We start from the raw sequence: 55,038 nt of genomic DNA, 5'->3' as shown, positions 1-55,038 counted from the left end.
GCGTCCCGTCCTCGTGGGGTCAGCCGGAGCCACACCCGTTGCCGGGTGTTGCGGACGGCCTTGCGCTGCTCGACGTAGCCGGCGTCCATCAGTACGGTGACGTGCTTGCTCAGCGCGGAGGCGGAGACGCCGAGTTGGTTTTGGACCAGGCCGAACTCCGCCTCGCCGGCAGCGTCCAGAAGAGCGCAGATGCGCAGCCGGTTCGGGGCGTGGATGGTGGCGTCGAAACCTTCCAGCGGATCAGGGATCTCGGTACTCACGGCGTCTTCCGGTGCAGGCGGACGAAGGCGAGGTGGAAGCCGACGGACACGGCGGCACCGATCAGCGAGGCCGCGATCAGCCACACCGGCCGTCCCGTGACGCGGAAGGCGAACGCCGAACCCACCAGCAGCACGGGCAGACCCACCGAGAGCGGCACGGTCGCCCGCTTGGGCAGCACGTCGAACCGCAGCGCCACCCCGGTCCTGTCACGCCACGCCTTCGCCGCGACGGCGAAGAGCGCCACGAACACCGCCGTGCTCGTCAGGGTGATGGCCATCCAGGCGGGGCGCGGCAGCAGCCAGTCCGTGTCGGCCATGGCGCCTCCGTACATGATCGGGAACGCGGCGACGTAGAGCGTGAGCGTGAGGAAGAACCAGTTCGGCCAGGGTGTGGCCGACAGGGGCGCTATGGAGGCCCTGATGTGCTTGGTGTCGGCCAGGGCGGCGCGGGCCTGCTCGGGCGTCAGTCGCGCCCCGTGAGTTTCCATGCCGGAAAGACTAGCGATCATTTTCCGATCTGGAAAGAGACGAGTTTCCGGTGCGGCAAGTGGGGGTGGGCCGGCCGCTCGCCCCGTGGAGGCAATCAGCTCCCACCTCTGAGCAGCCCGGATACAACCCTCCCCGCCCGTCGCGAGTCAGAGAGCCCGTACGAGCCGCATGCGCTCACAGAGATCACGTAAGAGGATGTACACGTCATGACAATCCGTGCCCCGCACCGTTCCCTTCGCGGCATACCCGCCGTTGCCGCCCTGCTCGCGATCGGCGCGGTGGGATGCTCGGAGGTCTCCGACGCCGTCGACAGCGCGAAGGACACCGCGAAGAAGGCGGCCCGCCAGCAGTCGGTGTACTCGCTGGACATCGGTGACTGCTACAACCCGAACGGCAAGGCCGAGGGGACGGCGTACGCCGTCGAGGTCGTGCCGTGCGACGAGGCGCACGTGGGTCAGGTCGTCGGCGAGTTCGCGATCGAGGGCAAGGGCCAGAAGTACCCCGGCGACGACGAGATCACGGCGGTCGCGGACACCCGCTGCCCGGTCGAGGCGCAGAAGTTCGCGCCGGACACCTGGGCGCTGCCCAAGGGTGCCGCCCTCTTCTACTACACGCCGACCCAGGAGAGCTGGACGACGGGCGACCGCGCGGTGAGCTGCACCTACACCGCGGAGAAGGGGAAGTTCAGCGGCTCCCTGGAGACCGCGAAGTCCCTGAAGCCGGAGCAGCTCACCTACCTCAAGGGCTCGAACGCGGTCTACGAGGCCCTGTGGGCGAACCAGCCCGAGAAGGACACCGTCGAGGAGGACCTGGCCGGTTACAAGGCGCAGGCCAAGGCCGTCGAGGCCGCCCTCAACGCGCACGTCGAGGGCCTGGCCGGCATCGAGGGCGCCGAGGTCGGCAAGCTCCGCTCGACGCTGGAGAAGGCGGCCGGCGACTGGAAGAAGGCCGCCGGCGCCGCCGACGCGGACGCCTTCTACGTCGCCTACGACCCGGCGTTCACCGGCATCGACCCCAACAAGTCGGTCGCCGCCCGCAAGGAACTGGGCCTGGCCACCACCGTCCCGGCCGACGAGGCCGAGGTCTGGGCGGGCTGACGTCCCGTCGGGGCAGCGGGGGCCGTGTCCACCGGATGCGTGATGCGGCTCCGGCCGGCCGTGTCCGCCGGTACGGCTCCGGCTCCGGCTCCCCCACGACTGGGTGAGCCGTCCCTCGTCCCGCGCCGAGCGGTTCGATCCGGCCATTCCCACTCGTTCCCTGACCGGCCCCTGACCGGGCTGCCTACGATGCCGCGCGTGAAAATTCTGGACATCATGCGTCGGATCAGAGGCTTCAGCACCCCGCTCGGCGGCCTGGACTGGGATCCGCCGGTCCCCCAGCGCGCCGTCGCCGAGAAGGTCGTCGTCTATCTGGAGGACCGCAGGGTCCTGACGATGTCGCGTGCCGTCATGCACGCGGTGGAGGAACCGGGCCACTGCGTCGCGTCGGTGTTGCAGATCAGGGAGACCCTCACCCAGATCCTGATGGAGCCCGACACCGGGGACGACCTCGCGGAGAACCTCAAGGCGATGCGGGCCGCCTGCCGGCGGTTCCTGAACGCCGTGGGGCCCGACCACTCGGGGCATGTGCTCGGGCCGCACGAGAGCGCCACGTTCGGTGCCGCGCTGGGAGAGCTGCGCGCGGTCTTCGGGATGCACCTCGGTGTCATCGCCGCCCGCTACAAGCTGGAGCTCTCGGAGGAGCTGGCGGCCCTCCTTCCCGCCTCGGACGGCGACGAGGAGTAGGGAGAGGAGAGGGAGAGGAGTACGACGTCTCCGGGCGGTCCCGGCCGGTTTTGCGGCGCCGCCGGAGCGGGCGGAGCATGGAAGGAGGACTTCCGCGCGGCGTGCGGCGTGCGGCGTGCGGCGTGCTTCGTGCGCTGAAGGAGATGGGGATCGTGGATCTCGTCCTGCGCCCAGGTACCGCCGAGGACGCGGCGGAGTGCGGCAGGATCTGTTTCGAGGCGTTCGCCGGGATCGCTCGTGAGCACGGGTTCCCGCCGGACATACCCAGTCTCGAGGCGGGTCTCGCACTCATCGAGGGGGCACTGACGCATCCCGGGTTCTACAGCGTCGTCGCCGAACTCGACGGCCGCGTGGTCGGGAGCAACTTCCTGGACGAGCGGTCGCCCGTCGTGGGCGTCGGGCCGGTGACCATCGACCCGGTGGTCCAGAACCGTGGCGTGGGCCGGCTGCTGATGCGGGACGTGATGCGCCGGGCCGCCGAGCGCGGGGCGCCGGGGATCCGGTTGCTGCAGAGCGGGTATCACAACAGGTCGTTTTCGCTGTACGTCAGCCTGGGGTTCGCGTTCCGGGAGACCGTGGCCTGTGTGCAGGGGGAGGCGCTGCGGCGGGAGGTGCCCGGAACCGGCGTCCGGGAGGCCGTCGACGCGGACCTCGCGGCGTGCAACGAGCTGTGCCGGCGCGTGCACGGCGTCGATCGCGGCGGTGAGGTCGCCGACGCGCTGAAGCAGGGCACCGCCCGGGTCGTCGAGCGCGAGGGGCGGGTCACCGGGTACGCCACGGACCTCGCGTTCTTCGCGCACGCCGTGGCCGAGACCACCCTCGACCTGCGGGCACTGATCGCCTCGGCGCCCGCGTTCGGCGGACCCGGCATCCTCGTGCCCGCGCGCGACAGCGCGCTGCTCCAGTGGTGCCTGGCCGGCGGACTCAGGGTCGTGCAGCTGCTGAGCCTGATGACCATCGGCCTCTACAACGAGCCCGACGGGGCCTACCTGCCCTCGATCCTCTACTGATCGCCACCGCGTACGGAACCGGGTGTCCCGCGGCGCACATGTGTGCGATCATTCGCCTGTTTTCTGCCGTGCGCCGCCCTCGACCCGCGGTCACGTAGGGCCCCGGCACTCACCCGCGTCGTCTCGACGCCGTCCTGGGGGGATGGCCATGCCCTACCGCTTGTGTGCGCGCGGAAGATCCGCGGCGCACACCGTCGTCCTGTTCACGATCGCGCTCTCGGTGCTGCTGACGGGCTTGCTGCCGGTCGGTACGGCACAGGCGGCCGGCGCTGCCACGGCCGCTGCCCCGAAGACTGCGACAGCCACCGCACCGGCCTCCGCACCGGCCACCGCACCGGCCCCCGCGGCAGAACCCGCCGCTTCCGGTGCCGCCGCATCGGACTCCGAAGCCGCCGGCGCCGCCCCCGCCGCCGCCGACTGCCCCACCCTTCCCCTCGCCCCCTTCGGCGACCCGGGTTCCGCGGTCGGTGAGGCCGCCGTCCCCGCCGACGGCAGCGCCTGCTTCACGTTCACCGCCGAGCAGCCCGGCCTGCACCGCGTCCTGACCGAGCGCGGCGGAGCGGCCGCCCAGGTCTTCGACGGTGAGACGCAGGTGGACTGCTACGACCACACGTGGGGCGAGGGCTGGTGCGCGCTGCCGCGGGCCGGTGCCTTCACGCTGAAGCTGGTCCGCACCGGCTGGGGCACCGAGCCCCTCGACACCCACGTGACCGTCACCCCGCTCGCCGCCACCACCGGGTGCGCGCGGGAGACCGGCACGTCCTGGGACCTCCCGCCGGTCACCGGCTCCGCGGTGTCCCCGTTCGGCCTCGTGTGCCACCCGTTCACGGGCAAGGCCGGCGAGCGGATCGAGACCGACTTCCGGACCGACACCTACGGCCAGTTCACGCACTGGATCACCGACGAGTCGGGGGCGCACATCTGCCCGCAGTACAACGAGGACGACAGTGAGGGATGCGTCCTGCCCGGCGACGGGCCGTACCGCGTGCTGGGGCACGTCAGGGACGCCGAGCGCGGCTTCCCGGCGCCGTACACCTTGACGATCCGCCGGCTGTCCGACCCGGACGGCTGTGCGCGCGTGCCCGTGAACGCGTACGGCTCCGCGCCCACCACCGTGGACCCGGACACCGGCTGCAAGGTCTTCACCGCCCGGGAGGGGGGCCGCTACAGCGTGTACGCGGTGGCCGACGGGTCCCGTACCGGCCTCGCCGTGTACGACCGCGAGGGGAAGGCCGTGTGCGCCGGCTGCGCCCTGCCCGCCGGGGACTACACCGTCTTCACCGACGAGGCCACGCTCATCCTCGACCGCGCCTCGACCGCCGGCTGCGAGAGCGCGGAACTCGGCACCCACGTGGGCACCTTCGCCACGGCGGGCGAGACCGACTGCCTGACCCTGCCGCTGCCCGAGGGCGCCCGGATGGCCGCGCTGACGCCGCTGAGCGGGCCCGCGCCGCAGCCGGAGGTCGTGGTCGTCGACGCCGACGGCGTCCAGCGGTGCAACTGGGAGACGCTCGGCGAGGGCACCTGCGCGCTGACCGGCGCCGCCCCGTTCCGCGCCCTGGTGTCCGCCGACGACAGCGACACGGCGACCGGCACCTACCGCATCGCCCTGCACCGCACGGACGCGGCGAGCGGCTGCCCGGTCCTCCCGGCGGGTGATTTCACCGCCGACGGTCCCGCCGCCCGGCTCCGCACCGGCGACGGTGTCTTCTCGCGCTGCCTGTCCATCCCGGCCGACGACCACAGCACGACCGAGAACCTCCAGCTGCGCGCCGTCTCCGGTGGGTCCACCGCCGAGTTCTCGGTGCTGGACGCCGACGGCAAGCAGGTGTGCAACGTGTACCCGTCCCTGTCGACCTGGACCACCTGCGCGCTGACGCCCGGTGCCGCGCACACGGTGCTGGTCACCGGCCGCGACACCGCCGCCGAGTACACCCTGGCCCGCCGTGACGTCACCGCGACCGCCAAGGGCTGCGCGGCGAACCCGGCGACCGCGGTGGGCGGTCCGTCCACGGGCGGCACTCCGGCCGCCCCCGGCCTGCTGGTGTGCCGCCAGGTGACCACCGCCGACGCCGGTGACACCCTGCACCTCGACGTCCGCGACCCGCTGGGCAACGCCAACCTCCTGGCGTACGACGCGGAGGGCGACGTCGTCTGCTCGTACCGCACCAAGGCGTGCGCGGTCACCGGCTCCACCAGCTACCAGGTCCTCGTCACCGTCCCGGCGAACCGGACGTCCGCCGAGTCCTACCGCTTCGACGCCCTGCGCATCGCGACGTCCGCCGGACCGGCCGCCGAGTGCGCCGAGGTCCCGAACGTCAGCTACGGGTACGGGCCGGTCACCGGCACCCTCGACGAGCAGCACACCGCGGTGTGCGCGGCGCTGCCCACCTCGAACGACGACCGGTTCGACTTCGAGGTCGGCGACACCGCGGGCGGCACGCACACGGCCGTGCCCGCGCTCTACGACGCGAGCCTGGACAACACCTGCGCGCTGTTCGTCCCGAGCGGCTACCGGTGCTACGTGAACGAGCCGTACACGAAGGACGTCACCCCGAGCATCCTGGTCATCGGCCTGCCGGAGCGGGCGTCGCAGACCGCTTTCAAGGCGGAGCTGACCTGTACGTCCGGCCTGTGCGGCACCGAGACCGTCAGCGTCGGCACGGTCACCCCGGACACCGGCGCCGTCGGGACAAGGCCACGGTGACCGTGACCGGCACCGCCCTGCACGAGGACGACAAGGTCCGCATCAGCCGGTCCGGGAAGACGGTCGAGTCCACCACCGTCTCGGTGGCCGCCGACCGCACGTCCCTGAAGGCCGTCCTGGACCTGACCGGGCTCACGGCGGGCGACTGGAACCTCAGCGTCATCACCCACAACGGCTGGGAGTACCCGCGCGGCTCCTTCACCGTCACCCCGGGCCCGCTGCAGAACACGGCCGCCCCGACCGTGACCGGCACCGCGCAGGTCGGTGCCAGGCTCACCGCGAAGCCCGGCTCGTGGTCGCCGGCGCCGGACTCGTACGCCTACCAGTGGAAGGCGGACGGCCAGGCGATCTCGGGGGCCACCGCCGCCACGTACCAGGTGCCCGCCTCGCTGCGCGGCAAGAAGCTGACCGTGGCCGTCACCGCCCGCAAGAGCGGCTGGCAGAGCGCGGCGGCCGAGTCCGACGCGCGGGTGATCACGGCGGCGCCCCGCGACCACGCGGGCACCGGTTCGGTGCCGGACGGCGCCGGGGACCTGCTGACGCTCAGCTCAAGCGGCGCGCTCACCTTCCAGCACGGCTCCGGCACGGGCGCCTTCTCGGGCAAGACCAGCGGCTCCGGCTGGTCCACCTCGGTCAGGGCGATCCCCTTCGGGGACGTCAACGGCGACCGGTGCAACGACGTGCTGGTGCGGATGGCCGACGGCACCCTGCGCGCCTACCGGCCCGGCTGCGGCAAGGCGGTCACCCCGTCGACGCCGTACGTGTCGCTGGGCACCGGCTGGAACCAGTACAACCTGCTGACCTCGCCGGGCGACATCACCGGTGACGGCCGGGCGGACCTGATCACGCGCAACTCCTCCACCGGCGCGGTGTACCTGCACAAGGGCACCAGCGACGGCAAGCTCGCGGCGCGCGTGAAGCTCTACGACAACTGGAAGAGCCACAAGAAGATCGTCGGGGCCGGTGACCTCAACGGCGACGGCCGCGGCGACCTGCTCGTCCAGGACTCCTCGAACGAGCTGTGGCGCTACAACGGCACGGGCACGGGCACGTTCGCCGCCCGCGTGAAGGTCTTCGACGACTGGGGCGCGTCGTACAACGCCGTCGTCGGCGTCGGCGACATCACCCGTGACGGCAAGGCCGACCTCGTCTCCCGCGACACCTCCGGGAACGTGTGGCGCAGCAGCGGCGACGGCAAGGGCTCGTTCGCCGCCCGCGTGAAGATCGCCACCGGATGGCAGGGATACAAGGGGCTGTTCTGAGCCGTACGTGCGCGCACGAACGGAGGGCCCCGGCCGGGTTGCGGCCGGGGCCCTTCCTCTTGCCCACGCTGCTGCTGATGCGCTTGCTGACGCGCTTCCTGACGGTCCGTTGCATGGGTGCCGCCCGACGGGGCACCCGAGGTGCAGGCAAGCGTACGGAGTGGGCGCCCCGTTCAGTCAGTGCAACCGACAACCGGGAGTATGCAATGGCGAGTTACGGCAGTTCCTCTGCCGCGTCCTCCGGGTCGCGCACCAACGGCCTGGCGATCGCGAGTCTGTCCTGCGGCGTCATCGGGCTGTTCTTCCTCAACCTCATCCTCGGGCCGCTGGCCATCATCTTCGGTGTCGTGGCCCGGCGCCAGGCAGCGGTGAAGAACGGCGCCGGGATGGCGAAGGCGGGCATCATCCTCGGTGTCGTCGACGTGGTGCTGTGGCTGGTGCTGCTGGCCGTCGCGGCCAGCAACGACGGCTTCAGCTGGTACGTGGGCGGCTGACGGGCAACGGGCGGATCCGCGATCCCCGACGAGGACGGCCGCTGTCGCGGCCGTCCTCGTCTGCGAGTGCCGGATGCGAGTGCCGGATGCGAGTGCTGCGCGCGTGCGGCACGCCGGTGCTGTGCCCCGCGGGGCGCCGGTGCCGGAATTCTGTACCGGCGAGCCCACATCTTCGGAGTCGGCGGCGTTAGGGTTGTCACACGAGGCAGATGGTGCCGACCCCCTTCGGAGCACGGGTGGCGCGCCCGCCCGGGCCCCTGAGGCGTCCCGAATCGAACGAAGGTGCTATGCCCGCTGAGAACGTCCCCGTCGCCGGCCATCTCGACGACGACGACTACCCGGCGTACACCATGGGCAGGGCCGCCGACCTGCTCGGTACGACGCCCGCCTTCCTGCGGGCCATCGGCGAGGCCGAGCTGATCACACCGTTGCGGTCGGACGGGGGGCACCGCCGGTACTCGCGGCGGCAGCTGCGGATCGCCGCGCGGGCCCGCGAGCTGGTGGACCAGGGCACCCCGATCGAGGCCGCCTGCCGCATCGTCTCACTGGAGGACCAGCTCGACGAGGAGCGCCGCCGCAACCAGGACATGCGGCGCAGGCTGGACGAGCACGGCCCGGATATCTAGTTCCGCGAGTACAGAATTGTGGGTCGCAGCGGCTTGAGAATTCACGACAGGGCGTAAATCACAGGTGGCCCGTCGGGCGATCTGTGTTAGCGTGATAGCAGTTGCAGTTTTGGTCCCAGAGATTTTTTCTTTGCAGACTTTCCGGATCTTTCCGGAGGGGTGATCACAGCGGCGACTCGGGCCCCGCAAAGTGCGGCGTCCGGCACTGCCCCCAAGGGAGATTCAATATGGCATCTGGCACCGTGAAGTGGTTCAACGCGGAAAAGGGCTTCGGCTTCATCGAGCAGGACGGCGGCGGCGCTGACGTGTTCGCCCACTACTCGAACATCGCCACCTCCGGCTTCCGCGAGCTTCAGGAAGGCCAGAAGGTTACCTTCGACGTCACGCAGGGCCAGAAGGGCCCGCAGGCCGAGAACATCGTTCCCGCCTGACGCTGACGCGATCTCATGTGGCTGGGGCCCGCACTCTCTGGGGTGCGGGCCCCAGCCCGTTCCTTGTCCGTCCGGTGTCACCGGACCGGCCCGCGCGCATCTCGCGCTTTTCGCATTTTCTTCGGCTCATTCTTGTGAATCCGGGCCCGGCACTTTGCCGTGGCCCACATTCCTCGATGCGCCGCATCGAGGAAGGTTCCTCCATGAACCGCACCCGTGGTACCGGGGCCGGCAACGGCTCCGGCCGCTTCCGTGCCCAGGATTCGAGCCGGCAGTCGGGTGGCCGGCAGCACTCCCGCCCGGCCGCCGGACGCCGTAACGGCCCCGCAGCGAGGCCCACCGCCCGCCGCCAGGAGTTCGCCCTCCCGGTCGCGCTCACCGAGCCGCTGCCCGCGGTCGCGACCTTCGCCGAGCTGGACATGCCGGCGCCGCTGCTGGCCGCGCTGGGCACCGAGGGCGTCACCGTGCCGTTCCCGATCCAGGCGGCCACCCTGCCGAACTCGCTGGCCGGCCGGGACGTCCTGGGCCGCGGCCGTACGGGCTCCGGCAAGACCCTCGCCTTCGGCCTGGCCGTACTGTCCCGGCTCGACGGGCAGCGGGCCCAGCCCCGGCAGCCGCTCGGCCTGGTGCTCGTGCCCACCCGGGAACTGGCCCAGCAGGTCACCGACGCGCTCACCCCCTACGCCCGCGCCGCGCGGCTGCGGCTCGCCACCGTCGTGGGCGGCATGGCGATCAGCCGTCAGGCGAACGCGCTGCGCGCCGGCGCCGAGGTCGTCGTGGCCACGCCCGGCCGCCTGAAGGACCTCATCGACCGGGGCGACTGCCGGCTCGACCAGGTCACCGTCACGGTGCTGGACGAGGCCGACCAGATGACCGACATGGGCTTCATGCCGCAGGTCACCGCGCTGCTCGACCAGGTCGGTCCCGGCGGCCAGCGGCTGCTGTTCTCGGCCACGCTCGACCGCAACATCGACCTTCTCGTGCGCCGCTACCTGCACGACCCCGTGGTGCACTCGGTCGACCCGTCCGCCGGTGCCGTCAGCACCATGGAGCACCATCTGCTGCACGTGCTCGACGCGGACAAGCACACCACCGCGACCGAGATCGCCGCCCGTGACGGGCGGGTGATCATGTTCCTCGACACCAAGCACGCGGTGGACCGGCTGACCAAGCACCTGCTCTCCGTCGGCGTACGCGCGTCGGCCCTGCACGGCGGCAAGTCCCAGCCGCAGCGCAACCGGACCCTCGCCCAGTTCAAGGACGGGCACGTCAGCGTGCTCGTCGCCACCAACGTGGCCGCGCGTGGCATCCACGTCGACGACCTGGGTCTCGTCGTGAACGTCGACCCGCCCGGCGACCACAAGGACTACCTGCACCGGGGCGGCCGCACCGCCCGCGCGGGCGAGTCCGGCACCGTCGTCACCCTCGTCCTGCCGCACCAGCGCCGCGCGGTGGACCGCCTGATGGCCGACGCCGGGATCACCGCCCGCACGGCCCGCGTCCGTCCGGGCGAGGCCGAGCTGCACCGCATCACCGGCGCCCGCACGCCCTCCGGCGTGCCCGTCACCATCACCGTGCCCGCCGCCGAGCAGAGCGGCGGCACGGGCTCCGGCGGCCGCGGTCGCGGCCGGGGCGGACGCCCCGGGCAGCGCGGCCAGCGCGGCGGCCGGGGGGCCCGCACCGCCGGCCGCGGCAGCGGCGGCGGCAGCGGCGCGGGACCGACGGGCGGGTCGGCTCGCCGGTCCGCGCCGAGGAGCAATCCGTAGTCCGCGACGCGGGGTGTCCGCAGGCCCGCCGGCCCGCGGACCCAGGCCCACAGGTGTATCCGACGACGAGTCCGACGACAACGAGGAGAAGCCTTGACGCCGATTCCGACCCGCGCACCCCACCCCGCGGACACCGTCGGCACGGGCCTGACCGCCCGTGACGCCATGGACGCTCCCGGCCCCCAGGTCGACGACCACATGACCGTCGACGTGGCGCTGTCCGTGCTCATCGGGGCCCGCGTCCCGCATCTGCTGCTCCAGGACGAGGACGGGCGGTGCGTGGGACTGGTCACCCTGACCCAGCTCTCCGCGCACCGCGGCGGCTCCTGGTACAGCGACCGGACGCGGCTGCGGGACATCCCGCTCGACCGCGGGCCGTTCACCTCGTCCGGTGCCGTGCTCGGCGAGGCCGAAGCGGCCATGCGGGGCCGGGCGCTGGACGTGTCCCCCGTGATCGACGAGCACGGTTACGCCCTGGGCGTCCTCGCTCTCACCTCCTGACCACCGCCGTACGGCACCCTCGACCCCCTTTCCCGACCAGACCCCGTGGAGGCGTCATGCGCTGTGTCATCGCCCGTTTCCCCTTCGACCTCATCAAGAGCGAGGTCGAGCAGTCGATGAGCGGAATCAAGGCCGAACCCGTCACCGGCCTGGCCGTCACCATCAACCGCCGCGTCTATCCGGTGATGCAGGTCGGCGAGGTCATCACCCGGCAGAGCCGCCGCGACTTCACCTCCGGCGAGATGCGCCGCGCCCTGACCCGGCTGGGCTTCACCGTCCACGAGGCCCCCGCCGTCACGCCGAGCACGAGCGCGGGCACGGGCACGGGTCACGACGAGGGTGTACTGGGCTGGTGAAGGTGACGGCGAAGGCCCCGGACGACAGCGTCCGGGGCCTTCGCCGTGCCAGGAGTGCCACGGGTGGCAGGGTGCCGGGGGAGCTCAGGGGGCCGGGCGTGCCCAGGGGGCCCTAGAAGAGCCCCTTGTACCCCTGCCATCCGCTCGCGATCCGCACCCGCGCCGCGAAGGAGCCCTTGCCGTTGCCCGTGCTGCGCCAGACGTTGCCGGAGGTGTCGCGGGAGACGAGGTCGGGCTTGGCGTCGCCGGTGATGTCACCGACGCCGACGACGGCGTTGTAGGAGGCGCCCCAGTCGCTGAAGACCTTCACGCGGGTCTTGAAGGTGCCGGTGCCGGTGCCGTCGTAGCGCCACAGCTCGTTGGACTTGTCCTGGGCGAGGAGGTCGCCGCGGCCGTCGCCGTTCAGGTCGCCGGCGCCGACGATCTTCTTGTAGCCGCTCCAGTCGGCGTACAGCTTGGTGCGCGCGGAGAGGGTGCCGCTGCTGGTGGCCTTGAAGAGGTAGACGTCGCCGGTCGACGCCTGGCGGGCGATCAGGTCGGCGCGGCCGTCGCCGGTGAGGTCGCCGGGCGAGGTCAGGATGTCGTACTGGGTCCAGCCGGAGGTGCCGAGGGGCGTGTACGGCGTGGACGTCGTGAGCGCCTTGCCGCAGCCGGGCTGGTAGGCGCGCAGGGCGCCGCTGGAGAGCCGGATCAGGACGTCGTTGCAGCGGTCGCCGTTCAGGTCGCCGTAGGGCACCGCCTTGAGGGTGGTGGGCCAGCCGGTGCCGGTGGTCTTGGCGGAGAACTTCCCGGTGCCGTCGCCGCGCTGGTAGGTCAGGCCGCCGGAGCCGTTCAGGGTGAGGAGTTCGCCGATGCCGTCGGAGCCGGCGAAGTCCCGGGCCACGGCGGCGGCGCCGCTCAGCTTCAGCGTGCCGGACCGGGTCAGGGCCGGGCCGTGGGCGTCGGCGGGGGCGGCGGTCAGCGTCCAGGTGTAGGTGCCGTTGGGCACCAGCCGGCCGGAGTCGTCCTTGCCGTTCCAGGAGGGGGCGACGACGCCGCGGGCCTGGCCGCCGCCGAGGGTGCGCACGGCCGTACCGGTGGCCTTGTGCCTGATCGTCAGCTGCCAGGAAGCGGCCGGCTTGTTCAGCCACCACTTGGGGGCCCACTGCCCGGTGCCGCCCTTGACGTCGGCGGACGCGGCGACGGTGGCGTCGAGCTGGGCGAGGGCGGAGACCGGGACGCCGGTGGGGGTCAGGCGGACGGAACCGTCGCCGCGGTGCTGGGCGATGACTCCGGTGTACGGGTCGACGTCCCAGGTGTCCCACTCGAACTTTCCGGCGGTGTGCGACACGGGCGTCTGACCGCGCACGTCGGTCACCTGGAGCTGCCCGTCGCGCACGGTGGCGACGAAGCCATCGCCGAGCTGGGCCTGCTCCCAGCCGGAGCCGGCCACGAGGGTCCGGCTGGTCCGGGTGGCGGTGTCGTAGACGCCCTGGGCCTCCAGGCCGCCCACGCACGTCCACAGCAGCCAGCGGCCGACGGCCTGGAAGTCGTTGAGGAGACAGCCCTTGCCGAACCAGACGGCGTCGCCGCGCTGCCCGGTCGTGAGGTCGACGGGGACCACGCTGTCGTTGCCGTCGTGCAGCCACAGGGTGGTGCCCCAGATCGCGGCGACGCCCTCGGTCGTCGTGTACACGGTGCGCCCGGTGTCCAGGTCGACGACCGACGTCTGCGCCGAGTCGCCGCTGTACGGGGCCCGCAGCGCGGCGAAGCGGCCGCCGGCGGCGGACACCGACTCGTGGACGCGCGAGGTGTCGATCCGGGTGCCGGGCATCACTTGGGCGGGGCCGAGGACGTGCGGCTGCTGGGCGGTGGTCGTGCCGTGGCCGGAGACGACCGTGCGGCCGTCACCGGTCTCGTGCAGGCGCGGGCGCTCGTTCGTGTAGTTCTCCGGGATCACCCGGCCCCGCGTGGTGCGCTCGCCGGGCGTCAGGGAGCCGGTGACGTCGATCTCGCGGGTGTGCAGGTAGGTCCACTCGCGCCCCGGGTCCTTCTCCAGGGTGTTCAGCCGGCCCTGGGTCAGGGTCAGCTGGGAGACGGTGTGGTTCTGCTCCCGCAGGGTGCCGTCGGCGATCCGGCGCACCGTCGGTCCGCCCGCGCCGCCGCCGGCGGGCTCGATGAGGGAGACGCCCCAGTCCTCCGCGTCGGTGCCGCCCGGCACCAGCAGCCCGCCGTCCGGGGTCGGCAGCCCGCGCCCGAACGACCGGTCGAGGAGGGTCCTGGTCGTGGAGCCGTCCGCGGCGATCGCCTCGACGCGCCACAACGGCAGCCCCACGTCGTATCCGCCGAGGCTCTCGTCGTACCGGGAGACGACGACGAAGTCACCGACCATGCCGAGCAGCTGCACGTCGCCGCCGGGAATCGACAGGGTGCGCGGGGCGGCGGTCAGGTCGGCGCGGGAGGCGATGGCGGCCTCGCCGTGGTCCTCCCACCACAGCAGGTGGGTGGGGGTGAGGACGAAACCGGAGGGGTGTTCGGCGGTGTACGGCAGCGGGACCAGCCGGCCCTGGGCGACGTCCAGCCAGCTCGTGTACGCCTTGCCGCCCGCGCGGTAGGTGACGACCTGTCCCCTCGGGTCGCCCAGCGCGCCGCTCGCCCCGGCCGTCCACGTGATGCCGTCGGGGACGCCCTCCACCGGGCGGTCCTCGAAGGAGCCGTCCTCCCGGGTGTCCAGCAGGTGCCAGCGGGCGTCGGTGCCGAGCGTGCCGGCCAGGGTGACGACCGTCCGGCCGAGGCTGGTGAAGTACCTGTGCCCCGCCGGGAGCGCGACCGTGCGGGAGGCGCCGGTCGCCATGTCCCGCAGCGTCACGGTGCCGGCCGACGCGTCGTGGCGGGCGACGACGTCCGAGCCGACGCCGTGCGCGGTGAGGTCGTACGGCGTCCCGGCCCCGTCGACGACCGTGTCGGCGCCGGCGTACGTCGTCCACACGTGCCCGCGGCCGTACTCGTAGCGGAGGAACCCGGAGGGGCCCGCGCCCAGCAGCCGTGTCTCGGGGAGCCGGGCCGTGGTGGCGGGCACCAGGACCTCTCCGGCGACCGTCTCACCGTGCGCGATGCCGGCCGTCAGCGGGGCGAGGCCCACGGCGAGCGTGAAAGAAACGGCGGCGGCGGTCGCGACACGTCCGAGCGCGCGTCTGGCCATACGGTCTTCTCCAGGGCTGGCAGGGGAGCTGCGGGAGCTGGGGAAGGCTCGTACGGCACGCCGGTGTCCCACGGACGTGCAGCGCACGTGTGGCGGATGGCGTTCAGGCCCCCCTCAACGCAAGTGGCCGGATCCTAACAGCCGGTCCGGGCCCCCTCGACGGCGCGGCGGCGCGTGCGCACCTCCCTTCCCACCAGGAACAGCAGCAGCCCGAACGGTGACAGCAGGATCGTCAGGACCAGCAGCGGCCCCATCACCAGGGCGGGGATCTCCAGGCGCCGGCCCTCCCGGTACATCCACTGCCCGATCAGCAGATCCCAGGCGATGACCTGCGCCCAGACGGCGCCCGCGCCGTCGGCGAGGGCGGTCAGCTCGCGGAAGGCACCGAGGTCCGGGCTGCGGACGGCGGCCCACAGCTCGGGGAACACCGGTACGGCGAGGGCGGCGTAAACCAGGAGGACGGGCACCGCGGTCCACGGCGACGCGGCGACACGCGCGGTCGGGCCCCAGGCCGGCGCGAAGATCATCAGCAGCCAGACGGGGGCGGCCAGCCAGAAGGACAGCTCGAAGAGGAAGGTGGTCATGACACCAGGTCCTTGCGCGCGCCGGCCGCCTCGGCGGAGGGGCGAGTTTCGGCCACCGCCCGGGAGCGGTCCGACGGTCGGGGCCGGAGGTCGCCCGCCGGGCGCGGGGCGCCCCGCAGGGTGGCGTACGTCCCGGCCGCCGCGGCCAGCAGGACGACTCCGGCCGCGCCGAGCGTCACCGCGTCCGGCCGGAGCAGCGGCTGCCCCCGCAGCGCCTGCCACAGCACGAGGGCGAAGACGGCGGCGTACGTCCCCGAGGCCACCCGCACCAGCCGCAGCCGGACCCGGTCGTCGGCGAGCCTGGGACGGCGCGGCGCGAGCACGGCGAGCGCCATGACCACCAGCGGAAGCAGCTGGAGCGCGTGCATGCCGACGAAGTGCGCGATGCGCAGATCGCCGCCGGTCGTGGACCAGCCGGTCAGCGGCATCGCCGGGCCGCCGTCCGGCACGCCCACGCTGTGCGCGCCGACCACGTCGGACTCACCGCGCCGCTGCCCCGGCGCCGGCCGGGTCATCAGGAAACCGACGGCGGCCCCCGCCAGCGCCAGCAGCACTCCGCCGCGCATCGCCGCGGCGGCGGCGCGGTCGGCGATCCGGGCGCGCAGCAGCAGGACGGCGATGACGAGGGTGGCGGTCCACAGCACGACGACCGTGACGGCCATCGCGTTGAACAGCGCCTCGTCGAAGGGCGTCGCGACATTGAAGTGACTGCGCTTCCCGCGCACCACCTGCCCGACGATGATCACCATCTCGACGAGGCTCGCGACGGCGACCACGGTCCCCGCCCGCCGGCCGGCCCGGCGCCCGCGGGGCAGCAGCGACAGCATCCAGGCGAGGGAGAGGGAGTACGCCACGAACGACACCGCGAACTTGAACGGCTTGGCCCAGATCGGCGCGCCCACCAGGACCCGGTCGTCGATCACGAGGCCCACCGCGGAGACGACCGCCGTCACCGCCATCAGCGCCGAGAACAGCACGAGCGGCCGGTGCCAGGACCGGGCGCGCTGCCAGGACTCGCGCAGGGCCGTATGCAAGGACACGCGTGTGGACAGGGACGAGGCCACGCTGAACACCCCCAGGACGTACGGACGGCATGTATGGGTAGCGGCGCTCTCCGTACATAGACAGCGGCGCTCTCCATCTATAGATAGCGGAGCTATCCGCTATCCGATAGCCCCACTATCTATCATGGACGCGGGCCCGGCAAGGGCCGAGGGGAAACGGGCAGCGTTCGGCGGAAGCCGACACAGGTGAGGAGCGAACCGGTCGTGCGCATCGGGGAGTTGAGCCGGAAGACCGGGGTGCCGGTGCCGACGATCAAGTTCTACGTCCGTGAGGGCCTGCTGCCTCCCGGCGAGCTGACCAGCCGCAACCAGGCCACGTACGGCGAGGCGCACGAGCGGCGGCTGCGGCTGATCCGCGCCCTGCTCGACGTGGGCGGCATGAAGGTGGCCCAGATCGCGGACGTCCTCGCGGCCGTCGACGATCCGGCGCGTCCGCTGCACAAGGTGCTCGGCGCCGCCGCGGACCGCATCGGCGGCGCGCACGGCGAACAGGACGACGCGGAGTCGGCGGCGGCCCGCGCCGCCGTCGCCGGCCTCCTCGCGCGGCGCGGCTGGCACACGTCGCCGGACAGTCCCGCCGGCGTCGACCTGGCCCGCGCGCTCGCCGCCCTGGCGCGCCTGGGCCACGAGTCCTTCGTGGAGATGCTGGACGACTACGCCGACGCCGCCGAACAGGTCGCCCGCGCGGACCTCGCGTACGTCGACCGGAAGGTGGCCGTCGAGGACATGGTGGAGGGGGTGGTGATCGGCACCGTCCTGGGCGAGGCCGTCCTCAGCGCCCTGCGGCGCCTCGCCCACGTGGACGCCTCGGCGCGGCTGTACGGAACGGGCGGCCGCGCGGGCGCCCGCCGGCCCGACGGACCGGCGGATTCGGCGGCCTCCACGGACTCGCCGGATTCGGCGGCCTCCACGGACTCGCCGGATTCGGCGGCCTCCACGGACTCGGCGGACTCGGCGGACACCACGGGCTCTGCGGACTCGGCGGACTCGGCGGACTCGACGGAATAGACGGACTCGGCGGAATAGACGGACTAGGCGGCCTGGACGGCCTGAACGGGACGAGCGGTGGACCGCCACCCACCGCGCTCGCCCCCCCGGACAGCCGTTCCCGCCGGACGCGACCGCGTGCGGCGGTGTCGCGTCCGGCGGGAAGGCCGTGCTCAGCGGAAGTTCACGTCACTGCACAGGAAGTACGTCTGGTCCATGTGCGAGGCCTGCCAGATCGTGTAGACGACGTGGCGGCCGCTCAGACCGGAGGTGCTGACGGGGATCGAGTAGTTCTGGCTGGGCGCGTACCGGCCGGTGCGGGTGACCAGCTGCAGGTCGCTCCAGCGCAGCGGCTGGGTGGCCGGGTCGAAGCCCTGGCGGGTGACGTAGACCAGGAAGTAGTCCGCGCCGTGGCTGGCCTGGTCGTGGAGCTTGATGGTGAAGTTGCCGGAGACGTCCGTCGTCTTCCACGGGCCCACCGCGTCCAGCGCGTTGTAGCGGCCGCTCTCGGCGCGGCCGCCGCTGCACAGCTGGCCGTCGGGCACGACCGCCTGGAAGTTGCCGCCGGAACCGTTGCGGTACAGGCCGTTCCAGTTCCACATGGCGTTCGGGTTGGCCTGCCAGGCCTGCCAGCACATCGGGTCCTGCTGGGCCATGGCCGGGTTCTGGAAGTCGCTGCCCCAGCGCAGCCAGCAGCCGTAGTTGCGGGAGGCCGGGTCGACGACCGAACCGTGGGCCCGCGCGGTGCCGCTGCCGGGGATCAGGGTGATCAGCAGGGCGGCGAGCAGGCTCAGGAGGAGGGCGGGGCGGAGTCCGGCACGCGTTATGGCGTGCCCATGACATCCGGTGACTGCCGTACGGAGCACGGTCTCTCTCTTTCTCATGGGGGATGGAGCGGGAGCCGTACCGGTGGGGGGTCGGTCTTTGGGAGCGCTCCCATTTCCAGGCTGCTCCCTGGAAGTGGTCACCGCAACGCTCGGATTGCGCCATCTTGCGGCGGGCGCCTCGCGGACGCGGCCGTGACCCGGATCACAGGCTCCGGGTGCATAGCGAGCCCACAGCCACCGTCTTTCCTCACACGTAGGCAACTGGCGGGAGCGGGGACGTGCGCATGGAGCAAGCTCGGGCCGGTGAGTTCGACGAGTTCGTGGCGGCCCGCTGGTCGGCGTTGCTCCACCTCGCGCGGCTGCTCACCGGTGGCGACCGGCATCGGGCCGAGGACCTGGTGCAGGACTCCCTGGTCAAGCTCTGGTTCGCCTGGCCGAAGGTCGGCGACGAGGCGCCGGAGGCCTATGTCCGCACGGTGATGGTGCGCGCGGCGGCGCGGTCGGCCCGGCGCCGCTGGTGGGGGGAGCGGCCCGTCGAGCGGCTGCCCGACACCCCGGCGGCCGGGGACGTGTCCGCGGCCGTGGCCGAGCGGTCCCGGCTGGAGGCCGCGCTCGGCCGGTTGCCGGCGAAGCAGCGGGCCGCGGTGGTGCTGCGCTACTACCAGGACCTTCCCGAACGCCAGGTGGCGGAAGCGCTGGGGTGCCCGCTGGGCACGGCCCGGTCCCATACCGCGCGCGGAGTGGCCCGGCTGCGGCAGCTGTTGGCCGATGTCATCGAGCCGGTGGGGTGAAGGAGACGTCATGGACCACTTCGAACGGCAGCTGGCGCGGATGATGCGCGGCGCCGAGGAGCACACCCCCTTCGAGCCGCGGCACCGGGAACGGCTCATGGACCGGGTCCGGGCCCGCCGCCGGGCGCGGGCGGCGCGCAGGGCCGCCGGTTCGGTGCTCGCGGTCGCCGGACTGGGTGTCGGCCTGTTCCTGCTGCCCGGCCGTCCGGCCGAGCCCGAGCCGGGCCTGCCCCGCCCGCAGCCGACGACGAGTTCCCGCCCCCCGTCCCCCGTACCGGACGCCACACCGTCCCCCGGCCTGTCCCCGACCGCCCCGCCCGAGACGACGACCGCACCCCCGAGCACGTCCCCCACGACGAGCGCGCCCCCCGCCACCGAAACCCCGTCCGCCACCCCGGACGGGGGCTCCGCCACCACCGCGCCGCCGCCCGAAGCCACCGAGTCCGTTCCCGCGGGGGGCGACCCGTCGCCGACACCCCCGGCGCCGGAGACCACGGACCCCGCGGACTCGGCCACGCACACGGCGGGCGGCGAGCCGTCGTCCGAGGCGTCGGTGTCCGTGGAGCCGGGCGGCTGACGGCCGGCGCTCCCCCGTTCCGCCCGTCTCGCCCGCTTCCCGCGCTTTCCGGCGCCCTGACGTCGCACCCCTCATCCAGGGAACACACAAGGACAGCAGATGACGAAACCCGCCACCGCCGTGGCCCCCGCCCGCGAACCGGCCCACGCACCCGTCCCCGACCCCGCCCGCGTGCCCGCCCCCGACCCGGCCCGCGCATCCGTCCTCCGGCCGGCCCACGCCCCCGTCCCCGCCCACCACCCGGACCCCGTACTCGACGTCGTGGTCCCCGTGTACGACGAGGAGGCGGACCTGGAGCCGAGCGTGCGGCGGCTGCACGCGCATCTGCGGGCGACCTTCCCGTACCCGTTCCGCATCACCGTCGCCGACAACGCCAGCACCGACGGCACCCCGCGCATAGCCGCGCGGCTGGCGGCCGAACTCCGCGAGGTGGAGTGGCTGCGGCTGGCCGAGAAGGGGCGGGGCCGGGCGCTGCGCGCGGCCTGGTCGCGCTCGCCGGCCCCGGTGCTGGCGTACATGGACGTGGACCTGTCCACCGACCTCACCGCGTTGCTCCCCCTCGTGGCCCCGCTGATCTCGGGCCACTCGGACATCGCGATCGGCACCCGGCTGGCGCCCGGCGCGCGGGTGGTGCGCGGTCCCCGCCGGGAGTTCGTCTCGCGCTGCTACAACGCCCTGCTGCGCTCCACGCTCGCCGTCGGCTTCTCCGACGCGCAGTGCGGTTTCAAGGCCGTACGCCGTGAGACCGCCGAGCGGCTGCTGCCGCTGGTGCGCGACGGGGAGTGGTTCTTCGACACCGAGCTGCTGGTGATCGCCGAGCGGGCCGGGCTGCGGATCCACGAGGTGCCGGTGGACTGGGTGGACGACCCCGACAGCCGGGTCGACCTGGTCGCCACCGCGCTCGCCGACCTGCGCGGCATCGCCCGGCTGGGCCGCGCGCTGACCCGCGGCACCCTGCGCCCGGCCGACCTGCACCCGGCCGGCGGCGCGCCACCGGCCGGCCTGGCCGGCCAGCTGTGGCGGTTCGCCGCCGTGGGGGCGGTGAGCACGCTGGGGCATCTGCTGCTGTACGCGGCGCTGCGCCCGGCGGCCGGAGCGCAGGCCGCCAACGCGCTGGCGCTGCTGGTCTGCGCGGTCGCCAACACGGCGGCCAACCGGCGGCTCACCTTCGGGCTGCGCGGCCGCGGCGGCGCGCTGCGCCACCAGGCCAGGGGGCTGGTGGTCTTCCTGCTGGGCCTGGCCCTCACCTCGGGCTCGCTCGCCGCGCTGCACCACGCGGCACCCGGCGCCGCGCCCGCCACGGAACTCGCCGTCATCGTCACCGCCGGCCTGACCGCGACCGCGCTGCGGTTCCTCCTCCTGCGCGGCTGGGTCTTCGGCGTCCGCCCGTCCCGTCGTACGGCGGGAGGGTCCGCCTCGTGAACGCCGCGCCGGCGACCGGCCTTTCCACCCCGCCCGCCCCGCCCGCCTCTTCCCCCGCGCCCCCGGACTCCCCGGCCCCCGCGGCCTCTCGCGCCCGGCGGCGGCTGCGCCGGGCGGCCGGGCGGTACGGCCCCGTCCTCGCCGTGTACGGCGGTCTGAAGCTGACCGGGTTCACGGTCTTCCTCTCCCTGCTGCACCTCGCCGGGGACTACCGCGACAAGCACCCGCGCTTCGGCGGCGGCGAGCGCCCCTGGGACGTCCTGGCCACCTGGGACGGCTGGTGGTACCAGCAGATCGCCGCCCACGGCTACGACCCCGCGCTGGAGCCGATCCCGGGCGCCATCGGCCTGATCACCCTGGAGGGGAACTCGGCGGCGTTCTTCCCGCTCTACCCGGCGCTGATGCGGCTGGTCTCCGAGGTCACCGGGCTCGGCCTGTTCGGGTCCGGGCTGCTGGTCTCGGTCGTCGCCTCCTTCGTCGCCGCGCTCGGCATCCGCGCCGTCGCCGCCCGGCTGGCCGGTGACCGCGCCGGGCTGGCGGCGGCCGGGCTGTGGGCGGTGTGGCCGGGGTCGGGCGTGGAGTGGGCGGTCTACTCCGACTCCCTCTTCGTCGCCCTCGCCGCCTGGGCCTGTTACGCCGTCATGACCTGCCGCTGGCTCACCGCCGGGCTCCTCACCTGCGCCGCCGGACTCAACCGCCCCACCTCGGTCGCCCTGATCGCCGCCCTCGGCGTGGCCGTCCTGCTCGCGCTGCGCGAGCGCCGCGACGGCGCGCTGCGCCCGCTGGCCGCGCTCGCCGTCGCCCCGCTCGGCCTGCTCGCCTACCTCGGCTGGGTGGGCCACGAGATGGGCGACTACGGCGGCTACTTCACGCTCCAGCGCGAGGCCTGGGCGCACACCTTCGACTACGGCCGGCACACCCTGGACGTGCTGACCTCCGTCCCGGTGGGCCACTTCGACTACCTCTCCGCGTTCCCCTTCGCGGACCTGATCGGCGTGTGCGTGGTCCTGCTCGCCCTCGCCCTGCTGCCGCTGCTGATCCGCGAGCGCCCGCCGGCCGTGCTGGTCGTCTACACGGTCCTCACCCTCGCGCTCGTCCTGGGCAGCCAGCAGATCTTCGCCAACGTCTCCCGCTATCTGCTGCCCGCCTTCCCGCTGTTCCTGCCGCTCGCCGCCGCCCTGCGCCGCCTCGGCCTGCCCGTGCTGCTGTCGCTGCTCGGCCTGGCCGCGCTGGCCTCCGGTTCGTACGCGGGGTACGCGCTGTTCGAACTCGGCGTCCCGTGACGACATGTCATACAGGGATATGTGTGACAGCGATATTTGGAGCCTGAATGGCCCCTGGATTAAGTAATTATCAAGGCTCCTGTTCACTCATTTGCCGCGCACCCGCCGAACTGCCGCAACGTTAGGGGGGATATGGACAAAGCAACCAGGGAAGGGCGCTATCGCCTCCTCGTGCAGCGCCCGGCGGTGAACGCGAGTGAACACCCGGCCATGGTGCAGGCCACCGAGCCCCTCCTGCGGGAATTCCTGGACTTGTTGAGCAGACTGGAAGACGATCTGGCCCAACGGTGGATCAAGACCGAAGACCGATGATCTATCCGGAATCGGAGCAGTCCGACCGCGACATGCACGCCCAAGGAAATCTCTCGTACCCCCTGCTACCGCCGGACGCGGCCTGGGATCCGGCCGAGGAACTGGCCTGGATGCTCCGGGACGCCATCGACGAGGACCTGCACGGCGATCTGCACAGGATTCCCGGGCCCCGCGACGAGGAGTCGGCCCTCACGCCGGCTGAGGGCACCCGGCTGGGCAACCTCCAGGAAATCACCGCGGAGCTGCCGCCGCTGCGGCCCGCCTCCCGCGGTCACCGCCGCGTTCCCGAGCGCAGACGCGCGAGCGCGCTCCAGACGATGAGCTGTCTTGTCGCCGCGCTGGCGGCGGCCATCGCCTCCGCCGTGAGCTTCTTCAGCGGGATGGTCGCCTGCGACCCGCTGCGGGTGGTGGCCGCGGCCCGGGTGCCGGACAGTGTGGTCCCGTTCTGGCCGCTGCTGGTGTACGGGCCGTGGCTGGTCGCGTCGCTGTCCGTGCTGCGGGCCGCGCTCCACCGGCGGCGCGCGGTGCACTCGTGGTGCACGGTCCTGCTGTTCTCGGCGATCACCATCCTCCTGTGCGTCCTCCAGGCCCCGAAGACCCTGCTGGACATCATCTCCGCCGCCCTGCCGGGGCTCGCCTCCCTGGCCTGCTTCCAGCAGGCGGTCCGGCAGATCACCCTGACCCGGGCGCCGCGCAAGACCGTTCCCCGGCACCGCACGAGAACCCCGTGAACCCTTCCGGCCGACATCCGGCCGGCTGCGGCGCCGTACGGGCCTGGCTCATCGGGACCGGCAGCCGGAATTGTCCGTGATCGATTTCCACCTCGGCCCCCCTCTCTTTTTCCGCAATGCTGTTCCTGCCCTGGGTCACCGCTTCACCGAAGTCGAATCGCCGCCGCTGTGCTGCCCGCTGCCGAAGGGGGAGAAAGCCTGGACCGTCGCCGCGCGCTGATCTGCGTCCCGCTACGCCCCGCTGCGGAAGACCTGCCGATACGACTGCGGCGAGACGGTGGTCAGGCGGGCGAAGTGGTGGCGGAGGTTGGCCGCGGTGCCGAAGCCGGTGCGCCGGGCGATGGACTCCACCGGGTCGTCGGTGGTCTCCAGCAGCTCCTGGGCCAGGCGGACCCGCTCCTGGAGTATCCACTGCAGCGGCGTCGTGCCCAGCACCTCGCGGAAGCGGCGGGCGAAGGTGCGCTCGCTGAGATGGGCCGCGCGGGCCAGCGCGGGGACGGTCAGCGGTTCGTGCAGCCGCTCGCGGGCCCAGTCGAGGACCGGCCCGAGACCGGCGTCCGGGCGGCGGGAGCGCAGCGCGGACGGCTCCAGGGGCGGATGAGCGGAAGGGCGGGCGTACTGGCTCTGGCCGCCCTCCCGGTGCGGGGGTACGACCATCCGGCGGGCCACCTCGTTGGCGACCGCCGCGCCGCGGTCCTGGCGGACCAGGTGGAGGCAGAGGTCGATGACGGCGCCGGTGCCCGCCGAGGTGAAGACGGTGCCGTCCTGGACGTAGAGGGCGTGCGGCTCGTAGGTGACGCGGGGGAAGCGGCGGGCGAAGTCGGTGGCGTTCATCCAGTGGGTGGTGGCCCGGCGGCCGTCCAGCAGGCCGGCGGCGGCGAGGACGTACGCGCCGCTGCACAGCGAGACGATCCGGCGCCCGCTCGCGTGGGCGGCGCGCACCGCCTCCAGCAGCGGCTCCGGCGGATCGAGCTGCACCCGGCGCTCGCAGGCGCTGACCACCACGGTGTCCGCCTCGGCGAGGTCGTCCAGGCCGTACGGGGTGTGCAGGGTGAGGCCGGCGGGGGTGCGCAGGGTGCCCGGTTCGGCGGCGCACAGCCGCAGTTCGTACCAGGGGTCGCTGACCTCGCTGCGGTCGAGGCCGAACACCTCGCAGGGGACGGCGAGTTCGAAGGTGGGGGCATTGCCGGTGACGGCGACGGCGACGACATGCCGTCGCGTGGCCCCGGCGGCCGTGGCCTTGTGGGCACTCATGGCGGGAATTTAGCGCACTCGGCCGTTTCTGCCACTGGCCGGTGCCGGTGCGGCACGGCGACGCTGACGGTATGTCTGATCACAAACCCGCCGGAGGACGGCTGACCGCCGCCCACGGCACCGCCCTGTACGTCGGTGCCGTGCTCGGCACCGGAGTCATCGCCCTGCCCGCGCTCGCCGCCGACATCGCGGGACCCGCCTCGCTGCTGGCCTGGCTCGGACTCGCCGTGCTGTCCGCGCCGCTCGCGGCGGCGTTCGCCGCGCTGGGGGCGCGTCACCCGGACGCCGGGGGCGTGTCCACCTACGCCCGGCTGGCGTTCGGCGAACGCGCCGCCGCGGTGGCCGGCTGGTGCTTCTACTTCGCGATACCGCCGGGCGCGGTGGCCGCCGCGCTGTTCGGCGCCTCGTACGTCTCGTCCGCGCTGGGCGGCGGCGCCGTGACCACGGCGGTCACGGCGGCCGGGCTGATGCTGACGGTCACGCTGGTCAACGCGGTCGGGCTGCGGGTCACCGGGCGCGCCCAGTTCCTGCTCTTCCTGCTGTTGCTCGCGCTGCTGACGGCGGCGGTGGCGCTGTCGCTGCCGCACGCGAGCACGGAGTACCTGCGCCCCTTCGCCCCGCACGGCTGGGCGGCGATCGGCCCGGCGGCGGCGTTGCTGGTGTTCAGCTTCGCCGGGTGGGAGGCGGTCACCCACCTCGCGGGCGAGTTCCGCCGCCCCGCCCGTGACCTGCGCCGGGCGACCGGGGCGGCCGTGGTGATCGTCGGTGTCCTCTATCTGGCGGTGGCGTTCGCGGTGGTGGCCGTCCTCGGCCCGGCCGCGGCCCGCTCCGACGCGCCGCTCGGCGACCTGATGGCGCTCGGCCTCGGCGGCGGCGCCCGGCCCCTCGCCGCGCTCGCCGCGATCCTGCTGACGCTGGGCACCATGAACGCCTACTACGCGGGCGCCGCCAAACTCGGCGCCGCGCTGGGCCGCGACGGCGTACTGCCCGCCTGGTTCGCCCAGGGGTCCACGGCCGGCGAGACCCCCCGGCGCAGCCTGTTCTTCGTCTCGGCCCTCGCCGGACTGGCCCTGCTCGCCGTGACCGTGACGGGCACGGGCGCGGTACCCGCCGTGATGCTCTCCTCCGGGTCCTTCGTGGTCGTCTACGCGCTCGGCGTGGCCGCCGCGATCCGTCTCCTCCCGCGCCGCAGTGCGGGCCGCGCGGCGGCCTGGGCGGCCCTGGGGGCGGTCCTGCTGCTGCTGGCCCTGTCCGGCCTCTACCTGCTGTGGCCGCTGGTGGTGAGCTGCGGGGCGCTGCTGTCCGTACGGCGCAACCGGGCCCGCCGGGCACGCCGGCCGGCCCCGCAGGCGGCACCCGAGACGGAGGACTCGGCGGTCGCCGCCTGACCTGAGCCGTCCGGAACGGCCGGGTCACGCGCGACCTTTGAGAGGATTCACCTCATGTCCAGCAAGTCCGGCCAGACCGGGAAGTCCGGGAGACGCGAACCCGCTCCGGCGCCCGCCGAGGAAGTGGCCGCGCCGCCGTCCGCCGAGCCCGCCGAGCCCGCCGTGAGCGACGACGACGTCCTGGGCGGCCCGTCCCCGGCCGGCCGGGACGAGTTCACCGACGACACGGGCCGGCGCTGGCGGAAGGTACGCGGCCCGCTGCACCCCCGGCTCGGCAGGCGCCTGGCGGCCCGAGCCGATGCGTTCGTCATCGGTGAGGGCGCCGGGGAGCGGTTCCGGCACGTGGCCTCCGGTGACCGTCTCCCCGCCTGGCGAGCGATCGAGGACCGCCTCGACTCCCCGCTCACGCCGAGCTACCGGGCCTTCGAGTTCCGCTCCGCGGAAGGCATGACCCTGCTGTATGTCGAGGAGTCCTGCTGACGGGCGGGCGGGAGTTCGGTGGTCGGTCGGCCGGTCAGTGGTACGCGTGGACCACCGCGTGGCCCTTGCCGCGGCCGATCATCCACTTGTTGACCGGGGTGGTCAGCACGAAGGCGACGGCGAAGCCGCCGAGGAGGGCATACCAGAACAGGCCCTCGGTGAGGTGGGCGTCCATCGCGCCGGGGGTGAGGGCGATGATCGTGTTGTCGACGAGTTCCATGACCGCGATCGAGACCGTGTCGGCGGCCAGTGCCACCTTCAGCGCGCTCTTGAAGCCCAGGCCCGCCCGCAGGACCGCGAACAGGGTGAACGAGTAGCCGAAGAGGAAGGCCAGGGTGATCGCGAGGGCCATGGTCTGGGCGTTGCCCCACATCAGGGCCGTACCGATCACCATGCCGAGGATCTCGCCGATGGCGCAGCCGGTGAGGCAGTGCAGGGTCGCCTTGACGGCCGTGCCCCAGGAGGCCGGGCCGTGTCCGTCGCCGTGACCACCGTGCGCGGCCTGAACCGCGTGCCCGGCGCTGTGGTGAGGGTGGTGAGCGCTGTGGTCCATGACGTTTCCCCATTCCCGTCCGGCTGGGGCGTTCTCCTCTGCCCCACACCACGAACGTATACCCCCTAGGGGTATCTGTCCAGTGGTCACGAGCGGGCGGCGGGGCGGAGCGCCGAACCTGAAGCGCCTCATCAACGTCGTTCACACTCATGAACTACATGCAAACGACGGGGCGTATTGACGTGCCCATAGCAAGCCCTTACCGTCCCGGAGAACAGCTACTTCCCCGAACCTCGGCGGCACCCGCACACACCATCTGTTCAGATATCTGCACACTCGCCATCCCACTGAACACTGACCACCACCGCCGTGGTTCGCCACCCCACACCACGGGAGACGAACCGATGCACCTGAGACCAGTCATCGCGTCCGCGGGCCTCCTGGCCGGCACCCTCGTCGCGCTCTCCGGCAGCACGGCCGCGCAGGCGGCGACCACCCGCTACGAAGCCGAGACCTCCCCCGCCGTCTGCGCCGGCGCCATCGAGTCGGACTGGGCGGGCTACTCCGGCACCGGCTTCTGCAACGGCACCAACTCGACCAGCGGGTATGTCCAGTTCACGGCCAACGCCCCGGCCGCCGGCACGGCGACCCTGCGGATCCGCTTCGCCAACGGCACCACCACGGCCCGCGCCGCGGCCCTCACCGTCAACGGCACCTCGGCGGGCACCCTCTCCTTCGAGGGGACGGGCGCGTGGAGCACCTGGGCGACGAAGACGGTCAGCGTGTCCCTGGCGGCGGGCGCCAACACCATCCGCCTGAACCCGACGAGTTCGGCGGGCCTGGCGAACGTCGACTACGCCGAGGTGGAGACCGCCGACGGAGGCACCACCCCGCCCCCCACGGGCGTCCTCTACGTCGCCCCGAACGGCACGGACGGCGCGGCCGGCACCCAGACCTCGCCCACCACCCTCACCTCGGCGATCAGCCGCATCACCCCCGGCGGCACGATCTACGTCCGCGGCGGCACCTACCAGTACTCCCAGACCGTCACGATCCCGCCGGCCAACAGCGGCACGGCGAGCGCCCGCACGAAGCTCACGGCGTACCCCGGGGAGAAGCCGGTCCTGAACTTCTCGGCGATGGCGGAGGACCCGGCCAACCGCGGTCTGGCGCTGAACGGCAACTACTGGCACGTCCACGGCCTCACCGTGGAACGCGCGGGCGACAACGGCATCTTCATCGGCGGCAGCAACAACATCGTGGAACGCACGGTGACCCGCTACAACCGCGACACCGGCCTCCAGTTGTCCCGCATGGCGTCCACGACACCCGCCTCCCAGTGGCCGTCGAACAACCTCATCCTCAGCGCGGAGTCCCACGACAACGCCGACTCCGACGGCGAGGACGCGGACGGCTTCGCCGCGAAGCTGACCTCGGGCCCCGGCAACGTCTTCCGGTACGCGGTCGCCCACAACAACATCGACGACGGCTGGGACCTCTACACCAAGCCCGACACCGGCCCCATCGGCGCCGTCACCATCGAGGACTCCCTCGCCTACGAGAACGGCACCCTCAGCGACGGCTCCCAGGCCGGCAACGGCGACCGCAACGGCTACAAGCTCGGCGGCGAGGACATCGCCGTCAATCACGTCATCCGCCGTTCCATCGCCTACGACAACGGCAAGCACGGCTTCACGTACAACAGCAACCCCGGCTCGATGACCGTCTCCGACAACGTGAGCGTCGACAACGCCCAGCGCAACTTCAACTTCGACGCCGGCACGTCGGTGTTCCGGGGCAACACCTCCTGCCGCAGCTCCAGTGGCACGAACGACCGCATCATCGGCAACGCCGACGCGACCAACCAGTTCTGGTCCGGCACCAACGGCTCCCGCTGCTCCGCCTACTCCGGCGGCCTGAACTGGTCGTACGCCTCGGACGGCCGCCTGGTGGTGACGTTCGGCGGCAACCAGGTGACCCGGTAGGCCCCGCTCGGCTCACGCAGAAGGCGCCCGGCCGGCACCAAGCGATTGGTCGACTGCAAGTCGATCAGCTCATGCATGACGAAGGCCCCCGACCGGCAGGTGGGGGGCCTTCTCGTGCTGACGAACGCCTACTTCAGGCTGCTCTGGCGCACCTGCTCGTAGACGGCACCGGAAGCTTCACGCTCCCACTCGGGCGTCTCCTCCCACGGGGTCACGTAGCTCGGCTTCGGCTCGCCAGGGAAGTGTTTGTGCACTCCCGCGATCCACGCCTCGCGAAAGACTCGCGCGCCCTCGGTGGTGGTCATGCCATCCCCTCTCGTCATGCCGTAAGGGTGCCGATCTCGGCCTTCAACTCGGCTACTCGCCGGTCGCGCCCGAAGGTGCCCAGCTCGGCAGTCAGGGTCTCCTTCCGCTTCGCGCCGATGGCCGCCAAGTCGACCAGGACGGAGAGTGTCTGCGGCGCGCCGGTAGCGACGCACGAACCTCTGCGGCGGCCCCTGCACCGAAGGCTGCGTCGACCTCGCCGAGATTCCCGGCGCCGCCGACGCCTTCCTTCTGCGCGACTCCAAGCCCGAGGGCGCCGGCCGGGAGCTGCGCTTCACCACCGAGGAGCTGGACGACTTCGCCGCCGGCTGGGTGAAGAAGCGCGGCCTGACCGTCTGATGCTGCTACACCTCTCCACCAGAGCGGGCCGTCCTCGTACGTGAAGGCGGCCCGCCCCTCTTCCGGAAGGCGCGCATGACCTGGACAGGACACATCCACGGTTACGGCCCGTGGGTCGGACCGCCCGACAGCTACCACCGCGAAGGCGACCGGCGACCCCCGCATCCCGACCCTCCTGCGCCCCCATCTTCCGACGAGGACAAGGTGGCCATCCGCATCCTTCAGCGCTACCGCGAGGTGGTGGCCGAGTTCCCGACCTCGAACCTGCCGCCCATGATGTCGGGGCACTGGCTGCTGAGGCGGAACCAGACGTCGGTCGAGCGGACCTGGACGGACGCGGCAGCGGCACTCGACTGGGCGACGAAGCACTTTCTCGACAACCCGCCGATGGAGCGGGAAGACGGCCGCCAGGCGTACGCGAGCCTGGACACGAAGCGTGAGTACGCGCTGGACGTCCTGCCGGTCGGCGTCGATGTGAGCTGGGTGTACTACAACCGGTCGGGCAACATCGCCTCGCTCAACCTGGTGTGCTGCCCGAATCGGCACCACCCCGACCTCACGTGCCCGCTCGCCTGAGACCGCAGACGGGAAGCCAGGCCCGCCGCGGACGACCCCTCGGGGCAGACCGGCTAGGAGGCGTTCGCCGCGTGCCCCAGCGCGACCGTGTCGTCCCCGCGCTCGCGCCGCGCCGCCAGTCGTACGCCCGCCCAGGAGAGGGCGACGATCACCGGGAGTGCCGCGGCGACGGCCAGGAACGCCGCGCCGGGGCCGTCCGTCGCGAGGGCGGCGGCCACGCCGGCCGCGGTGAGGACCGCGTCCTGGGGTCTCGGTCAGCGGTCGGGGTCACCGGGCCATGCTGCGGGACGGGCCCGGCGGGGCCCAGAGGCGCGTCCGGCACTCCGACCGGGCCGTCATCTGCCGGAGACCGGCAGATGACCGGCCGCCCGAGCGGGCGCGGGCGGCGCGGGCGGGCGCGGGCGGCGGCGGTGGGCGTACGAAGGGGAGCGGCGAGGGGCGGCGTGCGAAAAGGGCGGCGTACTCCGACCGGTGTCGGCGTACGCCGCCCTGGGGGACGCGTCGTGCTGGTGACGGCTGCGGGATCCCGTGCCCGCGTGGTCATGGCGGTTACTTCGGGTCGCCGTTGAACCTGGACGTGGACCAGACGTAGCCGAGGACGGCGAGGCCCACGCACCAGGCGATGGCGAGGACGGCGTTCGTGGTGCCGATCTCGCTGCCCAGCAGCAGGCCGCGCAGGGTTTCGATGGCCGGGGTGAAGGGCTGGTACTCGGCGACCGGCTGGAACCAGCCCGGCATGCTCTCCAGGGGCACGAAGGTGCTGGAGATGAGCGGCAGGAAGATCAGCGGCATCGCGTTGTTGCTGGCCGCCTCCGCGTTCGGGCTGACCAGGCCCATGCCGACCGCGATCCAGGTCAGCGCCAGGGCGAACAGGGTGACCAGGCCGAAGGCGGCGAGCCATTCCAGGACGGTGGCGTCGGTGGAGCGGAACCCGATGGCGACGGCGACCGCGCCGACCAGGACCACGCTCATCACGCACTGGAGCACACTGCCGACGACGTGCCCGATCAGGACCGAGCCGCGGTGGATGGCCATGGTGCGGAAGCGGGCGATGATGCCCTCGGTCATGTCGTTGGAGACGGAGACCGCGGTGCCGATGGTGGTGCTGCCGACGGTCATCAGCAGCAGGCCCGGCACCAGGTAGGCGATGTAGTCGGAGCGGTCGGCGCCGGCGCCGAGCCCGGCGCTCATCGCCTCACCGAAGACGTACACGAACAGCAGCAGGAGCATCACCGGGGTGAGCAGCAGGTTCAGCGTCAGCGACGGGTAGCGGCGGGCGTGCAGGAGGTTGCGGCGCAGCATCGTGGACGAGTCGCGCACGGCGAGGGAGAGGGTGCTCATCGGGCGGTCTCCTTGGGCTGGTGGGTGGTGTCGGTGAGGGCGAAGAAGACGTCGTCGAGGTCGGGGGTGTGGACGGTGAGTTCGTCGGCCTCGATGTGGGCGGTGTCGAGCCAGTCCAGGAGGGAGCGCAGTTCGCGCTGGCTGCCGCCGCTGGGGATGCGGAGGGTGAGGGCGTCGTCGTCGCGGGTGGCTTCGCGCAGGGTGGCCGCGGCGGTGCGGTAGGCGGCGGGGTCGGTGAAGCGCAGGCGGACGTGTCCGCCGGGGATCAGGCGCTTGAGCTCGTCGGCGGTGCCCTCGGCGGCGATCTTCCCGTCGTGGAGGACGGCGATGCGGTCGGCGAGTTCGTCGGCCTCCTCCAGGTACTGGGTGGTGAGGAACACCGTGACCCCGCTGGTCACCAGCTCGCGGATGATCTGCCACATGTTGTGACGGGAGCGCGGGTCGAGGCCGGTGGTCGGTTCGTCGAGGAAGATGACGCGCGGACTGCCGACCAGGGTCATCGCGATGTCCAGGCGGCGCTTCATACCGCCGGAGTAGGTGGAGGCCGGCTTCTTCGCCGCCTCGACCAGGTCGAACCGCTCCAGCAGCTCGGCGGTCACCCGCCGCCCCTCGCTGCGCGAGAGGTGGTTCAGGTCCGCCATCAACAGCATGTTCTCCTCGCCGGTGATCAGGCCGTCGACCGCGGAGAACTGGCCGGTGACCCCGATCGCCGCCCGCACCGCCTGCGGGTCGGCGGTCAGGTCGTGGCCGGCGACCCGCGCCTGGCCGCCGTCCGCGGAGATCAGCGTGGAGAGGATTTTCACGGCGGTGGTCTTTCCCGCGCCGTTCGGGCCGAGCAGGGAGAAGATCGTGCCTTGCGGTACGGCCAGGTCGACGCCGTCGAGGACGGTCTTGTCGCCGTAGGACTTGCGCAGCCCGTTCGCCGCGATGGCCAGGTCGGTCATGAGAAGTGCTCCTTCTGCGGAGTCGGCGGATTCGGCGGATTCGGCGGATTCGGCGGTTCGGCGGATTCGGCGGTTCGGCGGATTCGGCGGATTCGGCGGTGGGCGGGCTCAGAGGCTGCGGGCTGTGATGTCGCCGTGGGAGGTGGTCGCGCGGATGGCCAGGCCGGCGGCGCCGTCGGCGTTCCGCAGGGCGTTGTGGATACGGCCGTAGCCGGTGCCGGCGTCGAGGGAGGCGGAGACTCCGCGAGCGGCGTCGACCGCGACATCGCCCATCTGGGTGGAGAGCACCACCGTGCCGCCCACCGCCTCGGCGATCCGGATGTCGCCCCGCTGGGTGCTGATCTCCGCCGGGCCGCCGAGGCGGCCGATCGAGACGTCGCCGTCGAGGACGGTGAGGCGGGCGCTCGCGGTCTCGTCGAGCCTGACCGGGCCCTGCGCGGCGTCGAGGACGACGTCGCCGAGCCGTCCGACGCCGCGGAACTCGGCGGCGGCCGCCTTGGCCTCGACCCGGGAGCCGGCGGGCAGCTGGACCGTCATCTCGACCGACCCGGAGGGGCCGAAGTACTGGTTCCTCGCCGCCGGGGCCTCGATGCGCAGGACGCCGTCGTCGTAGGAGACCGTCGTCTGGTCCGCCGCCTTCACGTCGCGGCCCTTGGAGGCGTCCGCCGGGAGGATCTCGACGCGGGTGTCGGACCGCTCGGCGGCGATGACCCGGATACGGCCGGCGGGGATGTCGAGAAGGGTCGCGACGGGGGCGGGGGTGTCGAACGTCTGCATGGTGGGCTCCTTCTTAGCGGCTTCCGCCGGCACTGTTTCCGACATCCGAAACGCTACGTTGCGTTCAAGAAATAGGCAACACACTTATTGCATTAACTGTGCATCATCGCAGATCAACGGGCCAATATCGTTGCAATGGAGCGGAATCTAACGCAACAAACTCAGGCGCCCTCGTTGCAATGAAGTGAAATGAACGCTACCCTGGGGACCCGACGCACGGGCGAGCACGAAGGAGACCGCGATGCCGGGAGGCAGACTCACCCAGCAGGAACGCCAGCAGATCGCGCTGGGACTGGCCGACGGCCTCGCCTACGCGGAGATCGCCCGACGCCTCGACCGCCCCACCTCGACCATCACCCGCGAGGTGATGCGCAACGGCGGCCCCACCGCCTACCGCGCGGAGCTGGCCCACCGCACCGCCGAACGCCGCGCCCAGCGCCGCCGGCAGGCGGCCGCGCCCCGCGGCCGGGAGGCGGCGCCGCAGGCCTACGGACGCGACGCGGAGGCCGTGCGCGAGTACGAGGAGACGCTGACCACCGTCTTCATGGCGCAGGGCACGCCCAAGATGATGGCCCGCGTGATGGCCTGCCTGTGCACCACCGACTCGGGCAGCCTCACCGCGGCCGAACTCGTCCAGCGGCTCCAGGTCAGCCCGGCGTCCGTCTCCAAGGCGGTCGCGTTCCTCGACAGTCAGGGCCTCGTCCGCCGGGAACGCGACGAACGCCGCCGGGACCGCTACGTCGTCGACGACGACGTCATGTACCAGTCGATGATCGCCAGCGCGCGCGGCACCGCCCAGGTCGCCGAGACCGCCCGGCAGGGCATCGGCGTCCTCGGCTCCGGCACCCCGGCCGCCACCCGGCTGGAGAACATCGCCCGCTTCCTGGAGTTCATCTCCGAGAGCATCACCCGCGCCGCGGACCAGGCGCGCGAGGTGCTGCACACGAAACCCGCCGAGTAGCCGGCCCGCCGAGCCGCGGGGAGGTCAGCCGGTGTCGCGCAGCCCGGTGGCCCGCCCCCGCGCGTCCCACACGACCTCTCGCACCCGCACCACCGCGTCCCGCTCCAGCGGCCCGTACACATGCGGGAACCGGGTGCCCTCCGGCGCCCCCGGCGGCGGTGCGGGCGCCGCCTCCTCCCAGACGCAGGGCGCCGACAGCCGGGTCTCGTCGAGGGACACGACCAGCAGGGGCCGGGGCGCGGTGCGGTAGTAGGCGTTCACGACGGCCAGGGTGACCCGCTCGTCGGGCGAGCAGTGCACGAAGCCGTCCTCGGCGAGGGAGGCGGGGGCGTACGGGCGTCCGGGATCGGCGGCCCAGTCCGCGGCGGGGACGACATGCTGGATCACCGCTCGTTTATATCCCGGCGACGGGCCCGGACACGGCCTGGCGACGGTCCGGAGACGCCCCGTCCCCCGCGCCGGCCGCCCCTCCCGCGCCCCCGCCCGCACCCCGCCCGCGTTGCCTCACGCCTCCTCGCTCGTTGGTTTTCTCATGCGTCGAACCAGCGGAGGCACTTGATGCGCGTGACCGACCTCCAGCGCTGTGAGATCCGTCCCGGACGGCTCGTGGAATGGGCGCTGCACCCGGCGGCCGTGGCGGCGGCGAGCGTGCTGCCCGACGATGAGCGCCCGCCCGCCTACGTGCAGGAGTCCCATCTGCGCACCTGCCGTTCCATCCGCCGCGAAGGCCTGTTCGTGCCGACCTGGCTCGGCACGGCGTTCGACCTGCCGGGGCGGGTGGACCTCGATGTGCTGGAGGGGGCGCTGCGCGCCTGGACCCTGCGCCACGAGACGCTGCGCAGCGGCTTCCGGTGGGCCGGGGAGGAGATGCGGCGGTTCACGCTCGCCCCGGAGGCGGTCGCGCTGGACCGCCGCGAGGTGGGCCACTTCGCCGACCCGCACACCCTCACCCGCTGTCTGCGGGATCGTTTCGACGTCGCCGCGGACGCGCTGACCTGGCCGAACTTCCTGTTCGCGGCGGTCGTCCGGGACGACGGCGCCAGCGTCTACATGGCGTTCGACCACAGCAACGTCGACGCGTACTCGCTGCACCGCATCGCCGCCGAGATCCACGAGCTGTACGCCGCGGGACTGGCCGGCCGCGCCGCCGACGAGACCCCGGCGGCCAGCTACATCGACTTCTGCGCGGCCGAGCGCTCCGACGCGGACCTCATCGACGACGGCCACGAGATCGTGGAGCGCTGGCGGGAGTTCATCACCCGCTGCGACGGCAGGCTGCCGGGCTTCCCCGTCGACCTCGGCCTCGACCCGGACGGCCCGCTGCCGCCGCAGAAGCTGCTGCGGGAGCCGCTGGTCGGCGCGGAGCACGCGGCGGCCTTCGAGGCGTACTGCCGGCCGTACGGCGGCAGCCTGGTCGGCGTCCTGGCGGCCACCGCGCTCGCCACCCACGAGATCAGCGGCCTCGACGTGTACCGCACGGTCGTGCCGTTCCACACCCGGGCGGCCTCCCGCTGGCAGGACTCCGTCGGCTGGTACGTCGGCGGCGCCCCGGTGGAGATCCCGGTGACCCCGGCCACCGACTTCGACGGCGCGCTGGACCTGGCGCGCGCCACGCTGCGGCGCAACCGGCGGCTGTCCCGGATGCCGCTGGCCCGCGTGCTGCGCCTGCTCGGCGCCGACTTCCGCCCCACCTCGCCCGACCTCTACTCGATCGTGTCGTACGTCGACACCCGCGCCGTCCCCGGCTCCGAGCGCTGGCAGGAGCAGAAGGCGTACGCGCTGATCCGGGTCTCCTACGGCGACCAGGTGTGCGTGTGGGTCACGCGCCTGCACGAGGGCCTCCAGTTCGCCGCCCGCTACCCGGACACCGACACCGCCTACAAGAACCTGCGGCGGTGCGTGGAGCGGATCCGGGAGCTGGTGGTGTCGGCGGCCCACGCGCACCTGCCGGTGGGCCACGCGCCCTAGGGGACGATCGCGTCGGCCGGCACGGGTCCGGGGCCGGTCGCCCCGGACCCGTGCCGGCTCAAGCCCCGGATCGGGCGGGCTACTTGGCGTTGATCAGCTCGTGCGGCGGAACCGTCACCGTGCGGGCGCCGGGTTTGCCGCCCAGGACGACCTTGCGGAGCGCCACGTTGTTGTCGAGGTCGGTCTCCTTCAGGCGCTTCTCCGGGTTGGCGATGACCTGGATGTAGTAGGTGCCGTTCGGCAGGTCGGTGATGTCGAAGGACTGGCCCGGCCGGTACTGGGTGTAGGTGTCGCCGGAGCCGACGTCCAGCACCTCACGCACGGAGATCGAGTTCTGCTGGCCGCAGGCGGTCGACAGGTCCGTGTTGTACGGGTGCCAGTTGGCGTTCTTCACCGTGTAGTCGATCGCATCGGTGTTGGCGAGGCAGAACGCCTCCTTGCCGCTGCGGACCTCCTTGGTCTGGTCCGCGCTCAGCAGCCGGTAGCTGGCGAAGTCGGTGAAGTGCCAGTGCTCGTGGCCGATGCGCGGGTCCCACTCCATGGTGCCGGTGGGGGTGTAGCCGACCTGCTTGCCGTTCGCGTCGTAGAAGTACTGGTACGCGTCCATCAGGTCCTTGCCGGGGCTGCGGAAGCCGTCCACGACGAGCGGTGCGGGGCCCGCGTTCCAGACGTTGGCGCTGAAGGCGAGGTAGTCCTTGCCCGGCACGTCGCCGTCCTCGCCGTCGGTGATGGCGATGTCCCAGGCGGGCAGCGAGCGCAGGTCCGGCTTGGGCACGTTCGCGGGAACGCCCGCGCGGCCGGTGGGCCGCTCGGCGTTCGGCTTCAGCGCGGGCGCGATGCGGGAGCCGTCGGTGTGCCCGGGTCCGTCGCCCAGGTGGTGGGCGCGGCCCCGGTCCGCCAGGGCGTGGGAGAGGGCGGGCGGGGTGGGCGCGTCGGCGCCGCGGGGGCCGTAGTGGTGCCCGGAGGCGTGCCCCGTGCCGTGCCCGGCGCCGTGGCCCGTGCCGTGCCCGGCTCCGTGGTGGGCCCCGGACTTGCCGGCGGCGGCGCCCTGCCCGCCGCCCCCGCCGGCCTCCCGCACGGCGACCTTGATGGTGGGCCGGTCGTCGGGGATGGAGAACAGGTCCCGGTACTTCTTGGCGACCCGCACCTCGGCCGTGTACTCGCCGGCCGGCAGGTCCACCGGCTTGTCGTAGTCGACCGTGCTGGTGTTGGACGCCCAGCCCTTCTCCACGCCCCACACCGAGCCGAGGGTGAACGGGTTGGCCGGGCAGCTCTCCGGGTAGTGCGAGGTGGCCGGGGCGTCCGGGCGGATGCGGCCGGAGGCGTTGTTCGGGCAGAAGGTGCCCTTGCTCTTCGCCACCTCGGTCCCGGCGGCGTCGGTGACCGACACCTCCAGGAAACCGGGCAGGCCGGTGAAGTCCTTCACCAGCCCGGCGGGCAGCGTCCTCGTCGTCGTGCTCGTGCCGTCGCGCAGCACCTGCCTGGCGACGACGGGATCCTTGTACGACTTCCTGGTGACCCGGAACTCCAGCGGCGCGCCGTCCACCGAGAGGTACGTGCCCAGGTCCAGGTAGACCCCCGGCTCGCCCTCCCAGCGGTCGAGCGTGACGGCGTTCGACGCGGCGATCAGTTTGAGCTTCGGCTTGCCGGGTGTGCTCGCCTTGCCGTCCCCGGCACCGGGTGCGGCCCCGGCCCCGGCGACGACGACGGTGAGCGCCGCCCCCGCCGCGAGTGCGCCCCGCTTGAGGCGCGTGGTGTGGTGCTGACTGGTCATCGGGTTTCCTCGTCTGCGAGTGCCGCCGGTCGAGCGGCATCGGACCGGACAGCCCACGACCCGGCCCCTCAAGCGGACGCACCCCACGCGCCCCGGCCGGACCCCGTGAGCACCCTGTGAGAGCGGTAAATCAGTGGTGCGGGTTGCCTGTTGTCCCCACATCGCCGGGGCGCGGGCCGCCGCGGGGCTCCTCGCCGGCGGGAGGGCACCCCGCGCCGTAGTCGAGCCGGCGGGCGGTCTCCACGAGGGAGTCGATCGGATCCGGCCGGCGGGGGCGCGCACGGTGGCACAAGGGGCGCAGAAGTCGTACGTACACATTCGCCACGGTTCGCCACCCCTTCCGCAGGATAGAAATATCTACCAGCATGAGCACCCCTGCTCCGGACCCCGGAGGTGCGTGATGCGAGGCGCCCAGAGACGGGCCGAGGAATGGCTGGCCGCGGCGGCGACGGACCCGCGAGCCTGCAAACGCCAGTGGGCCGGGGAGACCGGCATAGCCATGCTGGCGTGCGGCCGGTTCTGGGACGTCCTGACCGTCCCCGAGGACCTGGGCGTGCTGGCCCTGGACGCCCTGCTGTGCATCCCGCAGACGCCCGGCCCCACGCTCGCCGACACCGGCTCCCGCCGCGTCGGCTTCTTCCTGCCGCCGGACCCGCACGGCCGCTGGATCGGCCCCGACATCCGGTACGCGGGCCGCGGCTCCTGGATCGCCGTCCCCGCGCCCCACCGCGCGGCGGGCCGGCTGCGCTGGCTCGTCCCGCCCGACGGCAGCGGCGCCCTCTTCGTCCCCGCCGCCGTCGAACTCGCCCTGCAGCAGGCCCTCGGGACCCTCGCCGCCCTGGCCGACGCCCGCGACGGCCGCTGCCCGGTCTGCGGCGGCGGCCGCACGACGACGGCGCAGCCGGCGAGCGGCGGCGCCGCACCGGTACGACGGCGGCGGTGAGGGTCCCTGCGGGAAACGGATCGTCCTGCCATGCCAGGGCAACGCGCCCCCGCCCACCGGCGGTGCGCCCGCCGCACCGCATGCCCCGCAACGGATGAGACGGGGTCCCCCGAACGGGGCCATGCGGTTATCCGACAAGGGACGCGACGATCGGGTCATATCGCCCGGCGTGCGGCTCAGTTCGTGAAGTACAGGTACTTCCAGGAGCCGTACGTCGTCGAGTTCACGTTGTCGCCGGAGGACCCGTTGACGTACACCGACCGCATCCGGGCCTTGATGCCGGACTCGCCGGGGGCCTCCAGGGACACCGCGGACCTGCCGTCGGAGCCGACCGGGAAGTACTCGTGGCCGGCGTCGTACCACTTGCCGTCGAACCGCACCTGGAGGTCGAAGCGCTGCTGACGGCCCGGGTGGTACGTCATGGTCGTGGTGAGCAGCGGGTCGGTGCTCTTGCGGAACCAGTAGTACGTGGTCGAGCCGATCGCGGCCTTCTTGTAGTGCCGGGAGACGGCCGTGGAGACGTGGACCTTGGCGTACGCCGTGACCTTGGTCGTCTTCGGCTTGTACCGGGCGTCGCCCTTGAAGACGGCGGAGACGACGGTGTCCCGCTTCATGTCGACGACCGCGGAGACATTGCCGGCGGAGTTCACGGTGGCCGTCTTGATCAGCTTGTTCGGCTTGTCGGAGCCGTAGGGGTTGGCCCAGATCTCGACCGTGCGGTTCCTGTACGTCGTCCCCAGGTGCGCGGTGAAGGTGACGTCCTTGCCGTAGCCGTAGACCTTGCCGTTGTTGTTCAGCGTCAGCGTGGTCGAGGCGCGGGAGACGTCCACCTTGTCCGACGCGGTCGCCGCCGTGTGCTCGGCGTCGCCCGCGTACGCCACCTTGTAGGTGACGGTGCCGCCGGCCGGCGGGGTGTCGGCGAAGGAGTACGAGCCGTCCGCCTTCACGGTGACCGCGGGCAGCGCCTTGCCGCCCGGGCTCTCCAGGTCGGTGCGGGTGACCTTCAGCTGCGCGCCCGCGGGCAGCGGCAGCGACGCCGACAGCCTGCCGGTGACCGTGAGCGGCTTGGCCCGGGTCGCGGTCGCCGGGGCGTTCACCGTGAGCGTGGGGACGCTCTTGACCGGGTCGGTGAGCGGCTTCAGGGTGTACGTGCCGTTCGACTGCACCAGCGCGAACAGCCGGGAGGCGTTCGGCGCCCAGGCGACCTGGACGTCGGCCCCGTTGCCGCCCACGGTGTACGTGCGCACCGGCGTGGCGGTGTTCGGCCGGAGCACCGAGACCTGGTCGCTGTACACCTGCGCGACCAGCCCGCTCGCCGAGACGTCGCCCTGCCAGGCCACCGGGTAGTCACCGGCGTCCGTGAACTGGCCGCCCGCGTAGGAGAACCGCTTGCGCGCGTTGACCAGCACCTCGGCGGCGTCGCCCGGGACCAGGTCCAGGTCGCCGGCCCAGTAGCTCTTGGACCCGTAGTAGGCGAGCGGCCGCGGCGTGGCGCCGGAGACGTCGAGGACGCCCATCTCGCTGCCGGTGTCCGACCCGACCTCGGCGTACGCCAGCACGCCCGGCTTGCTCGGGTCGGAGTCGACGAGCAGGTCGCGGAAGCCGGTCAGGCCCTCCGGGAGCTGGTCGAGGGTCACCGGGTCGGTGCCGCTCGCCGGGTCCGCCGCGAGGTCCACCGAGCCGAGCCGGGTGTCCCACGGGTCGCCGTGGCCGAACCACACCTTGCCGCCCGCGACGGCCAGCCGGCGCGGGCCCTCGGTGGTCCGCACGGCGTAACGGGCCGTCACGTCGAGCGTGGCCGCGTCCAGGACGACGATCTCGTGGCTGCCCGCCGCCGAGGCGTACAGGGTCGTGCCGTCGTCCGAGAGCGCCAGGTCGGCGACCGCGCCGATGCCGTCGACCGAGTCGACGACCGTACCCGCGTAGTCGGCGGCCAGGATCCTGCCCGCCGTGCTGTCACCGACGAACACCCGCCGCAGGGCGTCGGAGGCAACGAAGCCGCCGGGCGAGGCGACGGTGGCCGTGGCCGCCGACGCCGGAGCGGCCACGGCGACGCTCAGGGCCGCCGAGCCGAGAAGGACCGCGAACGCCGTCGCGGCCGAGATGCTGCGCGTACGCACAGGTGATGAACCCCCACGAGGAGACCCGGCGCGTGCCGGGCAGATGAGAGCGCCGCGCAACGCCCGGTCGGCATCTGCTGTCGCTGTCACGGGGCGCGGCTGCCGGGGCAGCGTATGGCATGGCAGTGACAATCGAGGAGGGGGTTTTCCCGCGGCTCGCCTCTTCCGCGTGTGCGGGCGGCCGCCCGGCGGTGTCCTCCGTTCGGGTGATCCGGCATGCGGGGCCGTGGGGGGAGGCCTTCACTGGAAGGAGAGTCGCACTCTCCGGGAGGCAGCATGGCCGGTCACCGCAGGAGGTGGGCCGCGCTCGCGGCGACGGCGGCGGCCTCGGTGCTCGCCCTCACCGGCTGCGCCGACGAGGACAGCCCCGAGCGCAAGGTCCGCGACGCCGCGTCGGCGGTCGAGTCGGCCGCGTCACGGGCCGGGGAGGCACTGGAGTCGGCGACGGCGGAGGCGGGCCGGCGGTTCGACGACATCGCGGGCGGCGTCGACGCCAAGGGGGACGTGACCCTGGGCCGGACCGCCACCGACGGCGACGGCCGGACCACGGTCGGGGTGACCGTGCGGAACACCGCGGACGCGGCCAGGTCCTTCGCCGTCCAGGTCGCCTTCACCGACCGGGACGGCAACATCCTCGACACCGTCGTCACCACCGTCCGCGACGTGCCGGCCGACGGCGAGCGCTCCGCGACCGCCCGCAGCAACCGCGACCTGAGCGGCGGCGTGAAGGCCGAGGTGGAGCGCGCCGTGCGCTACTGATCCACCGGCCCGTACGACAGGACCCCACCCCCCGGCGGAACCATGGGCGGCACCATGACCGACACATCCCCGGCGCCCTTCACCGAGCAGGACTACGCCGCCCGGATGTACCGCGCCGCCCGCGAGGCGGCACTCGTCGGGCTGTCCGGGCTGCTCGTCACGCCCGGCCCCGACCTGGTGTGGATGTGCGGCTACCGGCCCCCGGCGGTCACCGAACACCTCACGCTGCTCGTCCTCGCCGCGGACTCCGAGCCGTATCTGCTGGTCCCGGCCCTGGAACGCGGCGACGCGCAGGCCGCGCCGGGCGCGGGGGCCGTGCGGATCACCGCGTGGCAGGACGGGCAGGACGCGTACGCGGCGGCGGCCGGCCTGCTGCGCGCCCATGGCCGGTACGGCGTCTCGGACGGGACCTGGGCCGTGCACCTGCTGGGCCTGCAGGCGGCGCTGCCGCTCAGCAGCTACCGCCCGCTGAGCACCGCGCTGCCGCTGCTGCGCGCGGTGAAGGACGAGCGGGAGCTGGCCCGGCTCACGGCGGCCGGGGCGGCGGCGGACGCGGCGTACGCCGATCTGCTGGGCGTGCGGTTCGCCGGGCGGCGGGAGCGGGAGGTGGCCGACGTGCTGGCCCGGCTGCTGCGCGACCACGGCCACGAGCGGGTGGAGTTCACCGTGGTCGGGTCGGGACCGAACGGCGCCGACCCGCACCACATGGCGGGCGACCGGCGGATCGAGGACGGCGACATGGTGGTCCTCGACTTCGGCGGCCTGAAGGACGGCTACGGCTCCGACACCACCCGCACCGTGCACGTCGGCGAGCCCACCGTCGAGGAGCGCGCCGTGCACGAGGTGGTGCGGGCCGCGCAGCAGGCCGCGTTCGAGGCGGTGAAGCCCGGAGTGCCGTGCCAGGAGATCGACCGGGCGGCCCGCGCGGTGATCACCGACGCCGGGTACGGCGCGTACTTCACGCACCGCACCGGGCACGGCATCGGCGTCTCCACGCACGAGCCGCCCTACCTCGTCGAGGGCGAGCACAGCCCGCTGGCTCCCGGGATGTGCTTCTCCATCGAGCCCGGCGTCTACCTGCCGGGCCGCTTCGGCGTGCGCGTCGAGGACATCGTGAGCTGCGGGCAGGACGGCGGGCGGCGGCTGAACACGACCTCGCGCGAGCTGGCCGTGGTCGGCTGACGCCCCGGGCCCGGCGGGCGGGTCAGCCGAGCCAGACGGTGGTGTCCGGCGGCAGCACCCCTGGGTCCTCCAGAGGGGTACTGCCGATCAGCAGCTCGCCGGGCGGCAGCGGCACGGGCTCGCCGGACAGGTTGGCCAGGCACCGCCAGCCGTCCGTGCGGGCGAACGCCAGCACGCCCTCGGGGACGTCCTCCAGCCAGGTCAGCTCCTCGCCCTGCAGCAGCTTGCGGCGCAGCTTCAGCGCGCTGCGGTACAGCTCCAGGGTGGAGCCCTCCACCCCGTCCTGCGCCTCGACGGCGTACCGCGCGAAGGACTCCGGCTGCGGCAGCCAGGCACCGCCGGGTCCGAAGCCGTACGACGGTCCGGTGGTGGTCCACGGCAGCGGCACCCGGCAGCCGTCGCGGCCCTTGCGGACATGGCCGGTCTGTTCCCAGATCGGGTCCTGGAGGACCGCGGTGGGCAGGTCGGCGACCTCGGGCAGGCCCAGCTCCTCGCCCTGGTAGAGGTACGACGAGCCGGGCAGCGCCAGCATCAGCAGGGTGGCGGCGCGGGCGCGGCGCAGCCCGGCGGCGGTGTCGACGGCCGGGGCGTGGCCGCCGGACAGCAGCCAGGCGTCGACGTCGGTGCCGGGCGGCAGCATCAGCCGGGACGCGTGCCGTACGACGTCGTGGTTGGACAGCACCCAGGTGGCGGACGCGCCGGCGGCGCGGGCGTCGGCGAGCGAGGCGGTGATGACGTGGCGCAGCTCGGCGGCGTCCCAGCGGGTCTTCAGGTACTCGAAGTTGAAGGCCTGGCCGAGTTCGTCCGGCCGGGCGTACAGCACCCGGCGCGGGCCGGGCACCCACGCCTCGGCGACGGCCATGCGGGGCGGGGTGTAGGCGTCGAGGATCTTGCGCCAGTCGCGGTAGATCTCGTGGACCTCGTCGCGGTCGAAGAACGGGTGGGTGCCGGGCGGGAGGTGGACGAGGGACTCCTCGTCGCTCAGCTCGGGCGATCCGAGGTCGCGCAGCGGTTCGTCGAGGTCCTTGGCGAGGGCGTGCGCCACATCGACGCGGAAGCCGTCGACGCCCCGGTCGGACCAGAACCGCAGGGTGGTGCGGAAGTCGGCGCGGACCTCCTCGTTCTGCCAGTTCAGGTCGGGCTGTTCGGGGGCGAACAGGTGCAGGTACCACTGCCCGTCGGCAACGCGCTGCCAGGCGCTGCCGCCGAAGACGGACTGCCAGTCGGTGGGCGGCAGTTCACCGTGCGGGCCGCGCCCGTCGCGGAACACGTACCGGTCGCGGGCCGCCGAGCCGGGTCCGGCGCGCAGCGCCTCCTGGAACCAGACGTGCTGGTGGGAGGTGTGGTTGGGGACGAGGTCGACGATGACCTTCAGGCCGAGCCGGTGGGCCTCGGCGGCCATCGCTGCGAAGTCGTCGAGGGTGCCGAGGCGCGGGTCGACGTCCCGGTAGTCGGCGACGTCGTAGCCGCCGTCGGCGAGTTCGGAGGGGTAGAAGGGGGACAGCCACAGGGCGTCGACGCCGAGCGCGGCGAGATGGGTGAGCCGCTGGGTGATGCCTTTGAGGTCGCCGAGTCCGTCACCGTCGGCGTCGGCGAAGCTGCGGGGATAGACCTGGTAGATGACGGCCTGGCGCCACCAGTCGGGGTTCCTGGAGGAGAGGTCGGGCACGCGGCCTCCTTCTCGGCATTACGGGTGTTGCGGGTGACAGGGAGATGACTGTCCACATCGCCGGAAATACGAACATTCCTTGCGCCGCCCCGCAGGTAACGCCACGTCAGGGGCGGTCAGCAGTTTGTCAGGGGAATTGACAGCCTTCCCGGTGCGTCCGAACATGTGCTCGTGCTGTGCCGCGTGTGACCAGTGAGCACGGCGTTTCCACGACCACTTCCGGGGGGCTCCTTCGCCGGCCTCCCGTACCCATGCACACCCAGATGGGAACCACATGTCCATAGCGAGACGTGTCACCGCGCGACGCCTGCTGGGGACGGGCGCCGCGGCCCTCGCCCTCTCCGCCGCCTCCGTCACCTGCGCCCCGGGCGCCTGGGCGCACGGCACGCCGGGCGGCGACGGCTGGAAGCACGGCGGCCAGTACCAGCCCGGCACGGGCGCCGGTACGGAGACCGCCACCGACCGCTGCCAGTTCTCCCTCGACGGCGCGAACTTCTTCGACTCCGTCAAGGTCGACGACCAGAACCTGAAGCCGAGCGCCGACGGCAAGGTGCACATCACGGTCCGCGCCGCCGCCGACGCGGCCACCTGCACCGCCTCCCTGGCGTCCTACCTCGCCCACGGGCCGACGTTCGCCACCTCCGGCGAGCAGGTCTTCGTCGACTTCGACACGGTGACGGTCAAGCCGGGCGCCACCGACACCCTCGACATCGCGGTCCCGGACGCCGGCTGCTTCGCGCAGATCGACCTCTACCGCGGCGCCGTGAAGTACGACGGCAAGCTGGACGCCAACGACGGCTTCGAGCACGGTGAGCTGCCCAAGGGCCCGGACCGCCCGGTCATCAAGGACAAGCTGATCGCGGCCTGGAACGGCGGCACGAAGGACTGCACGACCGAGACCCCGGCCCCGTCGGAGCCCGCCCCGTCCGCCTCCGAGCCGGCCCCGGAGACCTCCGCGCCCGCCCCGGAGACCTCGTCCCCGGCCGAGCCGTCCGGCCCGGCCGAGGAGACCTCCCCGGAGGCCTCCGCCCCGGCGGAGCCGGAGTCGTCGAGCCCGGCCGCCACGGCCCCCGCCGCCACGCCGAACGGCGGCAGCGGCGAGGACCTCGCGGAGACCGGCGCCTCCAGCGCCACCACCCCGATCGCGATCGGCGCCGCCGCGCTGCTGGCCGCCGGCGCGGGCTTCGTCGTGGTGTCCCGCCGCCGCCGCGCCACCAGCTCCTGACCGAGCCCCCCGTCTGACGAGGCCGCCCGCCACCCCCCGCGGGCGGCCTCGTCGTCTGCGCGGGGCGTATGGCTGAGGGACCCTGACATCACCGCTGGAGCACGTATACCGCCCGGGCGGTAGAACCTCGACGGCGGCCTCCTCGCTTCAGCCGTCAGCCGTCGCACCGTCTACGGAAGGAGTGGCATCGGCAGAGCGCGGCCGTAGAGCTCATCGAGACCGATCAGCAAAACGCCACCTCGTTCCGCCTCGGCCCGCAGGGAGTCACTGAAGCCTGCCGCGCTGAAGCACGCCAGTCCGCACGCGGTCGTGTCCATGCCCCGCTCGCCCAGAACGTCCCGGGCCCTGGCAAGCCGCTCCAGGTGGCTCAGCCCCATGACGGTCCCCCACTTGGCCTCTCCGAGCAGGGCCACCGAAGGCCTGGTCCCGCCGGATCCCGGCTCGACCACCGCCACGTCCACCTGGTACTGCCGACGCGCCTTCGGGTCGGTCACCACGCCGCTCCCGACCTGCCCCAGGGACGTAGCCAGCAGCGATCGGCCCGGCCCGAGCACGTACTCGCGGCACACGGCCTCGAAATGCGGTTCCGCCACCTGCGCCGCGAACCGCTCGGCCGACTGGGCCCACACCTCGGACGCCTGTCCGCTCTCCAGCCGTGCCCAGGCGGGACGCATGACGGCCTCATAAAAGTTGATCAACGGTTCGGTGATCCGGTACTGCGACTTGCCTGCCCGGAACACGTCCGTCTCACGTGCAAGGAGGTGACTGTCCTCAAGGACGTTGAGCGGATGGGAGATGTCGACGGACTTACGGCCGATGTAGCCGGCGATGCCCCCGCGCGTGGTGTTCCCCTGCGCCACCGCTGCCAGAACCGAGTGGTAGAGCGCTGTGTCCCGGATGTCCGTCTCTTCGGCGAGCAGGTAGCGCGCCTCCCGGAAGAGCGGGCTGAACGGTGAGAGGACCGTACGGCAGATCCACTCGTCGAACTCATGCAGATCGGCGGGAACATCGTCCGCCAGGAACTGGCGGCGGTACGCGGGCGTGCCTCCGACCACGGCATGGAGCCTGGCCGCGAGCGCCGGTTCGGCGGTGACGCCCCAGAAGTCCGCGGCAGCCCGGTATCCGAAGGGCCGGACGACCAGTTCGAGCTGCGCCCGCCCGCGCAGCGGTGCGGTGCTGGCCAGCAGCCCGCCCATCACAGACATCGCCGAGCCGCAGAGCAGCAGCCGCATGCGGCTCTCCTCCATCTGGTAGCGGTCGATCTCGCGCTGGACGATCGAGGGAAGCTCAGGAGATACCTTCGCCAGGTAGGGGAATTCGTCGATGACCGCGAGGAACGGCCTGTCGCCCCGGTCGGGGGCGGCCAGACCGAAGAGGTACGTCACCGCGTCGTCCCACGTGGAGAAGGCGAAGGGAGCGGGGGAGCCGACGTGCTCGGCCAGCGCCGCGCTGAACTGCCGTAGGGACTCGGCCTCCGTCGCCGCAGTCAGGCTGACCGCTTTTGTCCACAGGCCCCTGCCCCATGCCATGCTCGGGATCGTCAGCGGCAGCGGCGCATGGGCAAGACCTACCTCCTGCGGGCGCTCGTCGAGCAGTGCGGCGGCTTCTACTTCGGGGCGAGTCCTTAGGGATGTAGTCCTTAGGAATGTAGTCCTTATCCCTGTCGGGACGCATCACTACTCGGGAAGATGCTCACGGTGAGCCCCAGGCCGGCCGGGCCAAGAACGTCGCCCCACCCGCCGTGAGCGCATCCTTGACGCGCCCCTCGATCTCCTCACCTTGCCCGATCACCCAGAAGAGGTGCGCGAAGCAGATGAGTCAGAGCAAGGGGCAGCCCCGTATCGACCAGCCCGGGGCGGCGAGCCCTGGGAGAAGATCACGGTTCTGCAGGAGATCTCCGACCCCAGCACGCGCCTCACCGAAAAGTTGCTTGCCTCGGCTCAGTGTCGATGGTTCAGGATCAGATCCCGGATGATCGCGGTCCAGGAGGAGCTGGACTGGAAGGCGTACGCCTCGTACGGGCTTGTCTCCCACGGGGAAGAACTGCTGGCCGCCCCGCAAGACCTGCCCGGGATCGCCCTCGGTGAGCGAGCCTTCGAGAACGCACTGGCGAGGTCGACCGCTGCGGGTGAGGCGCAGACGGAATGGTTCCGCCGCCATGGCTCGGAACCTGTGCCCGAGGTCCCCGAGCACTGGCCCGGGAATTACCGGGATGTGGTGAAGCGCCGCCTGAGCGCCATACCGGAGAACCCCTCGCTGTCGCTGCTGGAGCAGCCCGAGTACAAGCGCCGTTGGAATGCTCCGTCGTGCGACGCCGTCATTCGCGATCTCCTGTACAGGGCGACGGACCTGCACAAGCGGGCGGCATGGGAGGAACTGTGGGTGGTGCAGCGCCTGGAGGACTGACGAGGAGCGGTCGGTCACGACGCTGACCGGGAGCTGCCACCGCGCTTCACGTCCACGGACTTCTTCAGCCGTCCTGCAGGCCCCGCAGGGACCGCTAGAACACGGGCCTGTCCTGGAACCTCTCCACCGTCTCCAGCCACAACCGCACGTACCACTCCGCGTCCACGTCCAGGCCCACGTCGACCAGGGCGGGCGCGCGGCCCTCGCCGTGGATTTCGGACTCGCCGGGGCGGGGGCGGCGGTCGACGACGGTCTGGCCGCGGGCGGGGCCGGGGGCGAGGGAGACCTCGACCGGGAGCAGGCGGGTGGTGAGGCCGGGCGGGTCGGCGACCGCGCAGACGGCGCCCGCGTCGCCGAGGCCGCCGCCCGGGTCCTCGGGGTCCGCGTCCGGGGTGGCGGGGCGGTGGGCGAGGAGGTCGCCGGCGAGGCGGGTGCCGGGGTCGGCGCTCGCGCGCAGACGGGCGATGTCCCGGCCGGGGACGACGACCCGGGTGAACACGTCGAGGCCGTACATCGTGACCGGCACCCCGGCGGTGAGCAGGACCGCCGCCGCCTCCGGGTCGTGCCAGACGTTGAACTCGGCGACCGCCGTGGCGTTCCCGCAGGCCACCGCGCCGCCCATGAACACGATCCGCTCGATGTTGCGCACCACGCCGGGATGCGTGCGCAGCAGCAGGGCGATGTTGGTGAGGGGCGCGGTGGGGATCAGCGTGACCGGACGCGGGGAGGCGAGGATCTCGCGGCGCAGCAGGGTCACCGCGTCCACGTCGGCCGGCGCGCGGGTGGGGGCGGGCAGGCCGAGGTCGCCCATCCCGTCCTCGCCGTGCACGTGCCGGGCCGAGCGCGGCGGCTCGACCAGCGGCCGTTCGGCGCCCCGCGCCACCGGGATCTCGGGCGCGCCCGCCTGTTCCAGCACGGTGAGCGTGTTGCGGACGACGCCGTCCACGTCGGTGTTCCCGGCGACGCAGGTCACGGCGCGCAGGTCGAGCCCCGGGTGCCGGACGGCGAACAGCAGGGCCAGCGCGTCGTCGACGCCGGTGTCGCAGTCGATGATCACGGGGATGGGCTGACCGGTCACAGGGCACTCACTCCTTTCCGTCCGCGTCGACCCTATGCCGCGTCCCACAGTCCGGCACCGCGCGCGGCGACCCGCGCGGCCACCCGGCGCAGCAGCTCGCCGACGGGCAGCGGGCCGGGCCGCCGGCCGTCGCGCAGGCGTACGGCGGCCAGGTCGCCTTCGGCCTCGCGGGCGCCGGTCACCACCTGGTACGGCACGAGGCGCGCCGCCCGGATCCGCGCGCCGAGGCTGCCGTCGGCCGGGCCGCGCAGCTCGGCCCGCAGGCCCAGCCGCAGCGCCCGGTCCACCACGTCCCGCGCGTGCTCCTCCTGCGCCTCGGAGACCGGCAGCACCACCAGCTGCACGGGCGCGAGCCACGGCGGGAAGGCGCCGCCGTGCTCCTCCATCAGGTGCGCCACGGCCCGCTCGACGCTGCCGATGACGCTGCGGTGCACCATGACCGGCCGGTGCCGGGCGCCGTCGGGACCGGTGTAGTGCAGGCCGAAGCGTTCGGGCTGGTGGAAGTCGATCTGGACGGTGGACAGGGTGGCCTCGCGGCCGGCCCGGTCCACCACCTGGACGTCGATCTTCGGGCCGTAGAAGGCGGCCTCGCCCTCGGCCTCCTCGTACTCCACCCCGGCGCCGTCCAGCACCTCCCGCAGCAACCCGGTCGCCCGCCGCCACAGTTCCGCGCCGGCGACGTACTTGCCGCCCTCGCCGGGCAGTGAGAGCCGGTGGCGGGCGGCGCGGATGCCGAGGTCGGCGTAGGCGCGGGAGATCAGGCCGAGCGCGGCGCGGGCCTCGTCGGCGGCCTGGTCGAGGGTGCAGAAGACGTGCGCGTCGTTGAGGGTGATGGAGCGTACGCGGGTCAGGCCGCCCAGCACCCCGGACGGCTCGGAGCGGTACATGCCGCCCAGCTCGGCCAGGCGTAGCGGCAGTTCGCGGTGGCTGCGGGAGCGGGAGCGGTAGATCAGGGCGTGGTGCGGGCACAGGCTGGGGCGCAGCACGACGTCCTCCGAGCCGAGCCGCATCGGCGGGAACATGTCGTCGCGGTAGTGGTCCCAGTGGCCGGAGATCTCGTACAGCTCGCGTTTGCCGAGGACCGGCGAGTACACGTGCCGGTATCCGGCGGCCCGCTCGGCGTCCCGGACGTACTCCTCCAGGGCGTGCCGGACGACGGCTCCGTCGGGCAGCCAGTACGGCAGGCCGGCGCCCATCAGCGGATCGGTGCCGAAGATGCCCAGCTCGCGGCCGAGACGGCGGTGGTCGTGCGAGGGGGTCACGGGGTCTCCTTCCGGTACGGAGCGAGACCCGCGGGACACGGCGAAGCCCCGGGGCGCTCGCCCCGGGGCTTCGGACTTGGTCAGCTGTCAGCGCGCCGGGACGGTCTCCGGCGTCGTCGTGCGGGACACGAGGGCGCGCTGCATGGCGAGGACGGTAGTGGGGGGTGGGGTGGGGGCGCGAGTGGTTTTCCGGGGCCGGGGGTTTTCGGAGGCCGGGGTTCCCGGGGGCTGGGTTTCCGGGGGGGGCCGGGGTTTCCGGGGGGGGGCCGGGGTTTCCGGGGGCGGGGGTTTTGGAGGGGGCGGTCAGGCGGCGGTCACCCGGACGGCCCGGAGTGCGGTGGTGCGGTGATCACCCGGACGGCCCGGAGCGCTGGTGACCGGGCGGGTGCGGTGGTGCCGTGGACGTACCACCGTGCCCGGCACGTCCCCTTGGAGTCGCCCCCGATGGCCCTTTCGACGACCCGCTCGCGCCTGACCGCCCTCGCCGCCGTCACCCTGCTCGGCGCCGGTGCCTGCTCCGCCATCGAGATGGAGGCGGCGGACCCGCGGACGGCCTCCCCGGCGGCCTCCTCGTCCACCGCCCCCGGCAGGTCCCCGTCGCCGGGGCCGGCCACCCCGCCCGCCCTCACCGAGGCCCAGGCCCGGGCCGCCCTGCTCGCCTGGTCGGACCTGGGCGAGCCGTGGGCGCCGACGCAGGGCGCCGCCACCTGGCGGGACGCCTTCCTCAAGGCGCGGGCGGCCGAGGGCACCGCGCCCGACTGCCAGCGCCTGCTCGACCTGCTCTACGCCGAGGAACTGCTCGGCGCGCCCGCGAAGGCCGTGGTCGGCCTGGACGACACGTACAACGAGGCCCAGTTGCGCTACCAGATCTCCGCGCAGCGCCCCGCGGACGTCGACCGCACCCTCGCCTGGCTGCGCACGCTGCCCGAGGTCTGCGGGTCCTTCACCGCCACCATGGTCTCCGGGACCGTGGAGCAGGTGGAGGTGGCCGACGCCCCGCTGCCCGAGGCCGGGGACGTCCGCCAGGGGCTGCGGGTGACCGCGACGATCGAATGGGAGGGGGAGCCGGTCACGCTCACCGTGGACGTGGCGGCCGTACGCGTGGGCGAGGACGCGTTCACGCTGACCAACGGCGGGCTGGGCGATGTGTACAGCGAGGTCACGGCGGCGGCGACGGAACTGGGGGCGCGGCGGCTGGCGGAGGTGCGCAGGCAGGGGAGGGTGCAGGTGTGAGGACCGGCCCTCCGGGCGCGCTTGTGGTGCCTCGGTGCCGCCGGGGGCCCGCGGGCTTCGGGGCCTGCGGGGCCGGCGGGCTTCGGGGCCTGCGGGGCCTACGTGCCGCAGGGCTGGCGGTGCCCGGCGCCTGGGATGCGCGGGGCCGGCGATCCCTAGGGCCTCCGGCGTCCGGGGTGGACTCCGGTGCCCGGCGCCTGGGATGCGCGGGGCCGGCGATCCCTAGGGCCTCCGGCGTCCGGGGTGGACTCCGGTGCCCGGCGCCTCCGATGCCCGGGGCTTCGGGGCGTCCCGCGCCCGGGCCTCGATGACCGGACCTTCGGCGGCCGGGCCATCGGTGCGCCGGGGCGTCCGGTTGCCGGAGCATCCGGTTGCCGCGGCGTCCCGTTGCCGGAACATCCGGTTGCCGGAGCGTCCCGTCGCCGGAACATCCGGTTGCCGGAGCGTCCCGTCGCCGGAACATCCGGTTGCCGGAGCGCCCCGTCGCCGGAACATCCGGTTGCCGGAGCGTCCCCTTGCCGGAACATCCGGTTGCCGGAACATCCCGTAACCGGGGCGCCCCCCTTGCCGGGGCGCCCCCTTGCCGGGGCGTCGGGTGCCGGGGCGCCCCGTTGCCGGAACATCCCGTTGCCGGAGCCGTCGGTACCGAGGGCGCCTTCGCGGGCTCACTCGCGGTCGAACGGCTCTCGCCGGGCCACCACGTCGTGTGCCAGGTCCAGTACCGTACGGCCGTGCGCGAAGGCCCGGGCACGCAGGCGGGCCAGGGCCTCGTCGGCCCCGATGCCTAGCCGGGCCATGATCATGCCGACCGCCTGGAAGACCCGGTCGTGCCCGTCGGCCAGGTCGGAGAGCCAGGTGCCGTCCGCGCGGTAGCCGTACTCGTCCTCGCAGGGCAGGTACATCAGCGCGACGGTCACCACCCGCGCCATGAGGTGCGCGATGTGCTGCTCGCGGGCGGTGAGGACGCCGGGGGCCTCGCGGTACAGGTCGAGGGTGCCGACGCAGCCGGCGCCGTCGCTCAGCGGCAGCGCGTACACGGCCCGCACCCCGGCCGCGGTGGCCTGCTGGGCGAAGACGGGCCAGCGGCCGGCGTCGGCCCGCGTGGCCAGGTCGTCGACGAGGACCGGCGCGCCGGTGCGGGCCGCCTCCAGGCAGGGCCCCTCCCCCAGCGACGCCTGGATCTCCATCAGCTCGGCGGCCCGGTCGTCCCCGGCGCTCAGCGGTACGGGCATCCCCTCGCCGGCCAGCGAGACGCCGGCGCCGTCCACGGGCAGCAGCCGGGTCGCGACCTGGCACAGCCGGCGCGGCAGATCCCCGGCGCCGACGCCCCGTACCGATTCCGCGATCACGTCGGCGGCCCATGCTCCGTCCCGCTCCTGCCTGGGCCGCACGGTCACTCCCTCCTCCGGCCGCCGGGAAACGACGCCCGACTACCCGGCCGGGGGGCCGCGAAACGGCTGTTCCCACAGGCACGGGGCGCCTTCCGGCCTACGCCGAGGGCATGACCGAGCAGTCGATCCACCGGCGCCTGCACGAGATGCGCGACCATCTCACGCCGCCTCCCGGCTGCACCTGTCCGGAGATCACGGACGGCAAGCTCGTCATCATGATGAGTCGAGGCCGCGTCACCAGCTCACCGCGGTGGACGTGCGCGACCAGCCGCCCAGCTGCCCAGCTGCCCGACGGCATGGTCGTGGCGGAGGCCACGGACACGGACGACGCGTCGCCGGGCACGCTCCGCATCCCCGGCCTCCTGGTCGTCTCCAGGGCTGCCATGGAGACGAAGGACAGGAGGCCGCGCTAGCGGGCGGACGCCGCCGTGCGTTCCGCCGCCGTCCCGCACGCCGGTTCGGTCGCCCGCGCCGGGCCGGTGTTCGCCGCGGCGACCAGGGCCGTGACGGCGAGGACGGCGGCGGCGAGCGCTCTGGCACACCGCGTGGAAGGACGGCCGGGGTGGGCGATAGGGCGTCCGGGCACGGCAACCTCGCAGCAGACGGCGGCAGCAACAGCGGCGGATTAAGCGGGCTTAACTTCCCTGGTTATCTTCCTCCACGCTAGGGGGTGCGGACTTCAACGGGAAGACCGGGCCCGCCAGTTGACGCTGGCATCATGTGCGCATGGCGACGGCGGAACGCGACGACCCGGAGACCATCGGGCGCAGGGTGCAGCAGCTGCGGCGGGAACGCGGACTCACCCAGCGGCAGCTGGCGGAGCCCGCCTACACCCCCGCCTACATCTCCACCCTGGAGTCCGGCCGCGTCCGCCCCTCCGACGAGGCCCTGCGCCATCTCGCCGGCCGCCTCGGCGTCGCCTTCGACGAACTGGCCACCGGCCGCCCCGCCCACCTCGCCACCGACCTGCGGTTACGGCTGACCGAGGCGCAGCGCACGCTGGCCACCGGGGAGGCGGAGGAGGCCGCCCGCCAGTACGCCGCCCTGCTCGCCGAGGCCGACGCCCACGGCCTCGCCGACGCCCGGTACGCCGCCCTGCTCGGCCTCGGCGAGTGCGGCCTGGAGACCGGCGACCTCACCGCCGCCCGCGAGCACTTCGAACGCGCCGAGCGGTGCCTCGCCGACGCCCCGCTGCCCGCCCGTGTCCCCGCCCTGCGCGGCCGCGCCGTCGCCCACTACCTCGCCGGGGAACTCCGGTACGCCGTCTACCTCCTGGAGACCGCCCTCGACGAGCTGAACCGCGGCGGCCTGCACGACCCGGACGCGCTGCTGCTGCTCTACGCCAGCGTCATCGGCCCGTACATGGACATGGGCGCCCACGCGCGCGCCGCGCAGGCCGCCGAGTTCGCCCTCGCCCTCGCCCCGCGCGCCGCCGATCCCGCCCTGGTCGCCCGGATGCACCGCTCGGTCGCCCGCACCCTGCTCGCCGAGGGCCGTATCGCCGAGGCGGACGCCTCCCTCGCCAAGGCGGCCGAGATGTACCGCCAGCTGCGGCTCCGCACCGAACTCGCCAACTGCCACTGGATGCGCGGCTACGTCTACGCCCAGAACGGCGACCTGGAACGCGCCGAGGACGAGCTGCGCTCCGCCCAGACCATGCTCTCCGCGCACCGCGCCGCCCTCTACAGCAGCCAGGTCGCCGTCGAACTCGCCGACGTGCT

General features: G+C 73.0%; 55 protein-coding genes and 1 pseudogene (2 of these 56 cut by a window edge). 34 read left to right on the top strand and 22 right to left on the bottom strand.

The features are described from left to right. Positions 1-260 carry the 5' portion of a transcriptional regulator gene (locus AB0K92_RS03410; RefSeq protein ID WP_365918962.1) on the bottom strand. 61 nt of this gene lie to the left of the window's left edge, so the window shows 260 of its 321 coding nt (coding positions 1-260); it begins with the start codon at positions 258-260; the stop codon falls past the left edge of the window. After that, positions 257-748, bottom strand: a complete 492-nt coding sequence (locus AB0K92_RS03405) for a hypothetical protein (protein WP_365918960.1) — start codon at positions 746-748, stop codon at positions 257-259. The genes AB0K92_RS03410 and AB0K92_RS03405 overlap by 4 nt, the downstream gene beginning before the upstream one ends. A 207-nt stretch (positions 749-955) precedes the next feature. Here AB0K92_RS03405 and AB0K92_RS03400 point away from each other — a divergent pair, with 207 nt between their 5' ends. The 11 genes from AB0K92_RS03400 to AB0K92_RS03350 all read left to right on the top strand — a co-directional run bounded on the left by AB0K92_RS03400 (position 956) and on the right by AB0K92_RS03350 (position 11,686). Then, positions 956-1,846, top strand: coding sequence for a septum formation family protein (locus AB0K92_RS03400; protein ID WP_365918958.1), 891 nt, complete (start codon positions 956-958; stop codon positions 1,844-1,846). Positions 1,847-2,062: 216 nt separating this feature from the next. Next, positions 2,063-2,533, top strand: coding sequence for a DUF6650 family protein (locus tag AB0K92_RS03395; protein ID WP_365918956.1), 471 nt, complete (start codon positions 2,063-2,065; stop codon positions 2,531-2,533). 143 nt (positions 2,534-2,676) lie between these two features. Beyond that, positions 2,677-3,543 (top strand): GNAT family N-acetyltransferase, encoded by an 867-nt coding sequence (locus tag AB0K92_RS03390; protein ID WP_365918954.1) that lies wholly within the window; start codon positions 2,677-2,679, stop codon positions 3,541-3,543. A 148-nt stretch (positions 3,544-3,691) separates the two neighbouring features. Then, the gene (locus AB0K92_RS03385) at positions 3,692-6,250 is read left to right on the top strand and encodes a hypothetical protein (protein WP_365918952.1); all 2,559 of its coding nucleotides are present in this window, start codon (positions 3,692-3,694) and stop codon (positions 6,248-6,250) included. Beyond that, a complete protein-coding gene (locus tag AB0K92_RS03380) occupies positions 6,247-7,512 on the top strand; it encodes an FG-GAP-like repeat-containing protein (RefSeq protein WP_365918950.1) in 1,266 nt (421 codons plus the stop codon). Before AB0K92_RS03385 ends, AB0K92_RS03380 begins: the two co-directional genes overlap by 4 nt. 206 nt (positions 7,513-7,718) lie before the next feature. Then, entirely contained in the window at positions 7,719-8,006 is a 288-nt protein-coding gene (locus AB0K92_RS03375) for a DUF4190 domain-containing protein (protein WP_166000702.1), read from the top strand. Between the two features lie 287 nt (positions 8,007-8,293). Continuing rightward, positions 8,294-8,632, top strand: a complete 339-nt coding sequence (locus tag AB0K92_RS03370; RefSeq protein WP_365918947.1) for a helix-turn-helix domain-containing protein — start codon at positions 8,294-8,296, stop codon at positions 8,630-8,632. A 227-nt stretch (positions 8,633-8,859) separates the two neighbouring features. Next, complete coding sequence (locus AB0K92_RS03365) at positions 8,860-9,063, top strand: cold-shock protein (RefSeq protein ID WP_007383480.1); 204 nt, start codon at positions 8,860-8,862, stop codon at positions 9,061-9,063. Between the two features lie 203 nt (positions 9,064-9,266). Continuing rightward, complete coding sequence (locus tag AB0K92_RS03360; protein ID WP_365918945.1) at positions 9,267-10,829, top strand: DEAD/DEAH box helicase; 1,563 nt, start codon at positions 9,267-9,269, stop codon at positions 10,827-10,829. A gap of 165 nt (positions 10,830-10,994) precedes the next feature. Next, the gene (locus AB0K92_RS03355) at positions 10,995-11,330 is read left to right on the top strand and encodes a CBS domain-containing protein (protein WP_166005066.1); all 336 of its coding nucleotides are present in this window, start codon (positions 10,995-10,997) and stop codon (positions 11,328-11,330) included. 56 nt (positions 11,331-11,386) lie between these two features. Further along, on the top strand, positions 11,387-11,686 hold the full coding sequence (locus tag AB0K92_RS03350; RefSeq protein WP_365918943.1) for an SCO5918 family protein: 300 nt from the start codon (positions 11,387-11,389) through the stop codon (positions 11,684-11,686). A 112-nt stretch (positions 11,687-11,798) separates the two neighbouring features. Here the strand turns inward: AB0K92_RS03350 and AB0K92_RS03345 are convergent, their stop codons facing one another. The 3 genes from AB0K92_RS03345 to AB0K92_RS03335 form a co-directional block, all read right to left on the bottom strand. Further along, on the bottom strand, positions 11,799-14,867 hold the full coding sequence (locus AB0K92_RS03345; RefSeq protein ID WP_365918941.1) for an FG-GAP-like repeat-containing protein: 3,069 nt from the start codon (positions 14,865-14,867) through the stop codon (positions 11,799-11,801). Positions 14,868-15,001: 134 nt separating this feature from the next. Next, positions 15,002-15,451, bottom strand: coding sequence for an ABA4-like family protein (locus AB0K92_RS03340; protein ID WP_365918939.1), 450 nt, complete (start codon positions 15,449-15,451; stop codon positions 15,002-15,004). After that, positions 15,448-16,410, bottom strand: coding sequence for a hypothetical protein (locus AB0K92_RS03335; protein ID WP_365919393.1), 963 nt, complete (start codon positions 16,408-16,410; stop codon positions 15,448-15,450). The genes AB0K92_RS03340 and AB0K92_RS03335 overlap by 4 nt, the downstream gene beginning before the upstream one ends. A 309-nt stretch (positions 16,411-16,719) precedes the next feature. Between AB0K92_RS03335 and AB0K92_RS03330 the strand changes: the two genes are divergently transcribed. Next, the gene (locus tag AB0K92_RS03330) at positions 16,720-17,523 is read left to right on the top strand and encodes a MerR family transcriptional regulator (protein WP_365918937.1); all 804 of its coding nucleotides are present in this window, start codon (positions 16,720-16,722) and stop codon (positions 17,521-17,523) included. A gap of 152 nt (positions 17,524-17,675) precedes the next feature. Here the strand turns inward: AB0K92_RS03330 and AB0K92_RS03325 are convergent, their stop codons facing one another. Beyond that, positions 17,676-18,329 (bottom strand): lytic polysaccharide monooxygenase, encoded by a 654-nt coding sequence (locus tag AB0K92_RS03325; RefSeq protein WP_365919391.1) that lies wholly within the window; start codon positions 18,327-18,329, stop codon positions 17,676-17,678. Positions 18,330-18,613: 284 nt separating this feature from the next. Here AB0K92_RS03325 and AB0K92_RS03320 point away from each other — a divergent pair, with 284 nt between their 5' ends. From AB0K92_RS03320 to AB0K92_RS03290, 7 genes are all read left to right on the top strand, one after another. Then, positions 18,614-19,120, top strand: coding sequence for a SigE family RNA polymerase sigma factor (locus AB0K92_RS03320; protein WP_365918935.1), 507 nt, complete (start codon positions 18,614-18,616; stop codon positions 19,118-19,120). A 10-nt stretch (positions 19,121-19,130) separates the two neighbouring features. After that, positions 19,131-19,697 (top strand): hypothetical protein, encoded by a 567-nt coding sequence (locus AB0K92_RS03315; RefSeq protein ID WP_365918933.1) that lies wholly within the window; start codon positions 19,131-19,133, stop codon positions 19,695-19,697. 99 nt (positions 19,698-19,796) lie between these two features. Beyond that, complete coding sequence (locus AB0K92_RS03310) at positions 19,797-21,119, top strand: bifunctional glycosyltransferase family 2/GtrA family protein (RefSeq protein WP_365918931.1); 1,323 nt, start codon at positions 19,797-19,799, stop codon at positions 21,117-21,119. Positions 21,120-21,223: 104 nt separating this feature from the next. Next, complete coding sequence (locus AB0K92_RS03305) at positions 21,224-22,402, top strand: hypothetical protein (RefSeq protein WP_365919389.1); 1,179 nt, start codon at positions 21,224-21,226, stop codon at positions 22,400-22,402. Between the two features lie 132 nt (positions 22,403-22,534). After that, complete coding sequence (locus AB0K92_RS03300; protein ID WP_365918929.1) at positions 22,535-22,714, top strand: hypothetical protein; 180 nt, start codon at positions 22,535-22,537, stop codon at positions 22,712-22,714. Positions 22,715-22,746: 32 nt separating this feature from the next. Continuing rightward, on the top strand, positions 22,747-23,445 hold the full coding sequence (locus tag AB0K92_RS03295) for a DUF2637 domain-containing protein (RefSeq protein WP_365919387.1): 699 nt from the start codon (positions 22,747-22,749) through the stop codon (positions 23,443-23,445). Between the two features lie 76 nt (positions 23,446-23,521). Beyond that, positions 23,522-23,665, top strand: coding sequence for a hypothetical protein (locus AB0K92_RS03290; protein ID WP_365918927.1), 144 nt, complete (start codon positions 23,522-23,524; stop codon positions 23,663-23,665). A gap of 11 nt (positions 23,666-23,676) precedes the next feature. Here the strand turns inward: AB0K92_RS03290 and AB0K92_RS03285 are convergent, their stop codons facing one another. Continuing rightward, complete coding sequence (locus AB0K92_RS03285; protein WP_365918925.1) at positions 23,677-24,699, bottom strand: helix-turn-helix domain-containing protein; 1,023 nt, start codon at positions 24,697-24,699, stop codon at positions 23,677-23,679. Between the two features lie 71 nt (positions 24,700-24,770). On the opposite strand from AB0K92_RS03285, the gene AB0K92_RS03280 reads away from it, so the two are divergent. Further along, positions 24,771-26,087 carry an amino acid permease gene (locus tag AB0K92_RS03280; protein ID WP_365918923.1) on the top strand — a complete coding sequence of 439 codons (1,317 nt, stop codon included), beginning with the start codon at positions 24,771-24,773 and terminating at the stop codon, positions 26,085-26,087. Between the two features lie 54 nt (positions 26,088-26,141). Next, entirely contained in the window at positions 26,142-26,567 is a 426-nt protein-coding gene (locus tag AB0K92_RS03275) for a hypothetical protein (protein WP_365918921.1), read from the top strand. Between the two features lie 34 nt (positions 26,568-26,601). On the opposite strand, the gene AB0K92_RS03270 is transcribed toward AB0K92_RS03275, so the two are convergent. Then, a complete protein-coding gene (locus AB0K92_RS03270; RefSeq protein WP_365918919.1) occupies positions 26,602-27,120 on the bottom strand; it encodes a DUF4396 domain-containing protein in 519 nt (172 codons plus the stop codon). A gap of 344 nt (positions 27,121-27,464) precedes the next feature. Here AB0K92_RS03270 and AB0K92_RS03265 point away from each other — a divergent pair, with 344 nt between their 5' ends. Continuing rightward, a complete protein-coding gene (locus tag AB0K92_RS03265) occupies positions 27,465-29,045 on the top strand; it encodes a carbohydrate-binding protein (RefSeq protein WP_365918917.1) in 1,581 nt (526 codons plus the stop codon). A gap of 128 nt (positions 29,046-29,173) precedes the next feature. Here the strand turns inward: AB0K92_RS03265 and AB0K92_RS03260 are convergent, their stop codons facing one another. Next, the gene (locus tag AB0K92_RS03260; protein ID WP_365919415.1) at positions 29,174-29,350 is read right to left on the bottom strand and encodes a hypothetical protein; all 177 of its coding nucleotides are present in this window, start codon (positions 29,348-29,350) and stop codon (positions 29,174-29,176) included. Positions 29,351-29,558: 208 nt separating this feature from the next. On the opposite strand from AB0K92_RS03260, the pseudogene AB0K92_RS03255 reads away from it, so the two are divergent. Both AB0K92_RS03255 and AB0K92_RS03250 read left to right on the top strand, forming a co-directional pair. Then, a pseudogene (locus AB0K92_RS03255) lies at positions 29,559-29,708 on the top strand (DUF397 domain-containing protein); the annotation flags it as partial. Positions 29,709-29,783: 75 nt separating this feature from the next. Further along, entirely contained in the window at positions 29,784-30,284 is a 501-nt protein-coding gene (locus tag AB0K92_RS03250; protein ID WP_365918915.1) for a hypothetical protein, read from the top strand. Positions 30,285-30,337: 53 nt separating this feature from the next. Here AB0K92_RS03250 and AB0K92_RS03245 read toward each other — a convergent pair whose 3' ends face one another. From AB0K92_RS03245 to AB0K92_RS03230, 4 genes are all read right to left on the bottom strand, one after another. Then, positions 30,338-30,502, bottom strand: a complete 165-nt coding sequence (locus AB0K92_RS03245) for a hypothetical protein (RefSeq protein WP_365918913.1) — start codon at positions 30,500-30,502, stop codon at positions 30,338-30,340. A gap of 331 nt (positions 30,503-30,833) precedes the next feature. After that, complete coding sequence (locus AB0K92_RS03240; protein ID WP_365918911.1) at positions 30,834-31,625, bottom strand: ABC transporter permease; 792 nt, start codon at positions 31,623-31,625, stop codon at positions 30,834-30,836. Continuing rightward, positions 31,622-32,569 carry an ATP-binding cassette domain-containing protein gene (locus AB0K92_RS03235; RefSeq protein ID WP_365918909.1) on the bottom strand — a complete coding sequence of 316 codons (948 nt, stop codon included), beginning with the start codon at positions 32,567-32,569 and terminating at the stop codon, positions 31,622-31,624. The genes AB0K92_RS03240 and AB0K92_RS03235 overlap by 4 nt, the downstream gene beginning before the upstream one ends. Positions 32,570-32,677: 108 nt before the next feature. Next, a complete protein-coding gene (locus AB0K92_RS03230) occupies positions 32,678-33,346 on the bottom strand; it encodes a DUF4097 family beta strand repeat-containing protein (protein WP_365918907.1) in 669 nt (222 codons plus the stop codon). Between the two features lie 241 nt (positions 33,347-33,587). Between AB0K92_RS03230 and AB0K92_RS03225 the strand changes: the two genes are divergently transcribed. Next, positions 33,588-34,307 carry a helix-turn-helix domain-containing protein gene (locus tag AB0K92_RS03225; protein WP_166000662.1) on the top strand — a complete coding sequence of 240 codons (720 nt, stop codon included), beginning with the start codon at positions 33,588-33,590 and terminating at the stop codon, positions 34,305-34,307. A gap of 24 nt (positions 34,308-34,331) precedes the next feature. Here AB0K92_RS03225 and AB0K92_RS03220 read toward each other — a convergent pair whose 3' ends face one another. Next, positions 34,332-34,694, bottom strand: coding sequence for a DUF952 domain-containing protein (locus tag AB0K92_RS03220; protein ID WP_365918904.1), 363 nt, complete (start codon positions 34,692-34,694; stop codon positions 34,332-34,334). 171 nt (positions 34,695-34,865) lie between these two features. Between AB0K92_RS03220 and AB0K92_RS03215 the strand changes: the two genes are divergently transcribed. Next, positions 34,866-36,275: a condensation domain-containing protein gene (locus AB0K92_RS03215; protein WP_365918902.1), complete on the top strand. Its 1,410-nt coding sequence runs from the start codon at positions 34,866-34,868 to the stop codon at positions 36,273-36,275. A gap of 79 nt (positions 36,276-36,354) precedes the next feature. On the opposite strand, the gene AB0K92_RS03210 is transcribed toward AB0K92_RS03215, so the two are convergent. Beyond that, positions 36,355-38,049: a lysyl oxidase family protein gene (locus AB0K92_RS03210; RefSeq protein ID WP_365918900.1), complete on the bottom strand. Its 1,695-nt coding sequence runs from the start codon at positions 38,047-38,049 to the stop codon at positions 36,355-36,357. A 400-nt stretch (positions 38,050-38,449) separates the two neighbouring features. Between AB0K92_RS03210 and AB0K92_RS03205 the strand changes: the two genes are divergently transcribed. Then, positions 38,450-38,992, top strand: coding sequence for a hypothetical protein (locus tag AB0K92_RS03205; protein WP_365918898.1), 543 nt, complete (start codon positions 38,450-38,452; stop codon positions 38,990-38,992). A gap of 176 nt (positions 38,993-39,168) precedes the next feature. On the opposite strand, the gene AB0K92_RS03200 is transcribed toward AB0K92_RS03205, so the two are convergent. Further along, on the bottom strand, positions 39,169-41,112 hold the full coding sequence (locus AB0K92_RS03200; protein WP_365918896.1) for an Ig-like domain repeat protein: 1,944 nt from the start codon (positions 41,110-41,112) through the stop codon (positions 39,169-39,171). A gap of 276 nt (positions 41,113-41,388) precedes the next feature. Here AB0K92_RS03200 and AB0K92_RS03195 point away from each other — a divergent pair, with 276 nt between their 5' ends. Beyond that, on the top strand, positions 41,389-41,871 hold the full coding sequence (locus tag AB0K92_RS03195; protein ID WP_365918894.1) for an FxLYD domain-containing protein: 483 nt from the start codon (positions 41,389-41,391) through the stop codon (positions 41,869-41,871). Between the two features lie 54 nt (positions 41,872-41,925). Continuing rightward, a complete protein-coding gene (locus AB0K92_RS03190; RefSeq protein ID WP_365918891.1) occupies positions 41,926-43,053 on the top strand; it encodes an aminopeptidase P family protein in 1,128 nt (375 codons plus the stop codon). 22 nt (positions 43,054-43,075) lie between these two features. Here AB0K92_RS03190 and AB0K92_RS03185 read toward each other — a convergent pair whose 3' ends face one another. Next, positions 43,076-44,722: a glycoside hydrolase family 13 protein gene (locus AB0K92_RS03185; protein WP_365918889.1), complete on the bottom strand. Its 1,647-nt coding sequence runs from the start codon at positions 44,720-44,722 to the stop codon at positions 43,076-43,078. Between the two features lie 274 nt (positions 44,723-44,996). Between AB0K92_RS03185 and AB0K92_RS03180 the strand changes: the two genes are divergently transcribed. After that, entirely contained in the window at positions 44,997-45,947 is a 951-nt protein-coding gene (locus AB0K92_RS03180) for an LAETG motif-containing sortase-dependent surface protein (RefSeq protein WP_365918887.1), read from the top strand. Between the two features lie 170 nt (positions 45,948-46,117). On the opposite strand, the gene AB0K92_RS03175 is transcribed toward AB0K92_RS03180, so the two are convergent. After that, entirely contained in the window at positions 46,118-47,476 is a 1,359-nt protein-coding gene (locus AB0K92_RS03175) for an ATP-binding protein (protein WP_365918885.1), read from the bottom strand. A 442-nt stretch (positions 47,477-47,918) separates the two neighbouring features. On the opposite strand from AB0K92_RS03175, the gene AB0K92_RS03170 reads away from it, so the two are divergent. Further along, entirely contained in the window at positions 47,919-48,353 is a 435-nt protein-coding gene (locus tag AB0K92_RS03170; protein ID WP_365918883.1) for a hypothetical protein, read from the top strand. Positions 48,354-48,447: 94 nt separating this feature from the next. On the opposite strand, the gene AB0K92_RS03165 is transcribed toward AB0K92_RS03170, so the two are convergent. Continuing rightward, a complete protein-coding gene (locus AB0K92_RS03165; protein WP_365918881.1) occupies positions 48,448-49,431 on the bottom strand; it encodes a nucleoside hydrolase in 984 nt (327 codons plus the stop codon). 32 nt (positions 49,432-49,463) lie between these two features. Further along, entirely contained in the window at positions 49,464-50,693 is a 1,230-nt protein-coding gene (gene thrS / locus AB0K92_RS03160; protein WP_365918879.1) for a threonine--tRNA ligase, read from the bottom strand. A gap of 444 nt (positions 50,694-51,137) precedes the next feature. On the opposite strand from thrS, the gene AB0K92_RS03155 reads away from it, so the two are divergent. After that, entirely contained in the window at positions 51,138-51,926 is a 789-nt protein-coding gene (locus AB0K92_RS03155) for a hypothetical protein (RefSeq protein ID WP_365918877.1), read from the top strand. A gap of 665 nt (positions 51,927-52,591) precedes the next feature. On the opposite strand, the gene AB0K92_RS03150 is transcribed toward AB0K92_RS03155, so the two are convergent. Further along, complete coding sequence (locus AB0K92_RS03150; RefSeq protein WP_365918875.1) at positions 52,592-53,317, bottom strand: GAF and ANTAR domain-containing protein; 726 nt, start codon at positions 53,315-53,317, stop codon at positions 52,592-52,594. Between the two features lie 110 nt (positions 53,318-53,427). Here AB0K92_RS03150 and AB0K92_RS03145 point away from each other — a divergent pair, with 110 nt between their 5' ends. After that, positions 53,428-53,730: a hypothetical protein gene (locus AB0K92_RS03145; protein ID WP_365918873.1), complete on the top strand. Its 303-nt coding sequence runs from the start codon at positions 53,428-53,430 to the stop codon at positions 53,728-53,730. Here AB0K92_RS03145 and AB0K92_RS03140 read toward each other — a convergent pair. Further along, positions 53,727-53,903, bottom strand: coding sequence for a hypothetical protein (locus AB0K92_RS03140; RefSeq protein ID WP_365918872.1), 177 nt, complete (start codon positions 53,901-53,903; stop codon positions 53,727-53,729). The two genes, AB0K92_RS03145 and AB0K92_RS03140, sit on opposite strands and share 4 nt — an antisense overlap. A 140-nt stretch (positions 53,904-54,043) precedes the next feature. Here AB0K92_RS03140 and AB0K92_RS03135 point away from each other — a divergent pair, with 140 nt between their 5' ends. Further along, on the top strand, positions 54,044-55,038 hold the 5' portion of the coding sequence (locus tag AB0K92_RS03135; RefSeq protein WP_365918870.1) for a tetratricopeptide repeat protein. 355 nt of this gene lie beyond the right edge of the window; the window shows 995 of its 1,350 coding nt (coding positions 1-995); its start codon is at positions 54,044-54,046; its stop codon lies beyond the right edge, outside the window.

It is taken from the genome of Streptomyces sp. NPDC052687, from assembly GCF_040678395.1.
Classification (GTDB): domain Bacteria; phylum Actinomycetota; class Actinomycetes; order Streptomycetales; family Streptomycetaceae; genus Streptomyces.
The sequence above is the reverse complement of the archived record's forward strand: the minus strand, read 5'-3'. Positions and strand labels throughout refer to the sequence as shown.

What these genes read in the sequence shown, in the direction of transcription:
- AB0K92_RS03405 (WP_365918960.1), bottom strand. Translation starts at nt 748, where the DNA reads ATGGAAACTCACGGGGCGCGACTGACGCCCGAGCAGGCCCGCGCCGCC.
- AB0K92_RS03320 (WP_365918935.1), top strand. Translation starts at nt 18,614, where the DNA reads ATGGAGCAAGCTCGGGCCGGTGAGTTCGACGAGTTCGTGGCGGCCCGC.
- AB0K92_RS03335 (WP_365919393.1), bottom strand. Translation starts at nt 16,410, where the DNA reads ATGGCGGTGACGGCGGTCGTCTCCGCGGTGGGCCTCGTGATCGACGAC.
- AB0K92_RS03230 (WP_365918907.1), bottom strand. Translation starts at nt 33,346, where the DNA reads ATGCAGACGTTCGACACCCCCGCCCCCGTCGCGACCCTTCTCGACATC.
- AB0K92_RS03295 (WP_365919387.1), top strand. Translation starts at nt 22,747, where the DNA reads ATGCACGCCCAAGGAAATCTCTCGTACCCCCTGCTACCGCCGGACGCG.
- AB0K92_RS03225 (WP_166000662.1), top strand. Translation starts at nt 33,588, where the DNA reads ATGCCGGGAGGCAGACTCACCCAGCAGGAACGCCAGCAGATCGCGCTG.
- AB0K92_RS03355 (WP_166005066.1), top strand. Translation starts at nt 10,995, where the DNA reads ATGGACGCTCCCGGCCCCCAGGTCGACGACCACATGACCGTCGACGTG.
- AB0K92_RS03190 (WP_365918891.1), top strand. Translation starts at nt 41,926, where the DNA reads ATGACCGACACATCCCCGGCGCCCTTCACCGAGCAGGACTACGCCGCC.
- AB0K92_RS03145 (WP_365918873.1), top strand. Translation starts at nt 53,428, where the DNA reads ATGACCGAGCAGTCGATCCACCGGCGCCTGCACGAGATGCGCGACCAT.
- AB0K92_RS03175 (WP_365918885.1), bottom strand. Translation starts at nt 47,476, where the DNA reads ATGGCATGGGGCAGGGGCCTGTGGACAAAAGCGGTCAGCCTGACTGCG.
- AB0K92_RS03400 (WP_365918958.1), top strand. Translation starts at nt 956, where the DNA reads ATGACAATCCGTGCCCCGCACCGTTCCCTTCGCGGCATACCCGCCGTT.
- AB0K92_RS03370 (WP_365918947.1), top strand. Translation starts at nt 8,294, where the DNA reads ATGCCCGCTGAGAACGTCCCCGTCGCCGGCCATCTCGACGACGACGAC.
- AB0K92_RS03250 (WP_365918915.1), top strand. Translation starts at nt 29,784, where the DNA reads ATGACCTGGACAGGACACATCCACGGTTACGGCCCGTGGGTCGGACCG.
- AB0K92_RS03350 (WP_365918943.1), top strand. Translation starts at nt 11,387, where the DNA reads ATGCGCTGTGTCATCGCCCGTTTCCCCTTCGACCTCATCAAGAGCGAG.
- AB0K92_RS03360 (WP_365918945.1), top strand. Translation starts at nt 9,267, where the DNA reads ATGAACCGCACCCGTGGTACCGGGGCCGGCAACGGCTCCGGCCGCTTC.
- AB0K92_RS03345 (WP_365918941.1), bottom strand. Translation starts at nt 14,867, where the DNA reads ATGGCCAGACGCGCGCTCGGACGTGTCGCGACCGCCGCCGCCGTTTCT.
- AB0K92_RS03155 (WP_365918877.1), top strand. Translation starts at nt 51,138, where the DNA reads ATGGCCCTTTCGACGACCCGCTCGCGCCTGACCGCCCTCGCCGCCGTC.
- AB0K92_RS03260 (WP_365919415.1), bottom strand. Translation starts at nt 29,350, where the DNA reads ATGACCACCACCGAGGGCGCGCGAGTCTTTCGCGAGGCGTGGATCGCG.
- AB0K92_RS03390 (WP_365918954.1), top strand. Translation starts at nt 2,677, where the DNA reads ATGGGGATCGTGGATCTCGTCCTGCGCCCAGGTACCGCCGAGGACGCG.
- AB0K92_RS03375 (WP_166000702.1), top strand. Translation starts at nt 7,719, where the DNA reads ATGGCGAGTTACGGCAGTTCCTCTGCCGCGTCCTCCGGGTCGCGCACC.
- AB0K92_RS03265 (WP_365918917.1), top strand. Translation starts at nt 27,465, where the DNA reads ATGCACCTGAGACCAGTCATCGCGTCCGCGGGCCTCCTGGCCGGCACC.
- AB0K92_RS03235 (WP_365918909.1), bottom strand. Translation starts at nt 32,569, where the DNA reads ATGACCGACCTGGCCATCGCGGCGAACGGGCTGCGCAAGTCCTACGGC.
- AB0K92_RS03180 (WP_365918887.1), top strand. Translation starts at nt 44,997, where the DNA reads ATGTCCATAGCGAGACGTGTCACCGCGCGACGCCTGCTGGGGACGGGC.
- AB0K92_RS03195 (WP_365918894.1), top strand. Translation starts at nt 41,389, where the DNA reads ATGGCCGGTCACCGCAGGAGGTGGGCCGCGCTCGCGGCGACGGCGGCG.
- AB0K92_RS03285 (WP_365918925.1), bottom strand. Translation starts at nt 24,699, where the DNA reads ATGAGTGCCCACAAGGCCACGGCCGCCGGGGCCACGCGACGGCATGTC.
- AB0K92_RS03270 (WP_365918919.1), bottom strand. Translation starts at nt 27,120, where the DNA reads ATGGACCACAGCGCTCACCACCCTCACCACAGCGCCGGGCACGCGGTT.
- AB0K92_RS03215 (WP_365918902.1), top strand. Translation starts at nt 34,866, where the DNA reads ATGCGCGTGACCGACCTCCAGCGCTGTGAGATCCGTCCCGGACGGCTC.
- AB0K92_RS03240 (WP_365918911.1), bottom strand. Translation starts at nt 31,625, where the DNA reads ATGAGCACCCTCTCCCTCGCCGTGCGCGACTCGTCCACGATGCTGCGC.
- AB0K92_RS03365 (WP_007383480.1), top strand. Translation starts at nt 8,860, where the DNA reads ATGGCATCTGGCACCGTGAAGTGGTTCAACGCGGAAAAGGGCTTCGGC.
- AB0K92_RS03280 (WP_365918923.1), top strand. Translation starts at nt 24,771, where the DNA reads ATGTCTGATCACAAACCCGCCGGAGGACGGCTGACCGCCGCCCACGGC.
- AB0K92_RS03210 (WP_365918900.1), bottom strand. Translation starts at nt 38,049, where the DNA reads ATGACCAGTCAGCACCACACCACGCGCCTCAAGCGGGGCGCACTCGCG.
- AB0K92_RS03340 (WP_365918939.1), bottom strand. Translation starts at nt 15,451, where the DNA reads ATGACCACCTTCCTCTTCGAGCTGTCCTTCTGGCTGGCCGCCCCCGTC.
- AB0K92_RS03205 (WP_365918898.1), top strand. Translation starts at nt 38,450, where the DNA reads ATGCGAGGCGCCCAGAGACGGGCCGAGGAATGGCTGGCCGCGGCGGCG.
- AB0K92_RS03300 (WP_365918929.1), top strand. Translation starts at nt 22,535, where the DNA reads ATGGACAAAGCAACCAGGGAAGGGCGCTATCGCCTCCTCGTGCAGCGC.
- AB0K92_RS03385 (WP_365918952.1), top strand. Translation starts at nt 3,692, where the DNA reads ATGCCCTACCGCTTGTGTGCGCGCGGAAGATCCGCGGCGCACACCGTC.
- AB0K92_RS03170 (WP_365918883.1), top strand. Translation starts at nt 47,919, where the DNA reads ATGATCGCGGTCCAGGAGGAGCTGGACTGGAAGGCGTACGCCTCGTAC.
- AB0K92_RS03275 (WP_365918921.1), top strand. Translation starts at nt 26,142, where the DNA reads ATGTCCAGCAAGTCCGGCCAGACCGGGAAGTCCGGGAGACGCGAACCC.
- AB0K92_RS03310 (WP_365918931.1), top strand. Translation starts at nt 19,797, where the DNA reads ATGACGAAACCCGCCACCGCCGTGGCCCCCGCCCGCGAACCGGCCCAC.
- AB0K92_RS03395 (WP_365918956.1), top strand. Translation starts at nt 2,063, where the DNA reads ATGCGTCGGATCAGAGGCTTCAGCACCCCGCTCGGCGGCCTGGACTGG.
- AB0K92_RS03315 (WP_365918933.1), top strand. Translation starts at nt 19,131, where the DNA reads ATGGACCACTTCGAACGGCAGCTGGCGCGGATGATGCGCGGCGCCGAG.